Raw genomic sequence first — 56,483 nt, forward strand, 5'->3', positions numbered from 1 at the left:
GCGTGCACGACACCGTTCCCGCCGAAACCGCGCTCGCCGCCGCCGATCCGGCGCATGCCGAGCGCCTGGCCGAGCGGTATCACCTCGAGCGCACCGACTCCGACGAGTTCGCGCTGGGCAGCCGTCGCCCCCCCCCCCCCCCCCGGGCGGCCGGGGGAGAAGACCCCCACCAAGGAAGCCGGGTGGGGCCCCCGCCCGCCCCCATTAGGCCCCCCAACCCCCCCCGGGGGCGCCCGCGGGGGGCGGGGCCGGGCCGGCCCCCCCCGGGGGGGGGGGGGGCACCCGGGGGGGGCTAGCCCCCCCGCCGCGCCGGCGGGGCTGTCCGCCCCGGTCGCGAGCGCGCCGGGTTCGGGGGTGTTGCGATGTTCCTTCATGGCCGCGGTCATGATGCCACCCCCGCCACGAGCGTGCGATAAGCCCTGCGTGTGTCCGTGCCGAGGACGTTGTGCCGCACCAGTTCCCCGCGCGCCAGCTGTGGGTCGTAGGGGATCTCGCGGATATCGCGGACCCACCCGGTCAGATGTTCCCGCAAATGTTCGGCGATCGTAGATTCGTTGCCGGGCAGCTGATGCGAGACCACGATCGTGGTGTCTCCGACGATGCCGCCGCCCTGCCCCTCGGCCGGGCCGCCGAACTCGTCGTCGAGCCATTCCAGGGTGACGCGCAGCCGGTTGGCGGCGTCCACGCGAGCCGGAATGGCCAGCACCAGAGCGACATCCGCGTCCTCCAGCAGCGGGCGCAGCTGGCGGGCGGCGATCGGGCTGCCGCCGTCGTAGACCGGGGTGTATCCGGCGTCCGCGACCGCGCGGGCGACGGTCAGGTAGGTCGCGCGGCGGCGCAGCGGGGCGGAATCGCGCCACAGCAGCCCGATCCCGGAGCTGGCGTGGGACAGGCACTCCTTCAGCGGCGCGGGTTCGTCGTCGCCGCGTCCGTAGAGCCACTGCTGCAAGCTGATCGGGCTCAGGTGCTCGTCGGCGCCGCGCAGCGCCAGATCGCTGCCGGCGGCCGTGGCGTCCACGGCGACGGTCGGCGCGCCGGCCGCGGCGAGTTCGCCGGCGATGCCGAGTGCGGTCGTGGTGGTTCCGGCGCCACCGCAGCCGCCCACCACGAGTATCGAACGCGGCGGCGTGATCTCGTCGCCGCCGCCGTCACGCCGTCCCTTGCCCAACCGCACCACCGGAGCCTTGGCACGCGGTTGACGGCTCGCCGGGTCGCCCGCCTCGGGCGCCTCGTCGAGCCACCGGCTCCAGTCCTGTCCCATCCGTCAGCTCTCCTCTTACCCGGCCGCGATGCTCGTGATCAGGGTGCGGCCGCCGATCACCGCGGTGGTGATCGTCTGTTTGTCGTAGGTCTTCGGCACGCGACCGGGCCGGCGCTCGGTGACCTCCACCGTGTACCTGTCCTCGGCGACGGTCAGCACGCGCACGCAGTGCAGGGTGCCGGCCGGGACCGAGTCGATGCCGCGCTGAATCACCGACGCCGGCGAGATCGCGGCGCCGGGGGCCACCACCTCGCGGGCGCGCTCGGCGGAGCGCTCGACATAGAACGAGTGCTGGAACCACATGATCGCGTCCGGACCGGAGGCGGTGCCGCCCGGTTCGGCGCTGCGGATCACCTGCTCCGCACGTTCGGTGGGGCAGAAACCGGCGGCCGCGCCGTCGGCGGTGACCGAGGTGAGGCGCACCGCGGGCGCGGCCGGACCGCTGGAATGTGTTGCGCCGCCGCGGAAATACAGCAGGTACAGCGCACATGCGCCGGCGATCACCAGCAACAGCACGGCTACTGTCAAGATGAGTGCGACCCGCCACGGACTCGGCCGGGCGCGGAGGGCGGTCGGCCGGTACGGCGAGGCCGCGGCTCCCGGGCCGTCCCGGCCGATCCGGCCGAGCGGCTCGACCTCCTCCGGCACGCGGCGCGGCTCGTCGGCGGCCTCGTCGTCCCACGGGAACTGCACCACCGCGCCGGGGCGCTCCGGGTAGTCGTCGTCGGGGCCGGGGGCGTGATCGCCCACCCAGTCGGTCCATCCGCCGGTGAATTCGCTGGGGCTGGTGGCCGGTTCGTCGCCGAAGGCGATGGCGAACGGCTCGGGCTCGGTCTCACGGATGTAGTGCGGGTAGCGGGCCGGGCCGCCGCCCGCGCGCTCGTCGGTGAACGACGGCTGCGCCTGCACCGGCGGGCGGGCCGCCGCGGCGGGCGGGTCGAGCGCCGGGTACCAGCGCGCCAGGTCTTTGTACGACTTCAACATTCCCCCATCCCCGCGGAGCCAGGCACGTGCAGCATCGTCGGACCCTCTCGGCGATCAGTTCGTGGAGAACGGGTAGTTGTTGTCGGCGGTACCAGCGGTGGGCGAGGCCGTCGGCACGCCGCCAGGGCCTGTCCCAAACGGAAATTGTCCCGTACCCGACGAATTCGGCGAACTCGACGCGCCGGGGGGCGGCAGCAAGATTCCGGTAATCGCGCTGTTCGAAGTACCTTTCGGGGGCTGCGGAACGCCGTGGGACCCGGCCAGATCCCGTGCCGCCGCAGCGAACCAGTCGGCGACGAACCGGACCGGCGCGTCACCGCGCGCGTCGACCGCCGCGGTGGCGTAGGCGCCGTGCCGCTGGACGGTGTCCCAGTACCTGACCCAGGTCGCGGTGTCGAGCAGCTCCCGGTTGTCGGTGATGTTCTGCACGACCGCGTCGTAGGCCTCGGTGACCAGCCGCGACACCGTGGTCGGCGGGACCAGCTGGGTGACCGCGCCGGTCAGCCTCGTGGCGAGCAGGACCAGCGCGACCGGCGGATTGCTCAGCGCGGCCCGCGCCAATTCGCCGATGGCGGCGGGGCTCAGCACCGAACGCACCACCGTGCCCACCGCGTTCAGGCCGATCACGCCCATCTTGAACATCGCGCGCATCGGGTCGGCGAGCGCGATGCGGCTGCGCGGATCGGAGGCCTCGGCGATGCGCTGCGAGATCGATTGCCGCGGCTCGTAGGATAGCGAGGCGGGCGCGGCGCCCTGCAGATCGGAGTTCACCACCGCACTGGCGGTCTTGATCGAGGTGAACGCCAGCGCCTGCGAGATCGACACCAGGGCCGCGATCGGATCGCCGCCGGAAAGTTTCGACTGGCCCGCCACATTCGTGACCGCCCGCAGGATCGGGGCGCCGGCCGGTGCGTCGCAGGCAAGATCGCCCGCGGCGCAGAAACTCGCGACGCGGCCGGTGAGCGCGCCGAAGTTGGCGGCCCGGTCGCGGTCGGGTCCGATGCCGCCGCCGGTGGCCGGCTCCTGGGGCAGCACCTGCAACGCGGTGACCTGCGCACCGGCGGTGCCGGGCGCGGCATCCGGGGTGGCCTTGCCGGGCGCACCGGGGAACAGTGGGGCGCCGGGGTTACGGGTCGGGTCCGCGAACAGCGCCACGGCCGCGACCTGTTCGGGTGCGAGCACGCCGCGGCCCGCGCCGATCTCCTGGGCGAACAGCGACGCCACATGCGCGCCTTGGGAATAGCCCACGACGGCGAACTTGGTCTGCGCGCAGCGCTGGGCGACCTGGCGAGCCATCGCGCGCAACCGGGTCAGGCCACCGGCCAGCGACTCCGAATACGGCGCCGCGCCACCGGGAACCGCGCCGCCGAAGCCGGATTCGTAGGGCACGTAGGCGCGGTCGACCAGGCCGCGGTCGGCCGCGCGGGCCATCATCGGCAGGAAGACCGTCGACAGCATGCCCGTGTCGGTGGTGGGGGCCGCGTCCGGGGAGGACTCGCCGGTACCTTGAATTCCCAACGCGTACAGGGCGGGACAGGTATCGATCGCGATTTCGGTGGTGGGGCCGGATGGCTGCGCGTGCGCGGGCGCCGCCCCGAGGGACGTCACCGCGGCGACGGCGAGCGCGGCCGCGGCCGGCATGCTCCAGGTTGTGCGCGTGGCCAGCAAGACCTGACCCCCTTCACCAGCTGTATGCATCAGTTCGGAGGGCCGAGTGCGCAGCGACCCGTCGTGGACGACCGCCACCGAGCGATCACCACGCGTTCGAGTTGCCGCCCTTGCCGCGCGAGCCCGAAACCCAATAGACCGTAACAGAATCGAGCGAACTGCGCAGTGCATCCTGCACATTGCGAATAGGCCCGTGGAAGAATTCACGGCCGGACCGCAAACCGACCGGAAGAATTTTAGTGGCCGCCACCATGTTCCGTGATCTGTACCAACACGACGGCCACCATCATTGGGAATCCCGCACGCGCCGAAGCGATCTCGGTGGTTCCCGGCGGGCGGGGCGTTCGGCTCAGGGGATTCGGCGGATGATGCCGACAGTTTGCCACAGCGGCCGGTAACTCTTCGCCTAATGCGCCAGCTCGCCTAGACAGCCAATTTCCCGGATTCGCCAGAATTACGCCGGTATTCCGATATCGCCGGGCCTTCGCGTCCAGTGTCCTTGTCCGCCATGGGCCTCGACAATCGCGGCGCCGGAACCACGTCGTCGGCGCGGTGGCCCTGTTCACGCCGCCGGAGCAGCCGACACGCCCCGGGGTGCCGTGGCGCGGCGAGCGCGGGCGGGCAGACTGAGGCGGTGGCGGATCTTCCGGTGGCGGCGGTGGTGTGCGCGTTCGTCGGCGCGGTGTTGTTCGCGGTCTCGGCGGTGGCGCAGCAGCGGGCCGCGGCCGAGGTGCCCGAGGGTGAGGCGCTGCTGGCGCGGCTGGTCCGCAGCCCGCGGTGGTGGGCGGGCATCGTCGGGGACGCCGGCGGGTTCGCCTTCCAGGTCGCGGCGCTGGCGCTGGGGTCGGTGCTGGTGGTGCAGCCGATCCTGGTGAGCGCGCTGGTCTTCGCGCTCCCCCTGGCCGCGCACTACAGCGGTCGCCGGGTGAGCGCGCTGATGTGGGCGCAGGCGGCCGCGCTGTCGGTGGCGCTCGCGGTGTTCCTGATCGTCGGCGATCCCACCGAGGGCGTCACCGACGCGCCCTGGCATCGGTGGGCGGTGCCGCTGGGGTTGCTGCTCGCGGTAATCGCCGTCGCGGTCGGAGTGGGACTCACCGCGCGCTCCCCGGCGGTGCGGGCGCTGCTGCTGGGCGCCGCCGCCGGGCTGCTGTTCGGCCTGGCCGCCGCACTCACCGGACACGTCACCGACCTGTTCGAGCAGGGCGTCGGCGCGGTCGTCACCTCCTGGCAGCCCTACACCTTGGTCGCGAGCGGTCTGGTCGGCCTGTACCTCCAGCAACGCGGTTATCAGGCCGGTCCGCTGTCGGCGTCGCTTCCGGCGTTCACCGTCGCCGAACCCCTGGGCGCCGCGTTCATCGGCATGACGGTGCTGGACGAACGGCTACGCAGCGGACCCGTCGGGACGGCGTTCGTGCTGCTGTCGGTCGTGGTGATGGCCGTGGAGGCGGTCCGGCTGTCCCGCGCCCAGGCACTCCCGGCCCTGCCGGTACCGCCCGCGGACACCCGTCGCGCGGAGACCGATCGCGGCAGGTAGATCGGCTCACAGGAAACTGCCGCCGCCGTTCACGGCGATGGTCTGGCCGGTGAGGAACGCGTTGCCGGTCACCATGAGGACCGCCTGGGCGATCTCGTCCGGTGTGCCGATCCGGCCGACGGGCAGGCGGTCGACGACTCCCGAGGCCTTCAGCGGCGCGGCCATCTCGGTGTCGATCAGGCCCGGCGCGACCGCGTTCACGGTGATCCCCTCGGGCGCCAGCCGGGCGGCGTAACCGCGGGTCAGCCCCTCCAGTCCCGCCTTCGACGCGTTGTAGTGCACGCCGACGCCGCCCGCACCGCGCGCCGCGACCGAGGAGATGTTCACGATCCGACCCCAGCCGCGCCGCCGCATGCCCGGAATGACGGCCTGGATGCACAGGAACGCCGATTTCAGGTTCGTCGCCAGAGTCGCGTCGAAGTCCTCCTCGGTGAGGTCGTCGAGCCCGCGGATAGTGGCGATCCCGGCATTGTTGACCAGCACATCGATCGGGCCGAGCGCCGACCCCACCCGCTCGGTCAGCGCCTCGACCTCCGCCCGTATCGCGACATCCGCCCGGACCGGGACGGCCCGGCCCCCGGCGCGCTCGATCTCGGCCACCGTGGCGGCGGCCTCGTCCGCCCGGCTGCGGTAGTTGACGGCGACCGCCGCCCCGGCTCCCGCCAGCGCCACCGCGATTCCCCGTCCGATACCCCGCGACGCACCCGTGACCAGGGCGGTCCGGCCGGTCAATGCAGCTTGTCCAGTCATGCGGCAACCGTAGGCAGTGGAGCGCACTCCAAGTCAAGTGAGCGCGTGCCGGGCGGCGAAATCCGTTGGGCGAGAAGCGGTTCAGGCCGCCGAGGTCACCCGGTACACGTCGTAGACGCCCTCCACGTTGCGTACCACGTTCAGCAGATGGCCCAGGTGTTTCGGGTCGCCCATCTCGAAGGTGAACTTGCTGATGGCCACGCGGTCGCCGGAGGTCATCACCGAGGCGGAGAGGATGTTGACCTTCTCGTCGGCGAGCACCTTGGTGACATCGGAGAGCAGCCGGGTGCGGTCGAGGGCCTCGATCTGAATGGCGACCAGGAACACCGACGACGGCGACGGCGCCCACTTCACGTCGATGATCCGCTCGGCTTGGGCCTGTAGCGAATCGGCGTTGGTGCAGTCGGTGCGGTGCACGCTCACCGAGCCGCCGCGGGTCACGAAGCCCATGATCTCGTCGCCCGGGACCGGGGTGCAGCACTTGGCGAGCTTGGCGACCGTGCCCGGTGCCCCGGGGATCTCCACACCGGCGTCGCCGCTCACGCGCTGGCGCGCGGGCAGGGTGGACGGCGTCGAACGTTCGGCGAGTTCGTTTTCGACATCGCCGACGCCGCCGAGTTGCGCCATCAGCCGCTGCACCACGGTGTGCGCGGACACCTGGTTCTCGCCGACCGCCGCGTACAGCGCGGAGATGTCGGTGAAATGCAGTTCGTGTGCGAGCGCGCTCATGGCGTCGGCGCTCATCAGCCGCTGCAACGGCAGACCGGACCGGCGGACCTCCTTGGAGATCTGTTCCTTACCTGCCTCGAGCGCCTCCTCGCGGCGCTCCTTGGCGAACCACTGCCGGATCTTGGCCTTGGCGCGCGGGGACACCACGAAGTTCTGCCAATCGCGGCTGGGCCCGGCGTTCTGCGCCTTGGAGGTGAAGATCTCGACGACCTCACCGTTCTCCAGCTGCCGTTCCAGCGCGACCAAGCGCCCGTTGACCCGCGCGCCGATGCAGCGGTGCCCCACCTCGGTGTGCACGGCGTAGGCGAAATCGACCGGCGTCGACTTCTGCGGCAGCGTGATCACATCGCCCTTCGGGGTGAACACGAAGATCTCCGGCGATTTCAGGTCGAACCGCAGTGACTCCAGGAACTCGGCGGGATCGGCGGCCTCCCGCTGCCAGTCGAGCAGTTGCCGCATCCACGCCATGTCGTCGACCTCGGTCGAGTCGTTGGAGTGTTTGCCCCTGGTTTCCTTGTAGCGCCAGTGCGCGGCGATGCCGAACTCGGCCGTGCGGTGCATGTCCTGGGTGCGGATCTGCACCTCCAGCGGCTTGCCGTCCGGACCGACCACGGTGGTGTGCAGCGACTGGTAGACGCCGTAGCGCGGCTGGGCGATGTAGTCCTTGAACCGCCCGGCCATCGGCTGCCACAGCGAGTGCACCACACCGACCGCGGCGTAGCAGTCACGCACCTCGTCGCACAGGATGCGGATGCCGACCAGATCGTGGATGTCGTCGAAGTCCTTACCCTTGACGATCATCTTCTGGTAGATCGACCAGTAGTGCTTGGGGCGGCCCTCCACGATGGCGTTGATGCGGCTGGCGGCCAGCGTGTTGACGATCTCGGCCCGCACCTTGGCGAGGTAGGTGTCCCGCGAGGGCGCGCGGTCGGCGACCAGGCGGACGATCTCGTCGTACTTCTTCGGGTGCAGGATCGCGAAGGCGAGATCCTCCAGCTCCCACTTGACCGTCGCCATACCGAGCCGATGAGCCAGCGGCGCAATGACTTCCAGCGTCTCGCGGGCCTTCTTGGCCTGCTTCTCCGGCGGCAGGAAACGCATGGTGCGCATGTTGTGCAACCGGTCGGCGACCTTGATCACCAGCACGCGCGGGTCGCGGGCCATCGCGATGATCATCTTACGGATGGTCTCGGCCTCGGCGGCCGCGCCCAGGTTCACCTTGTCGAGCTTGGTGACGCCGTCGACCAGGTGGGCGACCTCGGGCCCGAAATCGCTGGTCAGCTCCTCCAGCGAGTAGCCCGTGTCCTCGACCGTGTCGTGCAGCAGGGCGGCGACCAGCGTGGTGGTGTCCATGCCCAGCTCGGCGAGGATGTTGGCGACCGCGAGCGGGTGGGTGATGTACGGGTCGCCGGATTTGCGGAACTGATGGGAGTGCTTCTCGTCGGCGACATCGAAGGCCCGTTGCAGCAGTTGCAGATTGGCCTTCGGATACAGCTCGCGATGCACGGTGGCCAGCGGCTCGAGCACCGGCTTGACCGCGGCGATACCGCGCTGACCGGTCATTCGCCGGGCCAGCCGGGCGCGAACGCGGCGTGAGGCGGAGGTGGGGACGGCGGCGGGCGTGCCGGGCTGGCGCATCGGCATACTGCGCGGAGTGGGCACCTGAGCGGGGTTCGGCTCGGGGGCGGCCGGGGCCGGGGTGGCATCGGCGTCCGCGCTCGATTGCTCGGCATTCGCCTTCTCCAGATGCTGAGTCATGCCACCGCCTCTCCTGGCTCGATCGGATCACACTATCCGACCGTCCAACCGCTCAGACCACCAACTTTAATCCGCTCGTCCGACACGTGCCGGGTCCGCCGGATATGCGCGGTCCGGCCCGGACGAAGCGGGCCGCGATTCACCCCCGCACCGCGCGCGGGCGGCGGGTTCGCTGGATCATGGCTGTTACCCGCGACCCGCGGCCACCGCACGAACAGCCGCCACCCTATAAGCAATTGACAGCCGTTCCCACCTGTGGCCGGATGGGCGGCATGCACGGAGGGGACAGCGCCGCGAGCGCGAGCGGGCACGAGCGCACACGGGTCCGGATCGCGGCGGTTGCCGACCTGCACATGCGGGAGTCGGTGCGCGGGCGGTTCGGGCCGGCGCTGCGAAAATCGGGCGAGCACGCCGATCTGCTGCTGCTCGCGGGCGATCTCACCGACGGCGGCGCCCCGGACGAGGCCGAACTGCTGTGTGCCGAACTCGCCGAGGTCCCCGTGCCGATGGCGGCGGTCCTGGGCAATCACGACCACGACCGCCGCCAGGGCTACCGGATCGCGGCCACGCTCGCCGCCGCCGGGGTCCGCGTGCTCGACGGGACGGCCACCACCTTCGACTGCGCCGGCGTCCGGGTGGGCATCGCCGGTGTCATGGGCGGCAGCGGCGGTTTTCCCGGCTGCGCCGGCGACCCGGATTCGGGCAGCGCCGAGCACCGCGAACGCTATCGCCGCGGGCCCGCCGACGCGCTGCGCCTGCGCGCGGCCCTGGACTGCCTCGACACCGATGTGCGGATAGCGCTGATGCACTTCTCCCCCGTCCTCGCCACCCTGGCCGGTGAGCCGGCCCGCATCCTGCCCGGTCTCGGGTGCGCCGAACTCGGCGACGCGGCCGACGCGGGCCGCGCGAACCTGGTGCTGCACGGCCATGCGCACGGCGGCACCGAATGCGGCGAGACGCCCGGCGGTGTTCCGGTCCGCAACGTGTCCTACCCGGTGATCCGGGCGCCCTATCGGGTCTACGAGGTATCGGTGGATTGACGACCTGTTCGGGGACCGGGATCTGTCGGCCCACCGGCCTACACTGCCGCCATGGACCCGTTACCGCGGCTACGGCGGATCTGCCTGGCGCTGCCGGAGAGCAGCGAGCGGCTCAGCCACGGGTGCCCGGCGTTCTTCGTGCGCGAGAAGAAGCAGTTCGCCATGTATACCGTCGCCGCCTACGACGAGCCGGGCGCGGCGATCTGGTGTCCCGCGCCGCCCGGCGTCCAGTCCGACCTGGTCGATGCCGAGCCGCACCGCTTCTTCGTCCCGCCCTACGTCGGCCACCGCGGCTGGCTGGGCGTCCGGTTGGATGTGGATGTCGACTGGCCGGAGATCGACGGCATCGTGCGCGACGCGTACCGGGTGGTCGCCCCGAAAAAGCTACTCGCCCAGCTGGATTGAGCGATTACTGCGGCCGCAGCACGAGAATGCCGGGCGTGGTCCGCACGTAGTCGGCGAAGGGTGTGTCGACGACCTTCTCGTTCTCGGCCAGCGATGAGGCGTTGCGGAAGACGGGGCCGCCGGGGGTCATGACGAAGACGCCGACGTGGGTCACGTCGAGGCCCGGCTGGTCGGCGTAGGCGCCGACATAGTCGCCGGTACGCAGCCCGGCCACGACACCGTCGTCCACGGCCGCCGCGGGCACGTAGGTGATGTCGCGATCGACCACCGGCAGGCCCGGAAGGTAGGTTCCCCCATCGGCTTTCGCGTTGAGGCTCTTGGTGACGGTCGCTGCGGCCGGGCTCAGCGTCGCGGTGATGTCGGTGGCGGCGATGCGCGGCGTGTGCGACCAGTCGCTGAAGAAGTGCTTGCGGTGCGCGAAATCGACTGTGCCACCGGCATAGCGGGTGTCGGCCAGGTTCGCCGTGAACTGGTCCCGGTCCGCCGAGCGGCTCAGCGCCTCGACGTAGTCGAGATAGGTGAAGCAGTCGACCCGCCGGAAGTCGGCGACCAGCTGCTCCGGCTCGGTGGCCGAGCCGATCAGCGTGTCGGCCGCGTAAGGAGTGCCGAGGAACTGCCGCGACAGCAGTTCGATCAGGTCGCCCTTGCTCAGGGCTCCGGCCGCGGCCTTCGACGCCAGCAGCTCATCGATCCTGCGCGCGGTGAAGTCGTCCGTATTCACCACACCGGCCGGAGCGGCGACCGCCGCCGGGACCGCCGCCACGCTGCCACCGATCAACGCACAGACGACGAGCACCACGCGGGCGACGAGACGCACGTATTACCTCCCGGACGAGACGGCGAGCGGCCGCGGCCCGGAACCGCCCGGGCCGACGGCACCGAGGCTACTCCGCCCGCACCCGGCAGTCCGCGTTCCGCGATTACTGTGCCGTGGCCTGCCGCTTCGGCAGCTTCCAGCCCGGCCGGGGGAAATGGCAGGTGTAGCCGTCCGGGTACCGCTCCAGGTAGTCCTGGTGCTCGGGCTCGGCCTCCCAGAACTCGCTCGCCGGGGTCACCTCGGTGACGACCTTGCCGGGCCACAGCCCCGAGTCCTCGACATCGACGATGGTCTCCAGCGCGACTCGCTTCTGCTCGTCGTCCAGGTAGAAGATCGCCGAACGGTAGCTGCTACCGATATCGTTGCCCTGGCGGTCCTTCGTGGTCGGGTCGTGGATCTGGAAGAAGAACTCCAGCAACGCCCGATAGTCGGTCCGCGCCGGGTCGTAGACGATCTCCACGGCCTCCGCGTGTCCCGGATGGTTGCGATAGGTGGGGTGATCGTTGCGCCCGCCGGTGTACCCGACGCGCGTCGACAGCACGCCCGGCTGCTTGCGGATCAGATCCTGCATACCCCAGAAGCAGCCACCGGCCAGAATCGCCTTGCGCGTATCGGTCACGCGTCCTCCTTCGTGAACAGAGCCTTGTACTGCCCATATCCTTCCGCCTCGAGATCCTCGACGCGAATGAACCGCAGCGCCGCCGAATTGACGCAGTACCGCAGCCCGCCGGCCTCGCGGGGCCCGTCGGTGAACACATGCCCCAGATGGCTGTCACCGTGCGCGGACCGCACCTCGGTGCGGATCATCAGATGGCTGAGGTCCCGCTTCTCGACCACACTCCCACCGGTTATCGGCTTGGTAAAGCTCGGCCACCCCGAACCGCTGTCGAACTTGTCGACCGAGGCGAACAACGGTTCGCCGGACACCACGTCGACATAGATCCCCGCCTCGTGGTTGTCCCAGTACGCACCCGTGAAGGGCCGCTCGGTGCCGTCCTCCTGGGTGACGTGATACTGCTCGGGCGAGAGCCCGGCGACGGCCGCGGGATTCCGGTTGTACTCCTGTGCCACATGACCTCCTCGTATCGGCCTACCGATGCAACGCCCGGCAGGGCCCGGAAAATCCCGCTCGCTACCCCGGGTCGGCGTCCGCCAAGCCCTCGCCGGTGAGTTCGAGCCGGCGGGTGACGCCGATGTCGTCGAGGAAGCGGGGGTCGTGGCTGACGACGACGAGTGCGCCCTCGAATCCGGCCAGCGCCTCGGTGAGGTGACGCAGGCTCGGGAGGTCGAGGTTGTTGGTGGGCTCGTCGAGCAGCAGCAATTTCGGTGCGGGATCGCTCAGCAGCAGCATGGCCAGGGCCGCGCGCAGCCGCTCACCCCCGGACAGCGCCCCGGCGGGCACATCCGCGTCGGTGCCACGGAACAGGAAGCGCGCCAGCTGGGCGCGGATCTGTTCGGCGGAGGCGTGCGGCGCCGCCGCCGCGACGTTCTCGAACACCGATCGCCGCTCGTCGAAGAGGTCCAGGCGCTGGGGCAGCAGGCGCCACGGCACCTTCGGCGGCTCGGCGACGATGCGGTGCAGCAGCGTCGTCTTGCCCGCGCCGTTGCGCCCGGTGAGCGCGATGCGTTCGGGCCCGGTCACCGTCAGCGACACCACCGGTCCGTTCGCGAGGGTCACCGCGTCGAGTTCGACGACATCCTGGCCGGGGTAGAGCCGGGTGCCGGGCAGGTCGACCCGGATCTCCCGGTCCTCGCGCAGCAGTTCCTGCGCCTGCTCGAGCTGTTCCTTCGCCTCCTCCACCTTCGCCAGATGGCTGTTGCGCAGCTTGCCCGCCGACACCTGGGCCTGCCGTTTGCGTTCTGCCATAATGATTTTCGGCTCGCGCTTGCTGTCCCACATCTTCTGCCCGTACCGCTTGCGGCGGTCCAGTTTGGTCCGCGCCTCCACCAGTTCCCGCGACTGCTTGCGCACATCGCTGCGGGCGTCGCGGACCGCCGCGCGGGCGGCCTGCTGCTCGGCCTCGATGATCTCCTCGTAGGCGTCGAAATTGCCGCCGAACAGCCGGATTCCGCCCTGCCGCAACTCTGCCACCGTGCCGACGCGGTCGAGCAGGCCACGATCGTGGCTGACGGTGAGCACGGTGCCGGAAAACTGGCCCACCACCTCGTAGAGGCGTTGGCGCGCGGCCGCATCCAGGTTGTTGGTGGGTTCGTCGAGGAGCAGCACGTCGGGTTCGCGCAGCAGTTCCGCCACCAGGCCCAGCAGTACGGTCTCACCGCCGGAGAGGGTGTCCAGCCGCCGGTCCAACTGCGTGACCGCGTCGGCCAGATAGTGCAGGCCGAGCCGTCCCAGCAGCGCGATCGCGTGCTCCTCGACGTCCCAGCGGGTGCCGACGATGTCGAAGTCGGTCTCGTCGCCCGCGCCGGATTCGATGCGGTGCAAGGCTTCTCGCACCTCGGCGATGCCGAGCACGGCGTCCACCCGTTGCCCGGCGGCGAGGCCGATATCCTGCCGGAGATATCCCAGCCGTCCCGGCACGGTGATCGAGCCCCGGGCCGGGCGCAACTCACCGGCGATCAATCGCAGCAGCGTGGATTTCCCGGCGCCGTTCGCGCCCACCAGGCCGACGTGCCCGGGCCCGAGCACGGCATCGAGACCGTCGAAGACAGCGGTGCCATCGGGCCAGGCGAAGGTGAGATCGGAAACAGAAACGGTCAGAGACATGCGCGGCTCCTGGGAGGTGGCGTGAGATACGGCGCGCGAACGCGGGCCGCTCGGGGCTACCTCAGCAGAGCAATGCACATTCCGATCGTCGGGAACAAGACTTCTTCACGTTAACCGGGGCGGCGATGCGCGCGCAAGACCTATTTCCGCGGACCCCGTCACACCGCGTCCCAACTTCCGCCGAAACCCATTGCGGCTCAGTCGATCCGGAAGACGGGGAAGCCGGGCGCGATGGCCGCCAGCTCCGCGTCGGAAGCGTCCTTGGTGACACCCTCGAAGAATTTGCCGACCTCCCAGCCCCACTTCCACAGGTACAGCCGCAGCACCGGAACCTTGTCGGCGTCGGCCACCTCGGTGACGGTGAACGGCTCGGTCTTGCGTCCCAGCCGCAGCTCGCCGCCGCCCGCGACGCGGATATTGCGGACCCACTGGGTGTGACCGCGCGGCGCCACGAGGTAGCGCGCGCCCGTCTCGCCCACGAGCAGGTTGACCATCGTGGTCCGCCACTCCCCCGACGTGCGCCCGCGCACGGCCAGCAACCGCGACCCGGCGACGCTCACGCCGAGCTTCGGCAGCGCGTTGAAGACCTTGTTCATGATCGGCTCGAGTCCGGTGGGGGCGATGTATCGGGTGGCGTTCATGGTGACCATTCCTCGCTGTTGTGAGCACTGCTCTCTTTCGATATTCAGAGCATGCCGCACGGCGGCGGTCTTGTCAAGAGCACTGCTCTCTCTTGCCGGGAGACACGTCATCGACCGACCGGTCGGCGAGTGACGAGATGGGAAGAACCGCACCGCAATCCGGCAGCACAAGTGGCCTGGGCTTATGCGCGCGATCCACACAGCAGAGGCTGCCCGACAGCGAAATGGTCAAGGGGCCTGTCTGTTTCGGCATTCCCGAGACCGGTTATGCCCCGAACATGTACAGATACAGAACTTATCGCACCGCTCATGGCTCCGGCACCGCCGCGGCGATCGTCAGCGCGATCGGCGGCCTCTTCGCCCTCATCGAGGCCGTCTACATCCTGCTGCTGGTCTTCGAGGCCAACCAGGCCAACAGGTTCTTCAGCTTCATCAAGGGGCTGGCCGAACCGCTGGCACTGTTCTTCCCGGGCCTGTTCAACACCGGCAATTTCAAGCTGGACGTCATCATCAACTACGGCTTGGCGGCCGTGTTCTGGCTGGTGGTCACCGGCATCATCGCGCGGCTGCTCGCACGGTTCTAACCCGTGCGCGGCGTCAGGAACTCCAGCCTGTGATGATGGAGGAACTCGAATGCCGGGGACCAACGCCCGGTGAACACGTCCTCCTGCCGGCCCACCGGATATTCGGTCGCGTCTCCCGGCCGCTCGCACATCACGCGGGCGCGATGCCGGCCCGGCGGCACCGCGCCGGAATCGAGGTCCACGGTTCCGTCGACGCCGACGGCATGCCACGGCATGGCCACCCCGGTGCCCTCGATGCGACACGACTGTCCAGGCCTGGCCTCGGTCACGTGCGCGGTGACGGTCGCGCCACCGTGCAGGGCGGCGGACGGCGTCGCCGAGGCCGTGGCGGCGCCGATGACGAAGACCGCCGCGACCGCACCGGCTACGGCGGCGGAAAGCTTCGTACGTGTGGTTCGAGTCATGGGCAGGGCCGAGCATAACCACCGGCCCCGCGGCCCACAACCATCGGCGGACTACAGCCGCACGATCGAGGTCAGGGGATAGTCGCCCTGCCGTTCCCGCCCGCCGAGGAAGCTCAGCTCCAGCACCACGGCCGCGGCCACCACCTCGGCGCCCGCCGAGGCGAACAGTTCCGCGCTCGCGGCCAGGGTCCCGCCGGTGGCGAGCACGTCGTCGAGCAGCAGCACCCGGCGACCGGACAGGTCGATCCCGTCCGCCGGGATTTCCAATGCGGCCGAACCGTATTCGAGGGTGTACTCCCGCGACAGCACCGGCGGCGGCAGCTTGCCCGCCTTGCGCACCGCCACCACGCCGGTCCCCAGGGCAGCGGCGACGCCCGCGCCGAGCAGGAAGCCGCGCGCGTCCACCCCGGCCACCAGATCGATGTCGGTGGCGCACGAACCCAGGCACTCGATGACCGCGTGGAACCCGTCGGCGTCCGCGAACACCGGTGTCAGATCGGCGAACCGCACACCCGGCGTGGGGAAGTCGTCGTGCCAGCGGGTCAGCCGCTGCACCGCCTCGGCCGCCCGCGCGAGCCGCTCACCCGCGGTCTCCTCCGTCTCCACCATTCCATGTTTACTCATCTGCACCCACTCCCTCATCCCGCGCCCGCGGCGCTCAGCGCGACAACACCCAGCGATCCATGTTCCAGCCCGCGCCCGCCTTGGCCGGGTTCACGATCCCGTCCTCCATGCCGTCACCGAAGGCGATGGTGCGCGGCGTGTTGAACAGCGGGATCGACGGCATCTCGTTCCACAGCAGGCTCTCCGCCTCGCTGTCGAGACCCAGCACCGTGGCCGAATTGTCATCGGCCGCAAGCTGATCCGTGATCGCATCGTATCGCCCGTTCCCGAAACGCCCGAAATTCAAGCCTTCCCCGGTGCGCAACGCGGCCGCCGCCTCGACACCCGGCAGCGAACCGGCCGGGCCGGGCGCCGCGGCGGTGCTGCCCAGCACGGCGTCCACCTTGCCCTCGCCGAGCTGGGACGGCGCGAAATCCGGTGCGCCGGCGTCGATGACGGTGACACCGGCGGCCCGGCACGCCTCGGCGATCGCCGCGACGGTCTGCGCCCGGCGGTCGTCCGGTCCCCGATAGCCCACGCGGACGGTCGGATTGGGCACCCCGGCCGCGGCCAGCGCCTGCTGCGCCGCCGCCGGGTCCCCGGTCCGGTACTTGTCCGCGGGCCGGGTGATCGCCGGGTAATACACCGAATCCGCCTGCACCGTGCGGGAATTGAGCGGGCCCGAGCCCAGCCCGGACTCGTTGTCGAAACCGGGGTGGCCGAACTTGTCGAACAGCGCCTGGCGCGGCACGCACAACGCGAACGCCCGCCGAGCCGCGGCGCTTCCGAACATCCCCGCCGTGGACAGCACCAGCTGCTCGGCGCCGCGACCCGGCACCTGCTCGACCGAGAAACCGTCCAGGTTCAGGTCTTTCACCGATCCGGCGCCGATATCGACGACCCCGACCTCCCGATCGGACACCTTCTTCGCCAGATCGGTGTTCTTGGGCCACACCACGATGCGCGGCGTGCGAGCCTGATTGCCCCACCACTTCTCGTTCTTCACCAGCACCAGACCGTCGCTGTCGCTGTAGGAATCGACGCGGTAGGGCCCCGAGGAGGGCAGTACGTCGGTGTCGATCTTGCCCGGCGTGAGCTGCCAGCCGGTGTTCCAGAACTGGGCCAGCCGGTCCATCGCGCCCGGATCCCCGGCCTGCACCGCCGCGACGACATTGGACACCCCGGCGGCCTTGGCGGCCACATGCGCGGGCATCAGGTCCCCGGCGTTGAACAGCGTCCGCCAGGCCAGGAAGTGCCGGTTGGGACGGAACACGACGGTCGCGTCCTTCGACCCGGGCTGGCATTCCACCCGCTCGATATCGGAATAGCCCGCCGTGGAGGCCGCGTCGAACATCGGAATCACCCCGCCGGGACCGGCTTTCGTGAACCGGCCGCTGCGCGCCGCCCATTCCAGCACCAGGTCGTCGCACGAGGTGGCCACGCCGTCGGAGTAGGCGCCGTCCGGGTTGAGCCGGTACTGGATCGTCTGGGTCTCCCCCGGCACCTCCTTGGCGGTGCCGAAATCGGTGTCCGCCACCGGCTGCCCGTCCGGACCGGTGTAGAAGAAGCCGGTGAGCACGCGCGCGAACACGCCCGCCGCACCGCTGCTCGCACCCGGCGTGCTGCCGCCGTTGTAGCTGACCGGGACCGCGTCGACCGCGTACCCGATCGAGGGCACCTGGTTCTTGCTGCCGCAGCCCGCGAGCATGCCACCGGCGAGCGCGCCCACCACCAGCACTCCGGCCGCCCGGAGCCCGATCCGCCGCGACCCGCGGTACCCGCCGGATGCTTCGTGGTTACGCAAACTGCCTCCTCCGGACCATGATTCCGGCAGTAGTCGACCACGGACTGCGCCGGACCTTCGTTCGTTGCTCGAGCTGTTCCGGAGGCGGCCCGGCCACCCCCGCCGCACGTTCAGTGCCTTCTCTTGTTGCGCTTCCCGCTCGGCCGGGCGCCGGGTCTCGGTGCGCCGGAACCGGTCTGGCGCGGCCGGGCCACGCCGCTGGCCGCGCCGGCCCGCTCCGCCGCGGCCTCGCCGACGCGCTCCCGCTCGACGGCCGAGCGCTTGGCCAGCACCTTCCTGGTGTGCGCGGCCACCGGACCGAACCGCTCCTTGATCGATACCAGCAGCGGCACCGCGAAGAAGATGGACGAGTAGGCGCCGACGATCATGCCGACGAGCTGTACCAGCGCCAGATCCTTGAGGGTGCCGACGCCCAGCAGCCACACCGCGATCACCAGCATGCCGATGATCGGCAGGATGCCGATCACGGTGGTGTTGATCGACCGCATCAGCGTCTGGTTGGCGGCCAGGTTGGCCTGCTCGCCGTAGGTGCGCCGGGTCAGGTGCAGCACCCCGCGCGTATTTTCCTCCACCTTGTCGAACACCACGACGTTGTCGTAGAGCACGTAGCCGAGGATGGTGAGCAGGCCGATCACCGCGGCCGGTGTCACCTCGAAGCCGACGATCGAATAGATGCCCGCCGTGACGATCAGGTTGAAGAACAGCGAGGCGATCGCCGCGATCGACATGTCGCGCTCGAACCGGATGGCGATGTAGATCATCGTCAGCAGGACGAACACCACCAGCGCGATCAACGCCTTGCGGGTGATCTGCCCGCCCCACGTCTCACTGATCTCGGCGACGCTGATCGCGTTGCGGCTGACCGCGCCGCTGGAATCCTTCGGGTGGTAGGCATCGAACAGCGCGTCCTGCACCTGTTCCTGCTGGGCGGGATCCAGTGTGTCCGAACGGATCTCGAACGACGCCGCCGCGCCGGAGCCGACCTTCTGCACGGTCACGGGGTCGTGGCCGAGCGCCTTGTTGTAGGTCTGCTCGACCTGCGAGGTGCTGACGTCCGAGGTGGCCGGCAGCTGGATGCGGGTGCCGCCGGCGAAGTCGATGCCGAGGGTGAAGCCCCGGACGCCGACGCTGAGCAGCGCGATCAGCACGAGCGCGAGGCTCAGCGCGTAGTAGAACCGGCGGCGGCCGACGATCCGGAACCCGCCGGTGCCGGTGTAGAGGCGTTCGAAGAAGCCGTGTTTCGGCGTGCCCGCGATGGGCTCGTCGACCGGGCCGGCGTCCAGGACGGAATGGTTGCTCATGCTCACGCCTCCTTTCCGGCAAGCACGCCCGCGGCGGCCTTGCGTTCACGAGCGAACTGCTGCACGGCGCCCAGGCCGTTGACCGAGGGTTTCGCCCAGAACGGCGAGCGCGAGGCCATCATCATCAGCGGCGCGGTGACCAGATACAGCACGATGACGTCGAGCACGGTGGTCAGGCCGAGGGTGAACGCGAAACCCTTCACCTGCCCGGCGGCAAGGATGTACAGCACGGCCGAGGCGATCAGGCTGACCGTCTTACCGGACAAGTTGGTCCGCTGCGCGCGAGCCCACCCGCGCGGCACGGCCGAGCGGAAGCTGCGACCCTCCCGCATCTCGTCCTTGATTCGCTCGAAGAACACCACGAACGAGTCGGCGGTCATACCGATACCGATGATCAAACCGGCGATGCCGGCGAGGTCGAGGGTGAAATTGATCCACCGGCCCAGTAGCACGATGATGCCGTACACCGCGACACCCGAGGCGATCAGCGAGAATCCGGCCAGGAAGCCGAGCATGCGGTAGTAGAGCAGGCAATACAGCAGCACCGCCACCAGACCGATCGCGCCCGCGATCAGGCCCGCCTTCAGCGAGGACAGGCCCAGCGTCGCCGACACCGTCTGCGCCTCGGAGGTGGCGAAGGACAGCGGCAGCGAACCGTACTTCAGCTGGTTGGCCAGTTCCTTACCGGTCTTCGAGTTGAAGTTGCCGGTGATCTGCGTGCTGCCGCCCTGCTGCGGGCCCTGCTGCACCTGCGGCGCGCTGATCACCTTGGAGTCGAGGGTGAAAGCGATCTGCTTGTAGACGTACTCGCCGGTGAGCGCGGCCCAGGCATCGGCGTTCTTGAACGTCAGGTCGACCGCCCACCGCGACTGCTGCTGATCGAACTGCGCGCTGGCGTCCTTGATGTCCTGGCCGTCGATGCGACTCTTGTCCAGCAGGTACACCTGGGCACCGTCGGTGGAGCAGGTGACCAGCGGCAGATTCGGGTCGTCGTTGCCGGTCAGCGGGTCGGGCTTGTCGCACGTCAGCGTCGCCAGCGCGAGTTTCTGGATCTGCGGATCGGTGCTCTGGCGCAGCGCCTTGGCGTTGGCGATCTCCTGCTGGGTCTGCTGGCCCGGAGTGAGATTGCCGGGCGGCGGCGCCGGCGTCGTGGGCGGCGCGGGGTTGTCGGTGGGTGTCGGAGCCTGAGCCGGGAAGACCCGGTTCTGGGCGGCGCCGCCGGTCTCGCCCGACGACTCCGTACCATCGGTGGCGCCGGAGGGCGACCCGCCCGCGGGTTCCGGGGCGGGGGCGCTCGTATCGGGCGCACCACCCGGCTGCGGCGACTGGTCGGTCGGCGGTGTCTGCGGTTCCGTACCGGGTGTGGAGGCCCCACCGGGCGCCTGGCCGCCGCCTTGCGGCTGCGCGGCCTGCAACACCGGGCGAATGTAGAGCTTGGCGGTGGTCGCCAGGGCCTTCGCCTGCTGACCGTCTTCGCCGGGAACGGTGATCACCAGGTTGCTGCCGTCGATGACGACCTCGGACCCGGCGACGCCGAGCCCGTTCACCCGGGATTCGATGATCTGCTGGGCCTGCTTCAGGCTGTCTTGGCTCGGCTTGCTGCCGTCCGGCGTCCGCGCGGTGAGCGTCACCCGGGTGCCGCCCTGCAGGTCGATGCCGAGCTTGGGCTCCGGGGAATTGTCGCCGGTGAAGAACACCAGCGCGTAGATCACGGCCAAGAGCGCGGCATAGACGCCGAGCAAGCGCAGTGGATGCCCCGTTCCCTTGGAAGGTGGCACAGTACTTTTCTCCTAGGCGGTGTCGAGTGGGGCGAGCGGAACGTGCGGGCACGCGCCGACGCCATCACACCGCGCGGTCGCGGCGGTGCGATGGCGGGTGCGCTCAGTCCTTGCCGAGCCGGGTGGCGGCGTCCTCGGCCGATGCGGCCGGCTTGTCGGCAGCGGGCTTCTCGGCGGCGGGCTTCTCGGTGGCGGGCTGGTCGGTGGCATCCGCCGCCGGCTCGACGTCGTCGGACGCGGGGGTCTCTTCCGCCTCCGTGGTGGTGGAATCGGTGGCGTCGGCTTCCTCGGTACGCACGTCGCGGACCGCGGCGCGCAACCAGGTGGTGACGACGTCCTCGGCGATCTCCAGGTCGACGGTCGTCTCGTCGGCATCGACCACAGTGCCGTACAAACCCGACGTGGTGGTGACGCGGTCGCCGATCTTCAGCGCCTCCTGCATGGAAGCGACCTTCTCCGCCTCCCGCTTCTGGCGGCGGACACCGAGGAACATCGGCACGAGCAGGGCTACCAGCAGCAGCGGAAACAGCAGTTCCATCGTCGTAGTCGGTCCCTAGTCTGTGGGTTGGGATGGGTATTTACCCACACAGTCTGCCAGTCCCCCGCAATACCGCCACACCCGCACACCCCGCTCCGCCGCGGACTATGCCGCCTGCTCCCCGTAGGTGTAGTCGTCCAGCGGGAAGCGCACCGCCTCCCGGTGGGTGGTGAGGGTGCTGTTGGGACGCAACAGGGCCGCCTCGCCGTGCTGGTTGAAGTAGTAGCTGCGGGCGGTGGCGCACCGGCCGCCGTAGAACACCGACGAGCCCAGCTTCTTCGTGACGTAATCGAGGAAGCGTGCGTTGGCCTGCTCGGTCACCTCGAACACCTGCTCGCCGCGGCGGAACATCTCGCCGAACAGCCGGCCCATGTGCTTCATCTGCGCCTCGATGGTGGTGAAGTAGGACAGGCCGCTGTAGGAGTACGGGCTGTTGAGGCTGAGGAAGTTCGGGAACTTGGGCACGGTGATGCCCTCGTACGCCTGGAACCTGTTGTCGCGCCAGAACTTTCCGAGATTCACCCCGTCGCGGCCGATGATCTCGATGGCCGGGAAGTTGACGTCCCACAGGTTGAAGCCGGTGGCCAGGATCAGGGTGTCGATCTCGGTCTTGTGGCCGTCGGCGGTGACGATGCCGTCGGGCTCGACGTGATCGATGGAGTGGGTCTCCAGCCGCACGTGGGGTTCGTTGAAGGTCTTGAAGTAGGTGTTGGAGAAGGTGGGCCGCTTGCACCCGAAGTCGTAGTCCGGGGTGAGCTTGCGGCGCGTCGCGGGGTCGTGGACCTGCGCCCGCAGATGCGCCTTGGCCAGCAGCGCCGCGCCCTTGTTGCCGAGTTTGGCCTGCCGGTAGTGCAGCACGCCGGCCACCATGAGCAGTTCGAGCGCACTGGTGTTCACCAGGCGCGCGGCCTTCTGGGTGAGCGGCGCCTTGGCGAACAGCCGCTGCACCGGCTTCGGGATCGGGGTGTCGACCTTGGGCACCACCCAGATCGGGGTGCGCTGGAACACCGTCAGTTCGGCGACCCGCTTCGCCGCCTCCGGCACCAGCTGCACCGCGGTGGCGCCGGTGCCGATGATCGCGGCCTTGCGGCCGGTGAGGTCGACGTCGTCCTCCCACGCGGTGGTGTGCAGGATCTTCCCCGCGAAGGTATCGATGCCGGGGAACGGCGGCGTGTAGGGCTGGGACAGGAATCCGGTGGCGGCCAGTAGATAACGGGCGGTCAGGGTCTCGCCGCCGTCGACCGAGACGACCCAGTGCCGCTGCTCCTCGTCCCAGCGCGCGCCGCCGACGGACTGGCCGAACCGCATCCGGCGGCGCAGGTCGTATTTGTCGGCGACGTGCTCGGCGTATTTCTTCAGCTCGGCGCCGGGCGCGAACAGGCGCGACCAGAACGGATTCGGCTCGAAGGAATAGGAGTACGTGACCGAGGCGATGTCCACGGCCAGGCCGGGATACCGGTTCACATGCCAGGTGCCGCCCAGATCGTCCTCGCGCTCGAGGATGACGAAATTGCCCAGGCCGAGCCGGTCCAGCTCGATACCCGCGCCCATCCCGCCGAATCCTGCCCCTACGACCACAGCGTCGTACCGAGGTGCCACGTCGAACCTCCCCTGTTACCAGAAGTATCTATTACAGAATGACACATCATTCCGTTGCGGAACACCGTATCATCGGCTTCGTGCCGAAGCCATCCACACATCTCGAGCGTCGCAAGGCCGAGCTCCGGCAGGAGATCATCGACACCGCGTTCGCCTGTTTCGCCGAAAAGGGCTACCACGCAACGGGTATCGCGGACATCGCGACAGCGCTCGGGATCGGCCACGGCACCTTCTACCGCTACTTCGCCAACAAGCGCGACATCATCGACCACGTCATCGACGATCTGGCCGCCCGCATCATCGACTCGCTGGGCACCGACAACGCCCCCGACGCGGCGACCACGCTGGACGAGTACCGCGCCCAGGTGGAGCGCATCGGCGCCGCCCTGAACCGGATCTTCCTGGAGGACCGCCGAGTCTCGCAGCTGCTGTTGTTCCAGGCGACCGGCATCGACAGCGAGCTGACCCAGCGCCTGTACGGACTGCTCGACACCGCCGACGCCCTCACCGCCGGATACCTCGAGCACGGCGTCGAACTGGGCTACCTGCGCGCCGACCTGGACACCGCGAACACCGCCAAGGCGGTCACGGGCATGATGCTCGCCGGTGTCGTGCACGGTCTGCGCGATCCCGATCCAGCGGCCGCCGCCGACCTGACCCAGGCCATTCGCCGCCTGCTCATCGACGGAGTCCGCAGGGACTGAACCCGCGAGCCCGTGCCGGACGGGTTCTCCGGCACGGGAGGCCGCACGCGGGTTGCCTACGATAGCCACGCGTGTGCGTGCCGCGGTCGAGACCACGGTGCCTTCGTGGTGGCGGCCGCGCGAGGGACAGAGGGAACTACACCGTGACAGAAGACCCGCAGTGGTGGAATCAACCGGCACAGGGCTCCGGGCCGCAACCACCGACCGGGCATCCGCCGTACGCGCCGCAGCCGCACGGGTATCCGCCCGCGGCGCAGCCGTACGAGTATCCGCCGCTGGATGGGCAGCAGCCGTTTCCCGGCCAGTACCCGCCGCCCGCCCCGTACGGCGCCCCGCCGCCGCGGGGGAACAACACCGGGCTGATCGTCGGGCTCGTGGTCGGCGGGCTGGTGCTGGTCCTGGCGGCCGTGGGTGTGGTTGTGGCCGTGCGCAAGTCGGGTTCCGCCGAGAGCACCGCGTCCGGGACGACCACCACCTCCGCGGTGGCGAGCAGTGCCGCGGCGAGCAGTACGCCGTCGATCACGACCGCATCACCCACCGCGGCCCAGGGTTCGGGGACGACGGCCGTCGTGCCCGGCTTCCAGGGTGTCGCGGTGCCCGCGCGCGGCATCGCCTACGACGTTCCCGCCGGATGGAAGATCGACAAGGAGAGCATGATCCGCGGTTTCGAGGACGGTCGCGGCAACCGGATCTCCGGCACCGGAACCGCCGTCGACGGTGAGGACTACTGCCCGTCCTCGAACCGGACGATCACCTTCGTCAGTCGCTCGGATCGGCCCGATCCCGCCTCCGCCGCCACCGACGTCGGCAAGAAGGCCGCCGACTACGGCTTCAACACGCCGCCGGACGCCGCGGCCGCCCCGCCCGTCCCGCTGACCACGAGCACCGGCGTCGCCGGGCAGATGGTCGAAACCTCCGGCAGCTGGCACCCCGACAATCCCGGCTGCACCACCACGCGATTCTCGGTGTACACCTTCGCTTTTCCCGGCCCCCAGAACCCGATGCTGGTGCTGACCATCGCCGCCGACCGCGGCGTCCCCGGCGAGATCACCCCGGACGTCGCCCAGCAGATTTTCACCAGCATCCGCAAACTCTGACCCGGCACCGCTCGGCACGAAGTCAGGAGTCGAACAGGTCCAGGGTCGGGTGGGGTTCGCGGCCGCGGACCTCGATGGAGCCGAAGACGAGGTCGGGGGGCGGGACCAGGCCCAGGTGTTCCCAGGCCGCGGCGGTGGCGACGCGGCCGCGGGGCGTGCGGGCGACCATGCCGGCGCGGACCAGGAAGGGTTCGCACACTTCCTCGACGGTGGCCGACTCCTCGCCGACCGCCACGGCCAGCGTCGAAACACCCACGGGCCCACCGCCGAAGCTGCGGACCAGCGCGCCCAGCACGGCCCGGTCGAGGCGGTCCAGGCCCAGGTCGTCGACGTCGTAGACGGCGAGTGCGGCGTGCGCGACGGCACGGGTGATGACGCCGTCCTCGCGCACCTCGGCGTAGTCGCGGACGCGCCGCAGCAGCCGGTTGGCGATGCGGGGCGTGCCGCGGGAGCGGCCCGCGATCTCGGTGGCCGCGTCGGGATGGATCCGCACGTCCAGGATGCGGGCCGAACGGAGCAGGATGAGGCGCAGTTCGTCGGCCTCGTAGAAGTCCATGTGGCCGGTGAAGCCGAAGCGGTCGCGCAGCGGGCCGGTCAGCGCGCCGGATCGGGTGGTCGCGCCGACCAGTGTGAACGGCGCGATGTCCAGCGGGATCGACGTCGCGCCGGGACCCTTGCCGACGACCACGTCGACCCGGAAGTCCTCCATCGCGAGGTACAGCATCTCCTCGGCGGGCCGGGCCATGCGGTGGATCTCATCGATGAACAGCACGTCGCCCTCGACCAGGTTGCTCAGCATGGCGGCCAGGTCGCCCGCGCGTTCCAGCGCCGGCCCGGACGTAATGCGCAGGGCGGAGCCGAGTTCGGCGGCGATGATCATCGCCATGCTGGTCTTGCCGAGGCCGGGCGGACCGGACAGCAGCACGTGATCGGGTGTGCCGCCGCGCTGTTTGGCGCCGCGCAGCACCAGTGCCAGCTGTTCGCGCACCCGGGGCTGGCCGATGAAGTCGTCCAAGGACTGCGGGCGCAGACTGGCTTCTATCTCGCCGTCGGACCGCAGATAGCTGGGGGTGACCTGGGATTCGGACTCGTCGTGCGGGTCGGTCATCGGCTGCCCTACTTGTTCTTACCGAGCAGGCCGAGCGCCGCGCGCAGCGCCTTGGCGGTGTCCAGGCCGGGCTGGTCGGTGAGGACGGTGTCGACGGCGGGCTCGGCCTGCTTGGCCGGGAAGCCGAGACCGGTGAGCGCCTCGACCACCTGTTCGCGCACCGGCGTGACGACCGGGACGGGCCCGGTGCCGGGCGGGCCGGATTGCACCGGAACGAGATTCACCTTGTCGCGCAACTCCACCACCATCCGCTCGGCGCCGCGCTTGCCGATGCCGGGCACGCGGGTGAGCGCCGCGACGTTGCTCTCGGCCAGCGCCTTGCGCAGCGCCTCGGGTTCGAGCACGGCGAGCACGGCCATGGCCAGCCGCGGACCGACGCCGGTGACGGTCTGCAACAGGCCGAACAGCTCGCGGGCCTCGGTGTCGGCGAAGCCGTACAGCGTCATCGAGTCCTCGCGCACGATCATCGCCGTGTAGAGCCGGGACTCCTCGCCGCGGATGAGTCCGGCCAGGGTGGAGGGGGTGGCGTTGAGCCGGTAGCCGACTCCGGCGGCCTCCAGCACCGCGTGGTCGAGTCCGATCTCGAGCACCTCACCGCGCACCGACGCGATCACCCGGATACCGCCTTCCGTTGCTGGACAAGCCTTTCGGCGTATTTGCGCCGCGCCTGCGCCGCCTGGGCCTCCGCCTTCGCCATTCGGTCCAGCATCGGGGCCCGCCAGCAGTGACAGATCGCCAGCGCCAGCGCGTCGGCGGCATCGGCCGGTTTCGGCGCCGTCCGCAAGCCTAGGATGCGGGTGACCATCGCCGTCACCTGAGCCTTGTCCGCCGACCCGTTCCCGGTGACGGCGGCCTTCACCTGGCTGGGCGTGTGGAAGTGGACCGGGATGTCGCGCCGCGCGGCGGCGAGTGCGATCACCCCGCCGGCCTGCGCGGTGCCCATGGCGGTGCGCACGTTGTGCTGGGAGAACACCCGCTCGATGGCGACCGCGCCGGGGAGGTGCGTATCCATCCACTGCTCGGCCGCGTCGGCGACCAGCAACAGGCGCTGAGCGAGGTCCATATCCGGCGGGGTGCGCACCACGTCGACGGCGAGTGCCGTCACCTGTCGTCCGAGCCCGCCCTCGACGATGCTCACACCGCACCGGGTGAGCCCGGGGTCGACGCCCATCACCCGCACGAAAAGCACCCCTCCACATCCGCGAACAGTTGTTCGAAGTCTAACGGAGTACGCCCGGCCGTCGCCCCACCGACACGGGGTGGATCCCCGCGTTCAGACCTGTAAGCAGGCGGGCAGGCCCAGCAGTGTCGGGTCGGCGGCACGGCGGGCCCATTCCCCGGCCGGGTCGGCGACGAGCTTGCAGGTGGTCAGGTCCAGCAGGCCGCTGACGTGGCTGACCGTGGCGGACAGTTCGCCGTCGCTACGGGTGAGGGCGTGCTCGACGCGATAGGTCTTGCCGCCGGACCACGTCCAGGAGCAGGTGACCTCGACGCTGTCGCCGGCGCGCAGTTCGCGGTGGTAGCGCAGGGTGGTCTCCAGGTTCACCGGGCCCAGGCCCGCGCGCAGCAACTCCTCCACGGAAATGCCCGCTGCCTGAACACATTCGAAGCGCGCGTGGTCGGCGTACTGCTGATAGGCGGCGCCGGTGACGTGCAGTTGCGGGTCGACATCGCCGATACGGACATCGATGCGGATCGAGAACGGTTCGTACGAATTCGCCACCGGCACACTCTCCCAGAGGGCACCGACAAGTTCCGGTCGGCCGGCGAAGGCGAATCGAGTGTGCCTCCGCGGAACAGACCTTCCGGTCGCCTACGGTGGTCGGATATGGCCTGGATTCTGCTCGTCCTGTCCGGATTCATGGAAACGGCGTGGGCGGTCTCGCTGGAGCGCTCCGAAGGCTTCAGCAAACCGCTGCCGACCGTCATCTTCGCGGCGACGCTCGCGCTGAGCATGGCCGGGCTGGGTGTGGCGCTGCACGACATCCCGGTCGGCACGGGGTACGCGGTGTGGGTGGGGATCGGGGCGGTCGGCACGGCGCTGGTCGGCATGATCTGGCTGGGTGAGTCGACCTCCCTCTCCCGCGTTCTGTGCCTGCTGCTGATCATCGCGGGCGTGGTGGGCCTGAAGCTGTTCCACTGAGCGCGGGTCCATCGGATTCGCAGCGGATTCACAGCCGATCTCGAGCAAGCCCGCCGACAATGACCCGGTGTTTCCCGCGCCGATGGACGTGCCGACGACGACCACCGTGGCTCCGCCGCCACCGCCGCTGCCGTCCGCGAACCTGCACCCGTACAACGGTTTTCAGCACGGCGTGGCACTGCTGCACGGCTGGCTGTCGCCGACCGTGGAACTGCTCGCGGCGGCACTTCTGCTCGTCGCGGTCGCACGCGGCGCCCGGCGCTGGTGGTTGGTGCGGATGCCGATCTGCGCGCTGCTGGGGATCGCCGCGACGGTGGCCGCGTGGGCGTACCTGAACAACGAGGGCCTGGCCTCCGATCCGGCTCCGCCGCTGCTGTGGGTATGCGTCGGCGCGACCGTCGGAGCCCTGGCCGTGGCCGTGCTGGGCTGGCCGCGGGCGCGCTGGTGGCGGCGGACGGCGGCGCTGCTGGCCGTCCCGGCGACCCTGCTCGGTACGGGCGTGGTGCTCAACCAGTGGGTGGGCTACTACCCGACCGCGCAATCGGCGTGGAACGCGCTCACCGCGGGGCCGCTCCCCCATCAGACCGACCCGGACGCGCTGCCCGCGCTGCGGAACACGAACATGTCCAGCGGCGTGGTGGTGCCGGTGCGAATTCCCGACTCCGCCAGCGGTTTCAAGCACCGCACCGAATACGTGTACCTGCCGCCCGCCTGGTTCGCCGGGGCCGCCCCGCCCGCGCCGCCGGTGGTGATGATGATCGGCGGCGAATTCAACACGCCCGGCGACTGGCTGCGCAGCGGCCAGATCATGCCCGACATCGACAAAGTTCACCGCGGCCTCCGGCGGGCAGGCCCCGATCCTCGTCTTCGTCGACTCCAGCGGCAGTTTCAACAACGACACCGAGTGCGTGAACGGACCACGCGGGCACGCTGCCGACCATCTCACCGGCGATGTCGTGCCCTATGTGGAGTCGGCCTTCGGCGCCGCGAAGGATCCGGCGAACTGGGCGGTCGTCGGCTGGTCGATGGGCGGCACCTGCGCGATCGACCTGACGGTCATGCACCCGGAACTGTTCCATACCTTCGTCGACATCGCCGGGGACCTCGGTCCGACCGCGGGCACGAAAGACCGGACGGTGCAACGGCTCTACGGCGGCGACCCCGCGCAGTGGGATCGATTCGACCCGCTCACCGTCATGTCGGGGCACGGCGCCTACACCGGTGTGGCGGGGTTGTTCGACGACCTCACCCCGCCGCGGCGCGCGGGCGGCGACCGCCGTCCGCCCGCGGACGACGACGCGGCGGGCCTGCACGGCCGCGACGGCGTGGTCGACACCGGTGAGGTCGGCGCCGCCGAAAAGCTTTGCGCCGCAGGCAGGTCCGCGGGGATCGACTGCACGATCCACACCACCACCACCGGCGGCCACACCTGGCAGTTCGCGTCGGCGGCATTCGCCTCGTCGTTTCCCTGGGTGTCCGCCCGGCTGGGCCTGCCGAGGCGCTGAGTACCGCGGCTCAGACCTCGGGTAACGGAATCAGTTCCAGGTGCTCGGGCAGCGCCGGCGCCGAGGTGCACGTCCCGCGCCCGGTCACCATGCTCACCCCGCCACCGTGCGCGACCAACCATTTACCGCACACGCACCGCAGATATCGAACCGTCCGGTGCGAGGACACATGCATCGGTGCGGGCCACGAGCAGGACGGGCATGCGACGGACATACCCAACCCTGCGTAACGACCGACCGTTTTGCAATCACCCCACCGGCGTGGCGACCGAACTCGTGATCCGTCCGGCGGGCGCCGGCACTTTCTCCGGAGCCGGGGCGTTGACACTGGTAGACAGCCGACGTCGGCGTAAAGGAGTCCGGTATGAGCGAGACAACGATGCTGCGGCCGGGGACCGGGGTGGTGTCGTGAGCGTGGTCGGGACCGTGCTGGGGTACGTGCTGACGGTGTTTCTGCTGCTGCTCATCGCGCGGTTGATCGTGGACTGGGCGGAGATGCTCGGGAACAAGCCGCAGTGGCTGTGGAAGGTCCGGCGGTTCACGCATGCGGCCACCGAGCCGGTGATCGCGCCGGTGCGCAAGGTGCTCAAGCCGGTCCGGCTCGGCGGTGTGGCGCTCGATCTGGCGTTCACCGTGGTGTTCGTCGCGGTGCTCGTCCTTCGTGCGATCGCCTTCAGTCTGTAGCCCACATATGCCCGAGGCCGCCCTCCCAGCGGGAAGGCGGCCTCGGGTGCGGCGTGCTCAGTCGTCGAGTTCGGCGAGGACCTCGTCGGAGACGTCGACATTGGTGAAGACGTTCTGGACATCGTCGCTGTCCTCGAGGGCATCGACGAGTTTGAAGACCTTGCGGGCGCCGTCGGCGTCGACGGGGACCGTGGTGGAGGGCTGGAAGCCGGACTCCGCCGAGTCGTAGTCGATTCCCGCCTGTTGCAGCGCGGTGCGCACGGCCACCAGATCGCCCGGCTCGCTGATGATCTCGAAGGACTCACCGAGATCGTTGACGTCCTCGGCGCCGGCGTCGAGCACCGCCATCAGCACATCGTCCTCGGACAGGCCGTTCTTCTCCAGCGTGACGATGCCCTTGCGGCTGAACAGGTACGACACCGAACCCGGGTCCGCCATGTTGCCGCCGTTGCGGGTCATCGCGACCCGCACCTCGCCGGCCGCGCGGTTGCGGTTGTCGGTGAGGCACTCGACCAGCACCGCGACGCCGTTGGGGCCGTACCCCTCGTACATGATGGTCTGCCACTCGGCGCCGCCGGCTTCCTCACCGCCGCCCCGCTTGCGCGCCCGCTCGATATTGTCCAGCGGGACCGAGTTCTTGCGCGCCTTCTGGATGGCGTCGTACAGCGTCGGATTGCCGTCCGGGTCACCACCGCCGGTCCGGGCCGCCACCTCGATGTTCTTGATCAGCTTCGCGAACAGCTTGCCCCGCTTGGCGTCGAGGGCGGCTTTCTTGTGCTTGGTGGTGGCCCATTTGGAGTGGCCGCTCATTCCCTACTTCCTTCGAGGTCGGTGTGCTCGGGATCCGATAGACAATTCGAGCAGTCTACTGGTCGGTCCCGCGGTCGCTGCCGGGCGGCGTCACGAGGGCCGCACGGCCGCCCGTTCCCGCACGGAGTCGACGAACAACCGATGCACCCGCAGATCTCCGGTCACCTCGGGATGAAACGAGGTCGCCAGGACGCCGCCCTGGCGGACCGCGACAATCCGCCCCGCCGCCGGACCGGACGGTACCCGCGCCAGCACCTCCACGCTGTCGCCGACCCGCTCGACCCACGGCGCCCGGATGAAGACGGCGCGGACCGAGTCGTCCAGTCCGGTGAATTCCAGATCGGTCTCGAAGGAGTCGACCTGGCGACCGAAGGCGTTGCGCCGCACCGTCATATCGATGCCGGACAGCGACTGCGCGTCGGGCCGGGTGTCGAGAACCTCGCGGGCCAGCAGGATCATTCCCGCGCAGGAGCCGAATGCGGGCATGCCGTCACGCAGCCGCTGCCGCAGCGGCTCCAGCAGCCCGAACACCTCGAGCAGCTTGGAGATCGCGGTGGATTCGCCGCCGGGCAGCACGAGCCCGTCCACGGCGGCCAGCTCCGTCTCCCGCCGCACGCTCACCGGCTCGGCGCCACAGGCCGTCAGCGCGTGGAAGTGCTCCCGCACATCGCCCTGCAACGCCAGCACACCAATCGTCGGTTTCACGAGTCGAGCATACGAGCCGGCACCGTCGTGCCCGTGCGCCCCCGAATTCCTGTGGCCCCGCTCACCCGTGCCGTCGAGGCCGGTGGCCGGCCCCGGCCTCGCGGGCGAGGATGGCCGCTTGCACGCGGGACTGCACACCGAGTTTGGTGAGTACCCGGGAGACGTGGGTCTTCACGGTGGTTTCGCCGATGTAGAGGCGGGCGGCGATCTGGGCGTTGGACAGGCCCTCGCCCAGACAGGACAGGACCTCGCGTTCGCGCTCGGTCAGGCCGGTGAGCAGGTCCGGCTCGGGCTCGGCGGGCGGCCCGGTGGTGGCGAAGGCGGTGATGACCGCGCGGGTCACCTCGGGCGCGAGAACGCCGTCTCCGGCGGCGACGGAACGTACCGCCGCGAGCAGCTCCTGGCTCGAGACCGATTTCAGGATGAATCCGGACGCCCCGGCGCGCAGCGCGCGGAAGACGTATTCGTCCACGTCGAAGGTGGTGAGGATGAGTACCCCGGCCAGACTCTCGGCGGTGATCTGGGCGGTGGCGGTGATCCCGTCGACGCCGGGCATCCGCACGTCCATCAGCACCACGTCCGGCCGCAGCGCCCTGGTCTGCGCGACCGCGATGTCGCCGTCGGCGGCCTCGCCGACCACCTCGATATCCTCGGCGGTGTCCAGGATCATCCGCAGCCCGGCCCGGATCGCCCCGTGGTCGTCGGCGATCAGTACCCGAATCGTCATGCCACCTCCGGTCTTTCGCGAATCGGCAGCCGGGCCGCCACCACCCAGTCGTCCGAATCGGTGGTGGCGGAGAAACTTCCGCCGAGCGCCGCGGCGCGTTCGCGCATATTGAGCAGGCCGCGCGGGGGATGGTCGGCGGCGGCCGGGGACGGCGCGGCGGGGAGCCGGTTGCGCACCGACACCGCCACGCCGTCCGCGTCGGCGTGCACCGCGATATCGACCTCGCGACCCGGCGCGTGCTTCATGGCGTTCGTCAGCGCCTCCTGCACTATTCGGTACGCGGCCTGGTCCACCGCGCTCGGCAGGTCCGCCTCGAGGCCCGAATCACGCAGGCGCACAGTGGTTCCGGCGGCGCGGGCGGCATCGACCAGGATGGCCAGCTGGGCCAGCCCGCGCGGCGCGACGGCACCGTCCGCGCCGTCGTCGTCGCGCCGCAACAGGCCGATCATGGTGCGCATCTCCTGCAGCGCGCTGACGCTGTTGGCGCGGATCGAGCCGAGGATGCCGGTGACGGCGGAATCGGCATCGTCGCGGGCGAGCACGCCGAGCGCGGCCTCGGACTGCAGCGCGATGGCGGACAGATGCCCGGCGATCACGTCGTGCAGGTCACGGGCCATGGTGCGGCGCTCGTCGGCGACGGCCGCCCGCCGGTCCAGGTCGGCCACCAGCGTCAGCGCCTGCGCGCGGGTGCGTTCGGCCGCGGCCAGTTCCTTGTGGTGCCGCACCGCCAGCGCCCACCAGATCGACATGCCGACGAACACCGCCGCCGCGGCGACGACGATCGCCGGAGCCCGCCAGTCCCCCGTGAGCACGAAAACCACGACCGCGCAGACGACCGTCAGCACCACGCAGCCCGCCGTCACGATCCGCGAAACCCGGTGGCTCCCATACAGACACGCCGCGTAGATCAGATCGGAGTACACGATCCACACCGGCACCGTGGGACCCAGCGCCAGATCGATGGCCACCGGCGCCAGCCCGGCGAGCAGGGCCGCCACCGGCGCCCGCCGCCGCAGCAACGTCGCCGCGCACAGCAGCGCCAGCACCGCGAACCGCGCGGACAGCGGCGTCGCACTCGCGCCACTGAGCGGGTACACGCCCGACAGGTACAGGACGCCGCCGACGGCGAACGCGAACAGCGCCACCAGCGCGTCCTGCGTATTCGCCGACAGGGCGCCCCACTGCTTCACCGGACCATCACAGCACAGCACCGGCCGGAACCGGGTCCGCCGAAGTGATGACCGCCGATCGGTCCGACAGCCGACGCCGCGCCCGCCCGCGCCGCGCGAGGCTGACCGGCGTGATACTGATTCCGGCTCTCATCGGCCTGGCGCTGGTCGACAGCACCAGCATCGGCACGCTCATCGTCCCGGTGTGGCTGCTGCTGGCGCCCGATCGGCCACCGGCGCGGCGGCTGCTCTGCTACCTCGCCGCCATCGCGGTCTTCTACTTCGCGCTGGGCGTGCTCCTCATGACGGTCGCGGGCGCGGGACTCGACCGGCTCGGCACGCTGACCCACAGCCCCTTACTCCTGGTGCCGCAACTGCTGCTGGGCATCGCGCTGTTCGCGGTGTCGTGGCGGTTCGACTCCAAGAAGCGCAGGGCGCGCGGCGAACCCGATCGCACCGCGGTCTGGCGGGCCCGTGCGCTGCGCCGCCAGTCCTCGGCCACCGGGCTGGCCGTGCTGGCGGTCGGCGCCGGTGCGTTGGAGGCGGTCTCGATGGTCCCGTATCTGGCCGCGATCGGGCTGCTCGTATCCAGCGACGTCCCAAGCGGTTTCGCGGTCGCGCTGCTGGCCGGGTACTGCGCGGTCATGATCGTCCCCGCGCTGCTGCTGACCGCCGGGCGCACCCTGCTGCACACGGCGATCGAACCGTTGCTCGCCAAGCTGGACCGCTTCTTCTCCCGGTACGCCGACAGCGCGACCGGCTGGGCGCTGGCCATCGCGGGCATCGTGCTGGCTCGCGGCGCGCTCGGCGGCCTCACCGGCGGTTAGCGCGTGAGGACCCCGGGCCCCGGTTTCGGGGACCTTCCTCCCACTGCCCGTCACGCCGGATCCGGGCAACCTGGTCGGTGACGTCGACACTCCGATCTGGAAGGACGGCCCAGTATGGCCAGTGCTCTGCCGGACGACGAAACCCTCGAAGTCGCCCTCGGCATGGCGGTGCGTGCGCCGTCGGTGCACAACACTCAACCGTGGCGCTGGCGGGTCGCCGCCGACCGTCTCGAGCTATACGCCGATACGGACAGGCATCTGCCCTGCACCGATCCGGTGCAGCGCGCGCTGGTGGTGAGCTGTGGCGCGGCGCTGCACCACATGCAGGTCGCGCTGGCCGGACTGGGCTGGGCCGCCACGGTCACCAGGCTGCCCGATCCGGACCGCCCCGAACTGCTGGCGACGATCACCACGACGCCGCGCCCGCCGACCGACACCGACATCGAACTCACCGCCGCGATCCTGCTGCGCCAGAGCGATCGGCGGCGCTATGCCGCGATCGACGTCCCGCACGGCTACATCCGGACGGTGTCCCGCCGCGCCAACCGGTTCGGCGCCGCGGTCCGCCACGTGCCGCCCGTGCTGCGGGCCCGGCTGGCGGGATCGATCCGCTGCGCGGCGAGCCGGCATTCCGAGGATCCGGCGTATCTGCGCGAACTCGTGGCCTGGAGCGGACGGCACGACAGCCCGGACGGTGTCCCGGCCCGCAACACGCCCCCGGCGCGCCCCGGCGACGAACTTCCCAGCCGGGCGTTCGCCGATCCGTGCCTGGCCGACGCCGACGCGAGCACCGACGCCGCGGAGTGGCTGGTGGTTTGCACGGCCGGTGACGATCGCCGCTTCCAGCTGTCCGCCGGAGAGGCGACCAGCGAACTGCTGCTCACCGCGACCGACCTCGGGTTGTCCACGTGCATCCAGACCGAGCCGCTCGGGATGCCGGATCTGCGTCGCGACATTCGCGAGGCCGTGCTGCACGATTGCGCGTTCCCGCAGACGATGGTGCGCCTCGGCTGGGTGCCGGCCAACAGCGCCCCGCTGCCGACCACACCGCGCCGGGCGATCGGCGACGTCCTCGACGGCTGATCACTGCCGGGTGTGGATCAGGCCCATCCGGGCGGCGAGGACCGCCGCCTCGGTCCGGCCCCGCACGTCGAGCTTGCGCAGCACTCGCGACACGTAGTTCTTGATCGTCTTCTCGGACAAGTACATTCGCTGGGCGATCTGCCGGTTGGTGAGCCCGCGGCCCAGCAGGCCGAGGACGGTACGTTCGCGCTCGGTCAGCTCGGCGAGCGGCCCGTCCTGCCATTCGGCCTGGGTGCGCAGCGCCGCCACCACCGCGGCCGTCGCGCGCGAATCCAGCAGTGACCGTCCGGCCGCGATCTCCCGGATGGCCTCGACGAGTTCCGGGCCGCGCGCGTCCTTGACCAGATAGCCGTCGGCGCCCGCGACTATCGCCCCGAGCATGGACGGTTCGTCGGCGAAGGCGGTGAGCATCAGGCAGCGTAGCCCCGGCACGGCGGTCAGCAGATCCCGGCACAGCTCGTCTCCGTTACCGTCGGGCAGCCGGAAGTCGAGGACGACGACGTCGGGGTGGACGGCCGGGACGCGGGCCCGGGCCGCGGCGCAGGTATCCGCGTCGCCGACGAAGGTCAGGTCGGTCGTCTCGTCGAGGAGGTCGCGCAGCCCGCGCCGGACGACCTCGTGGTCGTCGACGACGAACACATCGACCATCGCAGCCTCCTCGCCTCGACGGTGGCGCGCGGGGCAGCCATTCAGCTATCGAGCGGCTACCCGCCGGGGAGGGCCGTCAAACGATGGGCGCGTCAGCCCTCGCGCAGGTTGCGGATCAGGCCCTCCTGGACCACGGCCGCGACGAGTTGGCCATCCTGATTGAAGATCCGCCCGCCGGTCAGCGCGCGGCCGAAGCCGGCCGACGGCGAGGCCTGGTCGTAGAGCAGCCAGTCGTCGGCGCGGAACGGGCGCAGGAACCACATGGCGTGGTCCAGCGACGCGTTCTGGGTCGGCTCGTCGGGATGGATGACCTTCGACGAACCCAGCAGCGTCATATCGCTCATGTAGGCCAGGGTGCAGACGTGGAACAGCGGGTCGTCGGGCAGCGAGTGCCGGTAGCGGAACCACACCTGCTGCTGCGCGACCAGCCCGTCCTTGCGGGTCACCTGATCCTGCGGGATAGTGCGGATGTCCCAGTGCTCCCATTCCCGCATGGCCCACAGCCGTTCGGGGCTCATCGAGATGCGGGCGTCCGGAAGGTCGTGCGGCAGTGGGACTTCCGGCATCTCGTCCTGGTGCTCGGGGCCCTCGTCGCCGCTGTGGAACGACGCCGACATGGTGAAGATGGCCTCGCCGTTCTGCACGCCGGTCACCCGGCGGGTGCAGAAGGATCGCCCGTCGCGGATGCGCTCGACGAGGTAGACCGTGCGCTCCTGCGGGTTGCCCGGCCGCAGGAAGTAGCCGTGCAGCGAGTGCACCTGGTACGACGGGTCCACCGTCCGCACGGCCGAGACCAGCGCCTGCCCGGCGACCTGCCCGCCGAACGTCCGCGGCAGCTGGGTCTTCGTGGACGCGCCACGGAAGATGTCCCGCTCGAGCCGTTCGATCTCGAGGGCCTCTTCGATCGTCGCCATCAACCGTCCTTCCGGGAATCAACCTGCTCAGGTTAAACAATGGCGAACATCTTCCGGTGCGCGGCTCACCGGCCCGGTGATCCGGATCTCGCCCGGCGCGGCGCGGGCATGATGGTCGGATGCCCCCGTTCGCTCCGATCACCGCCGACGCCCTGGCGGATCTCGTCGCCGAGCGCGCGCTCGCCCTGCCCGGACCGGCCGTCGTCGCGGTCGACGGCGCCGACGCGGCCGATCCGGTGGGGTTCGCCCGCACCGTCGCCACCCGCCTGCCCGCCCTGGGCCGCCCGTCCGGGGTCGTCGCCCTGCACGACTACATCCGCCCGGCCTCGCTGCGGCTGGAGTTCGGCCGCGACGAAACGACCTATCGCACAGCCTGGTTCGACTACTCCGGCCTGAATCGCGAAGTCCTGCAAGCACTGCGCGAGCAGCACCGCTGGCTACCCGCCCTCTGGGACGAGACCATCGACCGATCCGCCCGCGCCACAACACTTCCCGCCACCCCCGACACGGTCCTGTTCGTCGCGGGCCCCATGCTCCTGGGCCGCGGCCTCGACTTCGACCTGACCATCGAACTGCGCCTGTCGGAAGGCGCCCTGCGCCGCACCACCACCGACCCCTTCACCATCGACGCGCTCCTACGCCACCGCCGCGACACCCCCGAACAGCCTGACGTACTTGTCAATTGGGACCACCGAGACCGCCCGGCCGTCCGGAACAAATAGGTGGAGAATCGCACCGGCGCGGCTCACGATGGTGCAATGGTGGTCGGGGAAAATACCTCGTTCCGGACCGGCTGGGCCGAATTGCCGCGATCGGTCCGGGCCGAGGTCGAGCGCGGGCTCGGCAGCCCGGTCCGGGCGGCGGTTGGACAGACGGGCGGGTTCACTCACGGCGTGGCAAGCCGGCTGGTTCTCGCCGACGACCGAAGGGCTTTCGCCAAAGCGATTCCCGTCGATGACGCCTTGGCCCGAATATACCGGGCGGAGGCCAGGATTGCGGCCGGGTTGCCGCGCTCGGTGCCCGCGCCACCGCTGCGGTTCACCGCCGAGACCGGGGGCTGGTTCGCGATGGTGTTCGACGATGTCGAGGGCCGCCATCCCCGCCTCGGCGATCCCGCGGACCTGGCCGCCGTGCTGGCCACCGTCGAGCGACTGGCGGATGTGTTGACGCCGAGCCCGCTGCCCGAGGTGCGCACCGTCACCGACTCCTACGGGCACGCGCTGAGCCGCTGGCAGCAGTTCGCCGAGCACGGCCCGCCACCGGACCTCGACGACTGGTCGCGACGCAACCTGGACCGGCTGGCCGAGCTCGAGGCCACCTGGCCGGAGCGCTGCGCCGGAGAGACGTTGCTGCACACCGACCTTCGGCCGGACAATATGCTGCTCAGCTCCGACGGCACCGTGTCGATCGTCGACTGGGCCGCACCGTGCCGCGGCGCGGCCTGGGCAGACCTCGTCATATTGGCGCCGTCGATCGTCCTCGCCGGGATCGACCCCGATCCGATTCTCGCCGCGCACCCCGTCACCCGCGCCGTCGACCCGATATCCATCGACGCGCTCGTGTGCGCACTGACCGGATTCTGGGCGTACAACAGCCGCTTGCCGATCCCGCCGCGATCGCCGAAACTCCGTGCCCACCAGGCCCGTTCGGGTGACGTGACGCGGGAGTGGCTGCGGCGGCGGTGGTGCTGACCAGCAGGGCATCGCCGAGGACGGTCCCGATCACCGCCCTGGCAAAAGTAGGCCGCTTGGCCTACGCTCAGTCCATGCGTACTGACAGTAGGCCGATTGGCCGAAAAAGGAATCCGATCATCGAGGCGGCTCGTCGTGATCAGATCATCGAGGCCGCTGTCCAAGTCGTGGGCGCGATCGGCTATGCGCGGGCTTCGCTGGCACGGATCGCCGAGCAGGCGGGGGTTTCCAAGAGCGTCATCTCCTACCACTTCACGAGCAAGGAAGAGCTGCTCGAACAGGTGGTGACGCAGATATACAGCGACATCTGGGGATTCATCGAGCCGAGAATTCTTGCCGAGGAGACCGCCGCGGGCAAGGTGCGCGCTTTCATATCCTCGGAATTGGAGTATCTGCGGGACCACCGCGCTCATCTGCTCGCTGTCGGTAGCGTGGTGACGAACCATCGCAACGAGGACGGTGACCTGCACTTCGCGGCCGAGTCGAATGACGCGGTGGTTTCGATGCTCGCCGACATCCTGCGTCAGGGGCAGCTCGACGGGGAGTTTCGGGAATTCGATCCGACAGTGATGGCAATCAGTATCAACCAGGCTCTGGACGGCGCCCTCGCACAGTTCGCCAGGGATCCCGGTGTAGACCTCGATGCCTATGCGGCAGAACTCGTTGCCTTGTTCGCGGCCGCGACCGCGGGACAGGATCCGCAGACGCGCCGTCACGACGCCTCGAACCAGGACGAGAGATCGTGAGCCTGCGTCGCCGCGGCGTGAACTACGACGTGGGCACCAACTACTCGGCCGACGGGGCACTGTCACGGCAGGTGTGGCGTACCGACTTGGTAGCCGCAGAGATTCGGGCCATCCGTCACGACCTGCGGGCCAACGCCGTGGGCATTTTCGGCACCGGCATCGATCGGCTCGTACAAGCCGGCGAGCTCGCATTGGACCAGGGTCTCGAGGTCTGGCTGCAACCGCGCCTGGTCGATGGCGACGGCGAACAGACCCTGGAGCAACTGGCCACAATGGCGGACGCCGCCGAGGCTATGCGGCAGCGGCGGCCCGGCGTGATCCTCAACCTGGGGTGCGAACTCAGCATTTTCATGACGGGCATCGTTCCGGGCGCCACGCATGCCGAGCGTGCCGCTCACCTGGCGTCACCGCTGTCGTGGCCGATGGTTCCGCGCTACAACCGACGGCTCAACGCCTTCCTTGCCGAGGCGACCGAGACAGCTCGCGCCCGCTTCGCCGGGCAGATCACCTACAGCGCCGGGCTGTGGGAGCGAGTGCAATGGCAGCGGTTCGACGTCGTGGGCCTGGACTACTACCGCTTGCGGTTCAACCGCGTCGGATACGCCCGTCGCCTGCGCAAGTTCCATCGTTGGGGAAAGCCCGTGGTGGTGACCGAGTTCGGGTCCGGCAGCTATCGAGGCGCGGCAGAGAAGGGGCCGACGAGCCACGACGTGATCGACTTCAGCGGCACCGTGCCTCGCTTGACCGGAACCTACGTCCGAGACGAGCAAGTGCAAGCCGATCAGCTCTCCGAGTTGCTCGGCGTCTACGAAACCGAGGGTGTGTACGGCGCGTTCGTCTTCGAGTTCATCGAACCGTACAACCCGCATTCGCCGGATCCGCGCAGCGACGCCGATATGGCCGGCTACGGCATCGTCACCGTCCTGCCGGGGGACGACGAACGTCCCTATCGGTGGAAGCCCAAGGCGGCATTCCACATGATCGCCGCTCGCTACGCCCGGGGCGACGTCGAGTAACGACGGGAATTCGGCAGCGCTACTCGCACCGCGCCGGCCGACCACCGGAAATGTCGGAGGGCGAGGGTGGACCGGCATCTCGCCCCCTGACACTACGAGCGCCGACCCGCCGAAGATCAGAGGCGGACCGCGGTCGACCGGTGCAGGGTCAGACGCGGCCAGTCCCGCATATCGCGCTGCAGTTGGCGGTCGTGGGTGGCCACCACGACCGCGGCCGGAGTGGCGCGCAGGGCCTCGGTGAGTTCGTCGACGAGGGCGATCGACAAGTGGTTGGTCGGCTCGTCGAGAAGCAGGAGATGCGGCCGGAATGCCAAGGCGCAGGCGAGGTCCAGGCGGCGCTGCTGCCCCATGGAGAGTTCGCCGATCGGCTTGTTCGCCTCCTGGGAACTGAGCAGACCCAGCGACGACAGGCCGACCACCTCGGCCTCGGTGAGCAGCCCCGCGGTCACCGCCGCCTCCACGTGCGCCCGGAACAGCTCACGCGCCCGCCGCCGCGGCGGATAACGAGACTCCTGCCGCAGCAAATGGATTCGCGCCCGGCGAGCCCGCTGCACCTGCCCCGCACCGGGTTCGAGCACTCCGGCGAGCACCGCCAGCAGCGTCGACTTACCCGCGCCGTTGGGACCCGCGACCACCAGGCGGTCACCGGAGTCCACCGACAGCTCGACCGGCCGCGCCAAGCGTCCGTCCACGGTCACATTCTCGGCCCGCACGAGCGTAACCCCCGGGCGCACAGGCAGTTCCGGCATCGCGAACCGCTGCGGCGGCGTCGGCGCGGTGATCCGATGCCGTTCCAGTTCGTCCTGCCGCCGGTGCACGGCGCGGGCCAGCGACCCGGCCCTGGTGGCGCGCTGGTGTTTCCCGGTGCCCTTGTCGGGCCGCCACCCGGTCACCAATCGGTTCTGCGCCGCCGACAGATCCTGCGCGAGCCGCGCGCGGTCGGTCTGTTGCTGCTGATACTCCTCCGCCCAGCGCTCGAGTTCGGCGCGCCGCCCGGCCTGATAGCCGGAGTACCCGTCGCCATAGATACGCGGCTTGCCGTCACGAGTCGGATCCAGGTCGAGGATCGTCTCGGCGACATCGGACAGCAGGGCCCGATCATGGCTCACCACCACGATTCCGCCCGCGAAGGCGCGCAACCTGGCGGTCAGGAACTCCAGCGCGGCCCGATCGAGATGGTTGGTCGGTTCGTCCAGCAGCAGGAAGTCGTCGCCCGCCGCCAGCAGCACCGCCAGCCGTACCCGATACCGCTGTCCCACCGACAACGTCCGCAGCGGACGCTCCCGATCGGTCACGGCCCCGAGTCCCGCCAAGGCGACGTCGACGCGCCGGTCGGCGTCCCACGCGTCGAGCAGTTGCGCGAGATCCAGTGCGGCGCTGTACTCTTCGTCGGCCCCGGGCAGCCCCTCGGTCAGCGCAGCGGTGGCGGCGTCGAGCCGCCGCACCGCCTCCCGGGCCGCCGCCAGGTGCTCGTCGACGATGTCCCCGACGGTGCGCTCGTCGTGGTCGGGCATCTCCTGGGTGGCCAGCGCCAGCGTGCCGATCCGCTGCACGCGGCCCGCGTCGGGTGCCAGCAGTCCGGCGAGCACGTGCAGCAGCGTGGATTTGCCGCGCCCGTTCTCGCCGACGACACCGCACCGCGAACCGGGTGAGACGGTCAAGTCGACACCGTCGAGTACGGTCCGTTCACCGCGCCGCACACGGATGTCCGAACAGGTCAATTGGGCCCGCGCACCGGCAGGCCGAATCCGGATGGTCATATCTTCCTCCGGGCACACGACACCGCATCGCGGAAAAGGAAGTGCGCCTTGATCGATGAATGCGCGCCGACGGCGCGACGGGACATCGGAACGGGGCCTACGGCGATCCGCCGGTGCGGACGCGGGCCCGGAGCTTCTAGAGGAAGTACAAGTGCACGACGTCGAGGGTAACAAGATCGCGCACCGGAGTCGAAGTCATTTCCGTCGCGACGGTCACACTCCGAAATGGGCACGTTCAGTGTTCGTTAGCTCACCCGCAAGCTAGCGCCGGGATGCTCGTGGGTACTGCAGTACCAGGTGAGTACGGACGAGGGGTGTCGAGTAGTGAGTGGGTGGCAGGTGCCGGTACCGCAGCGGCGATCGGAAGCAGCGGCGCAGGAGCGAAGTCGTGAACGCGGTGCGCCCCGCACCGTGCGAATGATCGTCGACGCCGAGCAGTGGCTGCGGCCGGTGGTCGTGCACGACGAGGACGCCATCCTGCGGGCATACACCACCGCCCTGGCCGAGCAGGCCGCCCAGGACTGAGCGGCGGGCGAGTCACGGCCGGAACAGCGCACGGTCGGGCTCCGGGATCCAGCACTCGTCGGCGATGTCGCTGTTGTAGTTGTCGCGGAAATACGCGACCAGATCCGGCAGTCCCGGATGCGGATTGGCGGTCGACCACAGCAGCGCGTGCGGGTACGCCGGAATCGGATCGACCACCGGAACCCGGCGGATGTGCGGATGCCAGGGCGTACGGAATCCCACCCCGGTGAAGCTGACCAAGGTGTCGGACGCGGCGACCCGTTCCAGGATGTCCTCGATCGGCTCCGGCCGCCCACCGGATTCGACTGTGACCCCGCTGTATTCGGACAGATGCCGGTAGTAGTCGGCCCACTCCGACGGCACCGCCGTGCCGGGCACCCACGCGGTGAACGGCCGGACCTCGGCGAGGGTGGTCGCCGCGTGCCCGGCCAGCGGATGGTCCTTGCCGACGACGAGCTGCAACGGCTCCAGATACGAAGGCACCGCGGCGATTTCGGGCGGCAGCGGCCGCGGCCCGCCGTACGCCCGCGCGAAGGCGGCGTCGACGCGACCGCCGACCAGCGTGTCGCGCGCGGTGCCGTGCGCGCGCAGCGTGCCGGGGTGGCCGAGCAGCAGGGCGTCGCGCGTCGTGGTGATCACGTTGGAGATCACGACCTCCGTGTCGCGCTCGGGATGGCGGTACAGGTAGAAGCGCAGCGACTCCATCTCCGCCTGCCGCTCCCCGAGCACGGCGACGCGCAGCGGGCGCACCCGTTCCCGCACCGCCGTCACCGCGTCGTCGGCGGCGCTCAGCAGCGTGCGGGCATGCGGCAGCAGCCGGGCGCCCGCCGCGGTCGCCGTGATCCCCGTGGGCACCCGGTCGAAAAGCGCCGCCCCGAGCTGCTGTTCGAGCTTGGCCACGCGCTTGGACACCGCCTGCTGGCTGATGCCCAGCACCGCCGCGGCGTGGCTGAACTGCCCCTCGTCCAGCGCCGTGACGAACGCGCGGACGGCGGCGAGGTCCAGATCCGTCATGACATCCTCCCGATACAACCGACGGTTGTGCATCCTAGCGTGTCTCTTGTTCGACTGACTGCCTCCTCACCTGGTCGTATCTAGCCGATAAGCCACGGCCGGAACCGGTGTGTCCGCACAACCGATTCCGACCCCGATCGACCACAGGGTGATTCGATGAGCGACGCGTCCTTCGTCCATCTGCACAACCACACCGAGTACTCGATGCTCGACGGCATGGCGAAGGTGGCGCCGCTGTTCGCCGAGGCCGAGCGCCTCGGAATGCCCGCGGTCGGCATGACCGACCACGGCAACATGTACGGCGCCGCCGAATTCTTCCGCCAGTCGCGCACGTCGGGGATCACCCCGATCATCGGGATCGAGGCGTACGTCGCCCCGGAGTCCCGGTTCTCCGGCAAGCGCGTGTTCTGGGGCGACCCGTCGCAGAAGTCCGACGATGTCTCCGGATCCGGCGCCTACCTGCACCTGACCATGTTCGCGAGAAACGCGGTGGGCCTGCGCAATCTGTTCACGCTGTCGTCGCTGGCCTCGTTCGAGGGGCAGCTCGGCAAGTGGCCGCGGATGGACGCCGAGCTGATCGCCGAGCACGCCGAGGGCATCATGGCGACCACGGGTTGTCCGTCCGGTGAGGTCCAAACCCGTTTGCGCCTGGGGCAATTCGACGCGGCGTACGACGCGGCCGGGCGGTGGCGGGAGATCTTCGGCGCGGAGAACTTCTTCCTCGAGGTGATGGACCACGGCTTGTCGATCGAGCGGCGGGTGCGCGCGGACCTGCTGGCGATCGGCGAGAAGGTGGGCCTGACACCACTGGCCACCAACGACTGTCACTACGTGCTGAAGCAGCAGTCGGCGGCGCACGAGGCGATGCTGTGCGTGCAGACCGGCAAGACCCTGTCCGATCCGACCCGCTTCCGGTTCGGCGGCGACGGCTACTACCTCAAGTCGGCCGCCGAGATGCGGGCGCTGTGGGACGGCGAGGTGCCCGGCGCGTGTGACGCCACCCTCGCGGTGGCCGAGCGCATCGAACCGTACGACGACATCTGGGAGTTCCGGGACCGCATGCCGGTGTTCCCGGTCCCGGACGGACACACCGAGGACAGCTGGCTGCGCCACGAGGTCGACGCTGGCCTGCGCTGGCGCTTCCCCGCCGGAGTCCCCGCGGAGTATCTGCGGCGGGCCGCGTACGAGCTGGACATCATCCGCGACAAGGGTTTTCCGGCCTATTTCCTGGTGGTGGGCGACCTGGTGGCGCACGCCCGCGAGGTGGGCATCCGGGTCGGGCCGGGCCGCGGTTCGGCCGCCGGGTCGCTGGTCGCCTACGCCCTCGCCATCACCAATATCGATCCGATCGAGCACGGCCTGCTGTTCGAACGATTCCTCAATCCCGAGCGGCCCTCGGCACCCGATATCGACATCGATTTCGATGACCGCCGCCGCGGCGAGATGATCCGCTACGCCACCGAACGCTGGGGCGCGGACAAGGTCGCGCAGGTCATCACATTCGGCACCATCAAAACCAAGGCGGCGCTGAAGGATTCGGCGCGCGTGCATTTCGGGCAGCCCGGATTCGCCCTCGCCGACCGGATCACCAAGGCGCTCCCGCCCGCCGTGGCGGCCAAGGACATCCCGGTCGCCGGGATCACCGACCCCGCGCACGAGCGCTACGGCGAGGCGGCCGAGGTCCGCGCACTGCTCGACGCGGATCCGGACGTGCGCCGGATCTACGACACCGCGGTGGGTTTGGAGGGCATGGTGCGCGGCGCGGGCGTGCACGCCTGCGCGGTCATCCTGTCCAGCGAACCGCTGATGAACGTCGTCCCGCTGTGGAAGCGGCCGCAGGACGGGGCGATCATCACCGGCTGGGACTATCCCTCCTGTGAGGCGATCGGCCTGCTCAAGATGGACTTCCTCGGCCTGCGCACGCTCACGGTGATCGGCGACTGCCTGACCAATATCCGAGACAACCGCGGCATCGAGATCGACCTCGACACCCTGGGCCTCGACGACGACAAGACCTACGCCATGCTGGCCCGCGGCGACAATCTCGGTGTCTTCCAGATGGATTCGGCCGGCATGCGGGAGCTGCTGTTGCGGATGGCGCCCACCGAATTCAACGACCTGGTGGCGTCCAACGCGCTGTACCGGCCGGGTCCGATGGGAGTCGGCGCGCACTGGGCCTACGCCGACCGCAAGAACGGACGCGAGCCGGTCACGCCCATTCACCCGGACCTGGACGAGCCGCTGCGAGAGATCCTGGCGGAAACCTACGCGCTGATCGTCTATCAGGAGCAGATCATGCAACTCGCGCAGCGGGTGGCGGGCTACTCACTGGGGCAGGCGGATCTGCTGCGCCGCGCGATGGGCAAGAAGAAGCCGGAGGTGCTGGCCCAGGAGTTCGAGAACTTCCGTAACGGCATGCGCGGCAACGGCTATCGCGACGAGGCGGTCACGGCGCTGTGGGACGCGGTGCTGCCGTTCGCCGGATACGCCTACAACAAGTCGCATGCCGCCGGTTACAGCCTGGTCATGTACTGGACCGCCTATCTCAAGGCGAACTATCCGGCCGAGTTCATGGCGGCGCTGCTGACCTCGGTCGGCGACGACAAGGACAAGTCCGCGATCTACCTGTCGGACTGCCGCAAACGCGGCATCCGCGTGCTGCCCCCGGACGTCAACGAGTCCGCCGCCACCTTCACCTGCGTCGGCGCCGATATCCGGTTCGGGCTGGGCGCGGTGCGCAATGTCGGCGAGCCGGTGGTCGAATCCATCGTGCGGGCACGGGAATCCGGCGCGTTCACCAGTTTCTCCGATTACCTGGCCAAGGCCGACGCCACCGCCTGCGCCAAGAAGGTGGTCGAATCACTCATCAAGGCGGGCGGTTTCGATTCGCTGCACCATCCGCGCCACGGCCTGTACCTGGTGCACGGCGAGGCCGTGGACGCCGCGATGGGCACCAAGAAGGCCGCGGCGCGTGGGCAATTCGACCTGTTCTCCGGATCGGTGGACGACTCAGGCGATGCCGCCGCGGTTTTCGAGGTGCCGGTGCCGGATCGGGAATGGGACACCCGGCAACTGCTGGGATTCGAGCGGGAGATGCTGGGGCTCTACGTCTCCGGACATCCGCTCGACGAGGTGGCACAGGCACTCGCGGCGCGGCGTGACACCCCGATCGCCGCGCTCGTCGAGGGCCGGGTGGGGCACGGCAGGAAGGTCGTGGTCGGCGGGCTCGTCGCCGCCGTCGACCGCCGCGTCACCAAGAAGGGCGAACCCTGGGCGATCGTGCGGCTGGAGGATCTGGAGGCGGCCGTGGAGATCCTGTTCTTCCCCGCGGCCTACGCGAGCGCGGCCACCGCCCTCACCGAGGACGCGGTGCTGCTCGTCACCGCGCACGTCAGCATCCGGGACGGCCGGATGTCGCTGCTCGGCGACCAGGTCAGCGTGCCGGAGCTGGCCGGGCTCGCGGCGGCCGGCGCGATCACCGTGACCATTCCCGTTCCGGCCTGCACACCCGCGGCCGTCCGCGGCCTCCGCGAGACCCTCCAGCACCACCCCGGACCGACCGAGGTGCGAATTCGCTTGGTGGGCAGGAAGGGCCCGCAGTTGCTCGCGATCGACCCGCGCTACCGCGTCCAGCCCTCCCCCGCCCTGATGGGCGAACTCAAGGCCCTCTTCGGCCCGGCCTGCCTGCAGTAGCGGGCCGTTACCAGCCGCGCTCGGCGAGCCGGTGCGGCTCCGGGATCTCCTCGACATTGATGCCGACCATGGCGTCGCCCAGGCCGCGCGACACCTTGGCCAGCACGTCCGGGTCGTCGTAGAAGGTGGTGGCCTTCACGATCGCGGCCGCGCGCTGGGCCGGGTTGCCGGACTTGAAGATGCCGGAGCCGACGAACACGCCCTCGGCGCCGAGCTGCATCATCATGGCGGCGTCGGCCGGGGTGGCGATACCGCCGGCGGTGAACAGCACGACCGGGAGCTTGCCGGTCTCGGCGATCTCGCGGACCAGTTCGTAGGGCGCCTGCAGTTCCTTGGCGGCCACGAACAGCTCGTCCTCGGGCAGCGACTGCAGGCGGCGGATCTCCTGGCGGATCTTGCGCATGTGGGTGGTGGCGTTGGACACGTCGCCGGTGCCGGCCTCGCCCTTGGAGCGAATCATGGCCGCGCCCTCGGTGATCCGGCGCAGCGCCTCGCCCAGGTTGGTGGCGCCGCACACGAACGGCACGGTGAACTGCCACTTGTCGATGTGGTGCGCGTAGTCGGCCGGGGTGAGCACCTCGGACTCGTCGATGTAGTCGACGCCGAGGCTCTGCAGCACCTGCGCCTCCACGAAGTGGCCGATCCGCGCCTTGGCCATCACGGGGATGGACACCGCGCCGATGATGCCGTCGATCAGATCCGGGTCGCTCATGCGCGCCACGCCACCCTGTGCGCGGATGTCGGCGGGCACCCGCTCCAGCGCCATGACGGCCACCGCCCCGGCGTCCTCGGCGATCTTGGCCTGCTCCGCGGTGACGACGTCCATGATCACACCGCCCTTGAGCATCTCGGCCATGCCGCGCTTCACGCGGGCGGTGCCGGTCGTCGGGCTGGTTTCGGGCGTAGTCACGGCAAACTCCTGATCATCGGGGTAATCGGGTCATACGGAATCGAACGACACGATTCTAGGCGGGTCGATCAGGCCACTAGATAGCCAGTCCGAGAGCACTGGACTGCCGACCACACCCGCACCCGCGAGGACCAGGAGTTCCCGCTATCTCGCCGCTACGGGACGGATGCGATCAGATCGGGTTGATCACCAGTAACTGAGCCCAGTAGGTGGCGGCCTCGTTGCCCAGATAGGGCAGCAGAAAGTCGTAGAGCAGGTAGGACATCGGCATGCGGTACTTCACCTCCAGATACCGGTTCGCCAGGGTGCGCGGTCGGCAAACCGACTCCGACCATAACCGAACATGACGTTCGCCACAGGACTTCAGTCCGGCGGCCACCCGGGGTCGGAGTTGCCGACCGCCGTGGGAGCCAGGTATTCGATGCCGAGGACGATGTCGGGGTGGATCCGGATGATCCGGTCCCGGGGTCCGGGCAAGGCGGCCGGGAGTACTCGGCGGCACCGCCGGATCTCCTCCGGGTCGGTCAGTTCCTCGGCGGCGCCGGTGACGACGACACACCAGCCGAGCAGCGTGGCCGGGTCGAGGGTGTCGGCCTCGTAGGTGACCACCTGGCGGTCGGAACTCAGCGTGGTGCCGGGGTTGGCGTAGATGACGATGGCGTCGTCGACCACGGCGTGGTTGACGGGGCGGATCGTCGGCAGGGCGTAGCGGGAGAACACCACCCGGCCGAACCGCACGCCGGACAGCAACCGCAGCGACTGGGCGGTCGACAGTTCACGTGAGCCGAGCGTTTCCTCCACGATGACCTCGGAGATCGTCGAACCTGTTGCGCCACCGATAATTCCACGTCGGCGAGGCGACGGCGCGGGAAACGCGGAACCGGGCGCGAAGTATGGGATTCCCCCGGGGGTCGACGCCTCGTCGGTGACCAACGACTCTAGCGGCCGCCGTGGGGAACCGTAGACTCGTGAGCACGTCGTTGTGCCCATCGACCTCCGAATCCCGCACCACGTCAGAGGATTCGGCTCGACAGCGAGTCAGGAGTCCGGACATGGACGATGTCCTGCTGACCGACCGGCCGACCGGTTCGATCGCCGATTCGACGCTTCCCCCGTACGGCTTGTTCACCCCCGCGCCGCCACCGTCCGGCGACGCCGTGGCCTTCGCCGACGCCAACGACCGCCTGGTCCGGCACCTGTTCGATGTCGGCTTGCAACTGCACACGCTCAGGGCGCTGTCCGGCGGGTCCGAATCGGCCACCACGGTGCTCCTCGACGACCTGGACGGGATGATCCGCGACGCGGGCCTCGCGATGCTGGCGATGACCATGGCCCGCTGAACTCAGCGGATCGAACGCACCTCCGGCTCGGCATCGCTGCCCGCGACGGCCGCCGCCTCCGGCAGCAGCTGATCGAGATGGTACGGATACACCGTCTCCCCCATGGCATCCAGTGTCACGATGTCCTCGGCGGTGCACCACTTGTCGTCGGTGACGCAGCGGCGTTCCCACACCGTCGGATTCGCGGCCCGCGGCTCGAACGCCGTGGTGCGCGCGACGAAGAACAGCTCCTCCGAACGGACCAGTTCGCCGTCGAACGGGAAGACCGCGACCCGCCGCCAGATCGGCCCGCGCAACGCCGTGGAGTCCAGCGCGCGGCCCGTCTCCTCCCACAGTTCCCGCACCGCCGCGGTGCGCAGGGTCTCCCCGGGTTCGATGCCGCCGCCGACGGTGAACCAGAACGGCAGGTCGGGCGTCTTGGGATCGTGGCCGCGCAGGAGCAGCACCCGGTCCTGCTCGTCGAGCAGCACCACGCGCGCGGAGGTGCGCACCGTGTCCACCTCGAGCCCGGTGGTGGCCGCGGCCGTGACCCGCTCGGCGATCTCGAAGTACGTAGGCAGCGGCGCGGTACCGCCCAGGTGCAGCAGCCGGACCGGACGGCGGGTGCGCAGGGCGAGGGTGTCGCGCACGGCGTCGTTGTGGAAGCGGCGGGCGATGAGCACGCGCGCCTCGGCGTCGGCCAGCTCGGCCACCAGTTGCGGCGGCAGCAGGGTGATGTCGATGCCGGTCAGCGCCGCGGCCAGCTGGTTCTCCACGGTCTCGCGATCGGTCCAGTCGGCGCGTTCGGCGCGGGCGGCCAGGGCGTGCAGGCGCCGGGCCTGCTCGCCGACGGCCTCGGACCCGGTATTGGTCAGCGCCAGCGCGACCGAGCGGGCCACCACCGCGCGGCGGGCCAGCGCCGCCTCGAGCGCGTGCCGCGCCTGATCGCTGCGCACGTGCAGGCGGTCCAGCCGATTCGCCGTCGAGTACGCCCACACGCCGGCCGCCACGATCAGCGCGGCGATCAGCGCCAGGACCAGGATCGTGGTCGCGGAGAAGGTGATCATCCGGCGGTCCTCACCCGGGTGTCGCCGACGGTCACCGTCTCGTACACCCGCAGGATCTGTTCGGCGACCACCGGCCAGTCGTATTCGCCCACAACCTGATTCGCCGCCCGGATCAGACTCTCCCGGCGGTCGGCGGCCCCGAGCAGCTCGCCGAGCGCGGCCGCCAGCCGCGCCGAATCGCCGATGGGGACGAGCATTCCCGCCGTCCCGTCGCGCAGCACCCGGCGGAAGGCGTCCAGTTCGCTCGCCACCACCGCGGTCCCGGCCGCCATCGCCTCCACCAGCACGATGCCGAAGCTCTCGCCACCGAGATTGGGCGCGCAGTACACCTCGGCGCTGCGCATCGCCGAGGCCTTCTCCGCGTCCGACACCTGCCCGAGGAAGCGCAGGTGCCCGGCCAGCTCACCGGCCTCGCGCCGCAGCCGCTCCTCGTCGCCCCGCCCGACGATCAGGATCTCGACCTCCGGGTGGCGGCGCACCAGCTCCGGCAGCGCGCCCAGCAGCACCGCCATCCCCTTGCGCGGTTCGTCGTAGCGGCCCAGGAACAGCACCGTCCCGCCCGGCCGCGGGTAGCCCTCGAGCAGCGGGGCGTGCGCGAAGGCGGGGACGTCGACGCCGTTGGGGATCTCCACCGCGTCGCCGCCGAGCGCCTCCACCTGCCAGCGCCGCGCCAGCTCCGAGACCGCGATCCGCCCGCTGATCTTCTCGTGGTAGGGCCGCAGCACCCCCTGAAAGGTGCTGAGCACCAACGATTTCGTGGTCGAGGTGTGAAAGGTCGCCACGATCGGTCCCTCGGCGATCTTCAGCGCCAGCATCGACAGGCTGGGCGCATTCGGCTCGTGGATGTGCAGCACGTCGAAATCGTTGTCGGCGATCCAGCGCCGGATCCGGTTGTAGGCGGTGGGCCCGAAGGACAACCGCGCCACCGACCCGTTGTAGGGAATGGCGACAGCCTTGCCCGCGGAGACGACGAAGGCGGGCAGCGGGGTGTCCTCGGCCGCCGGCGCCAGCACGCTGACCCGGTGCCCGCGTTCGATCAGCACCTCCGCCAGCTCCACGACATGGGACTGCACTCCACCCGGTACGTCGAACGAGTACGGGCAGACCATGCCGATTCTCATACCGCCTCGTCTCCCGCGGCCGTACCGTCCCGCGCGCTGACGTCCGCGCTCGCGCGACCGTCCGCGCCGAGTGCCGCCTGGGCCGCGGCGATCCGGGCGCGGCGGGCCTCGGAGAGGTCCGCCTCCCACATGGGCTGCAGCATGTGCCAGTCGGCGGGGTGCAAGGCGATATTCGCCGCGAACCAGTCCGCCATGGCCTGGGTTGCCGGGCCCACGCCCCGCGAAACATCCAGCGGGGCATCCGTCTTCAGACCCCACCCCTCGTTGCCCGCGGCATCGACGGTGTACCAGGCGTGCACGGGCAGCATCGCGGCGCCGGTCTCGATCGCCAGTTTGGCCGCGCCGGCGGGCATCCAGGTGCGCTCGCCGAAGAATGTCACCGGCACGCCCTTGCCGGTGAGGTCGCGCTCGCCCATCAGGCAGACGATCTTGTTCTGCCGCAGCCGCTCCGCCAGCTGCGGGAACGGCGGCTGGGTACCGCCGGTGTGCGGGAATACCTCGAAGCCCAGGCTTTCCCGATAGGCGACGAACCGTTCGAACAGCGATTCCGGCCGCAGCCGTTCGGTCACCGTGGAGAAGGTGCCGTAGTGCTGGACCAGCCACACCCCGGCCATATCCCAGTTCCCCGAATGCGGCAGCACCAGCACCGCGCCGCGCCCGCGCTCCAGCGCGGCGTCGACGTTCTCGATCCCGATCGCCGGCGGCATCAGCGGTGATCTCGCCAGCGTCGCGTGATCCAGCGTCGGCAGCCGGAACGCCTCGCGCCAGTACCGGGCGTAGGAGCGCATGCTGTCCCGGATCAGCTCGTCGGGCACGGCCATCGGGTCGACGCCGAGCACGCGAGAAAGGTTGCGGCGCAATTGGTTCGGCGTGCCGCTGCGATGCGTGGCGCGGTTCGCCCGGCGCCCGGCCCAGTCGCCCCCGACATCGAACAGGCGGCGCGCGGCGGGCTCGGGCAGGCCCCGGACCAGCCGCCACCCCGCCGCGTACGCCCGGTCGGTCAGCGTGGATCTCATACCGCTCATCCCACTGCCCCTATGCCACCGACTCCGGCGCCGCCGTTGCTCGAGCGTTCACTGCCCCTCCCCCTGCGCCCGCCCCGGCATGGCGATCACGTCGCGGGCGCCGGCGGAGTTGCGGACGGCCAAGACCCGCTGGCACACCGTGACGACGCTCAGCACGGCGAGCACGTACATCGCGAGATACACCGCGTAGGACAACCATTCGATGTCCCAGTAGCCGCCGATGCCGGTGAATCCGGCGCCGACGAGCACGATCACCAGCCGGTCCGGCCGCTCGATCAGCCCGCCGTCAGCCGACAGCCCGCTGGCCTCCGCGCGCGCCTTGGCGTACGAGATCACCTGCGAGGTCACCAGCACCACCAAAGTCGCGACGAACAGATGCTTGCTCTGCGCGTGGTAGACCGACCACCAGGCCAGCGAGCCGAAGACCGCGCCGTCGGCGATCCGGTCGCAGGTGGCGTCCAGCACCGCACCGTATTTCGTGCCGCCGCCGCGCGCCCGCGCCATCGCCCCGTCGAGCATGTCGAACATGACGAAGAACCAGATCACCATCGTGCCCCAGAACAGATGTCCGGTGGGGAACAACGTCACCGACGCCACGATCGAGGCCGTGGTGCCGATCAGCGTGACCGCATCGGGCGTGAGCCCGGTACTCACCAGCGCCTTGCCCAGGGGCGCAGTCGCTTTGGCGAATGTCTCACGACCGAAGAAGCTGAGCACGCTACTCGACGTCCTTCCACATACCGGCCAGCAGAGCCCTGGTCTCCCGTAACAGTTGCGGCATCACCTTCACTCCGCCGACAACGGTGATGAAATTCGCGTCCCCGCCCCAGCGCGGGACGATGTGCTGGTGCAGGTGGTCGGCGAGCGAACCGCCCGCCACGCCACCGAGATTCAGGCCGACGTTGAATCCCTCCGGCCGCGACACCTGCTTCATCACCCGGATCGCCCGCTGGGTGAACGCCATCAGTTCGGCGCTCTCCTCGGCGGTGAGGTCCTCGAGGTTGGCCACCCGGCGGTAGGGCACCACCATCATGTGGCCCGGGTTGTACGGGTACAGGTTGAGCACCGCGTATACCCATTCACCGCGCGCGATGACCAGGCCGTCCTCGTCGGACATCTTCGGGATCTCGGTGAACGGATGCCCCGAACTCGCGGGCTCGGCGCCCGCGTCGGTCTTGCGCGCGTCCCGGTCGGCCACGGCCCCGGTGATGTAGGACATCCGGTAGGGCGTCCACAGCCGCTGCAGGCGGTCGGGATCACCCGCGCCGGTGTCCACGATCGGCTCCGGGCGGGCCGAATCCTGGTGCGATACAGCCTCGTCCACGGTTCGCTCACTCATTCCCACCGGTCCGGATCTCGAATCCCGCCGCCGTCGGCGACGCGTTCTCGCGGCGGCGGACCCAATCCGCCACGGTGGCAACGGCATCGGCGACCGGCACGCCGTTGACCGTGGTGCCGTCGCGGAACCGGAAGCTCACCGCCCCCGCCGTCACGTCGCGCTCGCCCGCCACCAGCATGAACGGCACCTTCTGGGCGGTGTGGTTGAAGATCTTCTTCTGCATCCGGTCGTCGCTGCCGTCCACCTCGGCGCGCACGCCCGCGGCCCGCAGCCGCGCCACGACGTCCTCGAGGTGCGGCACGAAGGCGTCCGCGACCGGGATGCCGACCGCCTGGACCGGCGACAGCCATGCCGGGAACGCCCCGGCGTAGTGCTCGGTGAGCACGCCGAAGAACCGCTCGATCGAGCCGAACAGCGCGCGGTGGATCATCACCGGGCGCTTCTTGGTGCCGTCGGAGGCGGTGTACTCCAGCTCGAACAGCTCCGGTTCGAAGAAGTCCAGCTGGATGGTCGACATCTGCCAGTTGCGGCCCAGCGCGTCCTTGGTCTGCACCGAGATCTTCGGGCCGTAGAACGCGGCCCCGCCCGGATCCGGAACCAGTTGCAGGCCCGAGGTTTCCGCGACCCGCGCCAGGGTGGCGGTGGCCTCCTCCCACAGCTCGTCGGAGCCGACGTACTTCTTCGGGTCCTTGGTGGACAGCTCGAGGTAGAAGTCGTCGAGGCCGTAGTCCTTCAGCAGGTCGAGCACGAACCGCAGAATGCTGGTGAGTTCCTCGACCACCTGCTCCTGCGTGCAGTAGATGTGCGAGTCGTCCTGGGTCATGCCGCGCACCCGGGTCAGGCCGTGGATCACGCCGGACTTCTCGTAGCGGTACACCGAGCCGAATTCGAACATCCGCAGCGGCAGTTCCCGATACGACCGGCCGCGCGACCGGAAGATCAGGTTGTGCATCGGGCAGTTCATCGGCTTGACGTAGTAGTCCTGGCCGGGCTTGCGGACGGTGCCGTCCTCGTTGTACTCCGCGTCCAGGTGCATGGGCGGGAACATGCCGTCGGCGTACCAGTCCAGGTGCTTGGACACCTCGAACAGGTGGGCCTTGGTCAGGTGCGGGGTGTTGACGAATTCGTAGCCGGCCTCGACGTGCCGCTGGCGCGAATAGTCCTCGAGCTCTTTGCGGATGATGCCGCCCTTGGGGTGGAACACCGGCAGGCCCGAGCCCAGTTCGTCGGGGAAGGAGAACAGGTCCAGTTCCAGGCCGAGCTTGCGGTGGTCGCGCTTCTCGGCCTCCTCCAGCAGGTGCAGGTGAGCGTCGAGGGCCTCCTGCGACTCCCACGCGGTGCCGTAGATGCGCTGCAGGTCCTCGCGGTTCTGGTCACCGCGCCAGTAGGCGGCGGAGCTGCGGGTCAGCTTGAACGCCGGAATGAACTTGGTGGTCGGGATGTGCGGGCCGCGGCACAGGTCGCCCCACACCTTCTCGCCCGTGCGCGGGTCGAGGTTGTCGTAGATGGTCAGCTCGTTGCCGCCGACCTCCATGATCTCCGGGTCGTCGATGCCGGACTTGTCGCCGATCAACTCGAGCTTGAACGGCTCCTTCGCCAGCTCGACGCGAGCCTCCTCGACCTCGACCACCCGGCGCGAGAAGCGCTGGGCGCCTTTGACGATCTTCTTCATCCGCGATTCCAGCTTGGCCAGATCCTCGGGGGTGAAGGGACGGTCCACCTGGAAGTCGTAGTAGAAGCCGTCCTTGATCGGCGGGCCGATGCCCAACTTGGCCTCCGGGAACTCCTGCTGCACCGCCTGCGCCAGCACGTGCGCGGCCGAGTGCCGGATCACGCTGCGGCCGTCCTCGGTGTCGGCGGCGACCGGCTCGACCTCGACGTCGGTGCCGGGGATCCAGGACAGGTCCTTGAGGTTGCCCTCCGCGTCGCGCACGACGACTACGGTGTCGGGGCCCTTGGTGGGCAGGCCCGCCTCGCGCACCGCGGCGCCCGCCGTCGTCCCGGCCGGCACCCGAACGAGGGCGGTCGGGGTGGTGCGGGCTGAGGTGGTCACGGCTGCGCTCTCCTTGAGGTTCGGGCGGGCGGGCTGCCCGCTGTGTCTGCCGCGAGGATTCCCCGCGGCCGGACTCGGAAGTCCAGGCCGGACACGCGGAAGTGCCCGGCGCGACCATGCTATCGGGAGCATCCCGAGCATGTGGCGATGGACCTCG

At 69.8% G+C, this 56,483-nt stretch carries 54 protein-coding genes and 1 pseudogene; 18 read left to right on the forward strand and 37 right to left on the reverse strand.

The genetic code is table 11. The features are described 5' to 3' along the window. Nucleotides 1-382: 382 nt before the first annotated feature. Genes QH470_RS12555 through QH470_RS12565 form a run of 3 tightly spaced genes read right to left on the reverse strand, consistent with a single transcriptional unit; the run spans nt 383 to nt 3,886 of the window. A complete protein-coding gene (locus QH470_RS12555) occupies nt 383-1,261 on the reverse strand; it encodes a MinD/ParA family ATP-binding protein (RefSeq protein WP_280272504.1) in 879 nt (292 codons plus the stop codon). A 15-nt stretch (nt 1,262-1,276) separates the two neighbouring features. Next, complete coding sequence (locus tag QH470_RS12560; protein WP_280272505.1) at nt 1,277-2,245, reverse strand: DUF8176 domain-containing protein; 969 nt, start codon at nt 2,243-2,245, stop codon at nt 1,277-1,279. Nucleotides 2,246-2,299: 54 nt separating this feature from the next. Beyond that, nucleotides 2,300-3,886 carry a cutinase family protein gene (locus QH470_RS12565; RefSeq protein WP_280272506.1) on the reverse strand — a complete coding sequence of 529 codons (1,587 nt, stop codon included), beginning with the start codon at nt 3,884-3,886 and terminating at the stop codon, nt 2,300-2,302. Nucleotides 3,887-4,547: 661 nt separating this feature from the next. On the opposite strand from QH470_RS12565, the gene QH470_RS12570 reads away from it, so the two are divergent. Next, nucleotides 4,548-5,447: a DMT family transporter gene (locus QH470_RS12570; RefSeq protein ID WP_280272507.1), complete on the forward strand. Its 900-nt coding sequence runs from the start codon at nt 4,548-4,550 to the stop codon at nt 5,445-5,447. 6 nt (nt 5,448-5,453) lie between these two features. On the opposite strand, the gene QH470_RS12575 is transcribed toward QH470_RS12570, so the two are convergent. Together QH470_RS12575 and QH470_RS12580 are read right to left on the reverse strand one after the other, a co-directional pair. Next, nucleotides 5,454-6,197: an SDR family NAD(P)-dependent oxidoreductase gene (locus QH470_RS12575; RefSeq protein ID WP_280272508.1), complete on the reverse strand. Its 744-nt coding sequence runs from the start codon at nt 6,195-6,197 to the stop codon at nt 5,454-5,456. 81 nt (nt 6,198-6,278) lie between these two features. Beyond that, nucleotides 6,279-8,570 carry a RelA/SpoT family protein gene (locus QH470_RS12580; RefSeq protein ID WP_400182795.1) on the reverse strand — a complete coding sequence of 764 codons (2,292 nt, stop codon included), beginning with the start codon at nt 8,568-8,570 and terminating at the stop codon, nt 6,279-6,281. A 386-nt stretch (nt 8,571-8,956) separates the two neighbouring features. On the opposite strand from QH470_RS12580, the gene QH470_RS12585 reads away from it, so the two are divergent. Next, nucleotides 8,957-9,724, forward strand: a complete 768-nt coding sequence (locus QH470_RS12585; protein WP_280272510.1) for a metallophosphoesterase family protein — start codon at nt 8,957-8,959, stop codon at nt 9,722-9,724. Nucleotides 9,725-9,775: 51 nt separating this feature from the next. Then, complete coding sequence (locus QH470_RS12590; protein ID WP_280272511.1) at nt 9,776-10,129, forward strand: MmcQ/YjbR family DNA-binding protein; 354 nt, start codon at nt 9,776-9,778, stop codon at nt 10,127-10,129. Between the two features lie 4 nt (nt 10,130-10,133). Here QH470_RS12590 and QH470_RS12595 read toward each other — a convergent pair whose 3' ends face one another. From QH470_RS12595 to QH470_RS12615, 5 genes are all read right to left on the reverse strand, one after another. Further along, the gene (locus QH470_RS12595) at nt 10,134-10,946 is read right to left on the reverse strand and encodes a DUF1460 domain-containing protein (RefSeq protein WP_280272512.1); all 813 of its coding nucleotides are present in this window, start codon (nt 10,944-10,946) and stop codon (nt 10,134-10,136) included. A 103-nt stretch (nt 10,947-11,049) separates the two neighbouring features. After that, the gene (gene msrA / locus QH470_RS12600) at nt 11,050-11,517 is read right to left on the reverse strand and encodes a peptide-methionine (S)-S-oxide reductase MsrA (RefSeq protein ID WP_400182796.1); all 468 of its coding nucleotides are present in this window, start codon (nt 11,515-11,517) and stop codon (nt 11,050-11,052) included. Between the two features lie 44 nt (nt 11,518-11,561). Further along, nucleotides 11,562-12,017, reverse strand: a complete 456-nt coding sequence (gene msrB, locus QH470_RS12605) for a peptide-methionine (R)-S-oxide reductase MsrB (RefSeq protein WP_280272514.1) — start codon at nt 12,015-12,017, stop codon at nt 11,562-11,564. Nucleotides 12,018-12,078: 61 nt separating this feature from the next. Further along, nucleotides 12,079-13,671 (reverse strand): ABC-F family ATP-binding cassette domain-containing protein, encoded by a 1,593-nt coding sequence (locus tag QH470_RS12610; RefSeq protein ID WP_280272515.1) that lies wholly within the window; start codon nt 13,669-13,671, stop codon nt 12,079-12,081. 197 nt (nt 13,672-13,868) lie between these two features. Next, a complete protein-coding gene (locus QH470_RS12615) occupies nt 13,869-14,312 on the reverse strand; it encodes a nitroreductase/quinone reductase family protein (protein WP_280272516.1) in 444 nt (147 codons plus the stop codon). Between the two features lie 278 nt (nt 14,313-14,590). Here QH470_RS12615 and QH470_RS12620 point away from each other — a divergent pair, with 278 nt between their 5' ends. Continuing rightward, complete coding sequence (locus QH470_RS12620; protein WP_280272517.1) at nt 14,591-14,896, forward strand: hypothetical protein; 306 nt, start codon at nt 14,591-14,593, stop codon at nt 14,894-14,896. Here the strand turns inward: QH470_RS12620 and QH470_RS12625 are convergent. The 7 genes from QH470_RS12625 to QH470_RS12655 form a co-directional block, all read right to left on the reverse strand. Continuing rightward, the gene (locus QH470_RS12625) at nt 14,893-15,300 is read right to left on the reverse strand and encodes a hypothetical protein (RefSeq protein WP_280272518.1); all 408 of its coding nucleotides are present in this window, start codon (nt 15,298-15,300) and stop codon (nt 14,893-14,895) included. The genes QH470_RS12620 and QH470_RS12625 overlap by 4 nt on opposite strands. 51 nt (nt 15,301-15,351) lie before the next feature. Further along, nucleotides 15,352-15,924 carry an adenine phosphoribosyltransferase gene (locus QH470_RS12630; RefSeq protein ID WP_280272519.1) on the reverse strand — a complete coding sequence of 191 codons (573 nt, stop codon included), beginning with the start codon at nt 15,922-15,924 and terminating at the stop codon, nt 15,352-15,354. A gap of 34 nt (nt 15,925-15,958) precedes the next feature. Beyond that, nucleotides 15,959-17,611: an ABC transporter substrate-binding protein gene (locus QH470_RS12635; RefSeq protein WP_280272555.1), complete on the reverse strand. Its 1,653-nt coding sequence runs from the start codon at nt 17,609-17,611 to the stop codon at nt 15,959-15,961. Nucleotides 17,612-17,817: 206 nt separating this feature from the next. Further along, nucleotides 17,818-19,008: a protein translocase subunit SecF gene (gene secF / locus QH470_RS12640; protein ID WP_280272520.1), complete on the reverse strand. Its 1,191-nt coding sequence runs from the start codon at nt 19,006-19,008 to the stop codon at nt 17,818-17,820. Nucleotides 19,009-19,010: 2 nt separating this feature from the next. Continuing rightward, a complete protein-coding gene (secD, locus tag QH470_RS12645) occupies nt 19,011-20,786 on the reverse strand; it encodes a protein translocase subunit SecD (RefSeq protein ID WP_280272521.1) in 1,776 nt (591 codons plus the stop codon). Nucleotides 20,787-20,889: 103 nt separating this feature from the next. After that, on the reverse strand, nt 20,890-21,324 hold the full coding sequence (gene yajC, locus QH470_RS12650) for a preprotein translocase subunit YajC (protein WP_342228435.1): 435 nt from the start codon (nt 21,322-21,324) through the stop codon (nt 20,890-20,892). A 105-nt stretch (nt 21,325-21,429) separates the two neighbouring features. Next, nucleotides 21,430-22,923 (reverse strand): flavin-containing monooxygenase, encoded by a 1,494-nt coding sequence (locus tag QH470_RS12655; RefSeq protein WP_280272522.1) that lies wholly within the window; start codon nt 22,921-22,923, stop codon nt 21,430-21,432. A gap of 71 nt (nt 22,924-22,994) precedes the next feature. On the opposite strand from QH470_RS12655, the gene QH470_RS12660 reads away from it, so the two are divergent. Next, nucleotides 22,995-23,627 carry a TetR/AcrR family transcriptional regulator gene (locus QH470_RS12660; protein ID WP_425302655.1) on the forward strand — a complete coding sequence of 211 codons (633 nt, stop codon included), beginning with the start codon at nt 22,995-22,997 and terminating at the stop codon, nt 23,625-23,627. 143 nt (nt 23,628-23,770) lie between these two features. Then, a complete protein-coding gene (locus QH470_RS12665) occupies nt 23,771-24,724 on the forward strand; it encodes a DUF3824 domain-containing protein (RefSeq protein ID WP_280272524.1) in 954 nt (317 codons plus the stop codon). 22 nt (nt 24,725-24,746) lie between these two features. On the opposite strand, the gene ruvB is transcribed toward QH470_RS12665, so the two are convergent. From ruvB to QH470_RS12685, 4 genes are all read right to left on the reverse strand, one after another. Further along, a complete protein-coding gene (gene ruvB, locus QH470_RS12670) occupies nt 24,747-25,832 on the reverse strand; it encodes a Holliday junction branch migration DNA helicase RuvB (protein ID WP_280272525.1) in 1,086 nt (361 codons plus the stop codon). Between the two features lie 8 nt (nt 25,833-25,840). Beyond that, entirely contained in the window at nt 25,841-26,446 is a 606-nt protein-coding gene (ruvA, locus tag QH470_RS12675) for a Holliday junction branch migration protein RuvA (protein ID WP_280272526.1), read from the reverse strand. Then, on the reverse strand, nt 26,443-27,012 hold the full coding sequence (ruvC, locus tag QH470_RS12680) for a crossover junction endodeoxyribonuclease RuvC (protein ID WP_280272556.1): 570 nt from the start codon (nt 27,010-27,012) through the stop codon (nt 26,443-26,445). The genes ruvA and ruvC overlap by 4 nt, the downstream gene beginning before the upstream one ends. A 93-nt stretch (nt 27,013-27,105) precedes the next feature. Then, the gene (locus tag QH470_RS12685; protein ID WP_280272527.1) at nt 27,106-27,555 is read right to left on the reverse strand and encodes an acyl-CoA thioesterase; all 450 of its coding nucleotides are present in this window, start codon (nt 27,553-27,555) and stop codon (nt 27,106-27,108) included. A 105-nt stretch (nt 27,556-27,660) separates the two neighbouring features. Between QH470_RS12685 and QH470_RS12690 the strand changes: the two genes are divergently transcribed. From QH470_RS12690 to QH470_RS12700, 3 genes and pseudogenes are all read left to right on the forward strand, one after another. Beyond that, nucleotides 27,661-27,975, forward strand: coding sequence for a DMT family transporter (locus QH470_RS12690; protein ID WP_280272528.1), 315 nt, complete (start codon nt 27,661-27,663; stop codon nt 27,973-27,975). Nucleotides 27,976-28,057: 82 nt separating this feature from the next. Then, nucleotides 28,058-29,480, forward strand: a pseudogene (locus tag QH470_RS12695) (alpha/beta hydrolase-fold protein). Nucleotides 29,481-29,888: 408 nt separating this feature from the next. Then, nucleotides 29,889-30,164, forward strand: a complete 276-nt coding sequence (locus QH470_RS12700) for a YggT family protein (RefSeq protein ID WP_280272529.1) — start codon at nt 29,889-29,891, stop codon at nt 30,162-30,164. 57 nt (nt 30,165-30,221) lie between these two features. On the opposite strand, the gene QH470_RS12705 is transcribed toward QH470_RS12700, so the two are convergent. The 4 genes from QH470_RS12705 to QH470_RS12720 all read right to left on the reverse strand — a co-directional run bounded on the left by QH470_RS12705 (nt 30,222) and on the right by QH470_RS12720 (nt 33,596). Further along, nucleotides 30,222-30,974, reverse strand: a complete 753-nt coding sequence (locus tag QH470_RS12705; RefSeq protein ID WP_280272530.1) for a YebC/PmpR family DNA-binding transcriptional regulator — start codon at nt 30,972-30,974, stop codon at nt 30,222-30,224. Between the two features lie 90 nt (nt 30,975-31,064). Then, nucleotides 31,065-31,679 carry a pyridoxal 5'-phosphate synthase glutaminase subunit PdxT gene (gene pdxT, locus QH470_RS12710; protein WP_280272531.1) on the reverse strand — a complete coding sequence of 205 codons (615 nt, stop codon included), beginning with the start codon at nt 31,677-31,679 and terminating at the stop codon, nt 31,065-31,067. 61 nt (nt 31,680-31,740) lie between these two features. Then, nucleotides 31,741-32,406 carry a response regulator transcription factor gene (locus tag QH470_RS12715; RefSeq protein WP_280272532.1) on the reverse strand — a complete coding sequence of 222 codons (666 nt, stop codon included), beginning with the start codon at nt 32,404-32,406 and terminating at the stop codon, nt 31,741-31,743. Next, entirely contained in the window at nt 32,403-33,596 is a 1,194-nt protein-coding gene (locus QH470_RS12720; protein ID WP_280272533.1) for a sensor histidine kinase, read from the reverse strand. The genes QH470_RS12715 and QH470_RS12720 overlap by 4 nt, the downstream gene beginning before the upstream one ends. 47 nt (nt 33,597-33,643) lie before the next feature. On the opposite strand from QH470_RS12720, the gene QH470_RS12725 reads away from it, so the two are divergent. Both QH470_RS12725 and QH470_RS12730 read left to right on the forward strand, forming a co-directional pair. Beyond that, entirely contained in the window at nt 33,644-34,402 is a 759-nt protein-coding gene (locus QH470_RS12725; protein WP_280272534.1) for a GAP family protein, read from the forward strand. A gap of 114 nt (nt 34,403-34,516) precedes the next feature. After that, the gene (locus tag QH470_RS12730) at nt 34,517-35,485 is read left to right on the forward strand and encodes an Acg family FMN-binding oxidoreductase (RefSeq protein ID WP_280272535.1); all 969 of its coding nucleotides are present in this window, start codon (nt 34,517-34,519) and stop codon (nt 35,483-35,485) included. Here QH470_RS12730 and QH470_RS12735 read toward each other — a convergent pair whose 3' ends face one another. Together QH470_RS12735 and QH470_RS12740 are read right to left on the reverse strand one after the other, a co-directional pair. Then, a complete protein-coding gene (locus QH470_RS12735) occupies nt 35,486-36,133 on the reverse strand; it encodes a response regulator transcription factor (protein ID WP_280272536.1) in 648 nt (215 codons plus the stop codon). It lies immediately after the preceding gene. A 92-nt stretch (nt 36,134-36,225) separates the two neighbouring features. After that, nucleotides 36,226-37,047, reverse strand: a complete 822-nt coding sequence (locus QH470_RS12740; protein WP_280272537.1) for an acyl-CoA thioesterase — start codon at nt 37,045-37,047, stop codon at nt 36,226-36,228. A gap of 119 nt (nt 37,048-37,166) precedes the next feature. Here QH470_RS12740 and QH470_RS12745 point away from each other — a divergent pair, with 119 nt between their 5' ends. The 4 genes from QH470_RS12745 to QH470_RS12760 all read left to right on the forward strand — a co-directional run bounded on the left by QH470_RS12745 (nt 37,167) and on the right by QH470_RS12760 (nt 40,500). Then, a complete protein-coding gene (locus QH470_RS12745; RefSeq protein ID WP_280272538.1) occupies nt 37,167-37,769 on the forward strand; it encodes a nucleoside/nucleotide kinase family protein in 603 nt (200 codons plus the stop codon). A 36-nt stretch (nt 37,770-37,805) separates the two neighbouring features. Next, complete coding sequence (locus tag QH470_RS12750) at nt 37,806-38,738, forward strand: phosphotransferase (protein WP_280272539.1); 933 nt, start codon at nt 37,806-37,808, stop codon at nt 38,736-38,738. A 74-nt stretch (nt 38,739-38,812) separates the two neighbouring features. After that, complete coding sequence (locus QH470_RS12755) at nt 38,813-39,484, forward strand: TetR/AcrR family transcriptional regulator (RefSeq protein WP_280272540.1); 672 nt, start codon at nt 38,813-38,815, stop codon at nt 39,482-39,484. After that, a complete protein-coding gene (locus tag QH470_RS12760) occupies nt 39,481-40,500 on the forward strand; it encodes a glycoside hydrolase family 113 protein (protein ID WP_280272541.1) in 1,020 nt (339 codons plus the stop codon). The genes QH470_RS12755 and QH470_RS12760 overlap by 4 nt, the downstream gene beginning before the upstream one ends. Before the next feature lie 116 nt (nt 40,501-40,616). On the opposite strand, the gene QH470_RS12765 is transcribed toward QH470_RS12760, so the two are convergent. Beyond that, entirely contained in the window at nt 40,617-42,260 is a 1,644-nt protein-coding gene (locus QH470_RS12765; RefSeq protein ID WP_280272542.1) for an ABC-F family ATP-binding cassette domain-containing protein, read from the reverse strand. Nucleotides 42,261-42,584: 324 nt separating this feature from the next. On the opposite strand from QH470_RS12765, the gene QH470_RS12770 reads away from it, so the two are divergent. Further along, nucleotides 42,585-42,785 (forward strand): hypothetical protein, encoded by a 201-nt coding sequence (locus QH470_RS12770; RefSeq protein ID WP_280272543.1) that lies wholly within the window; start codon nt 42,585-42,587, stop codon nt 42,783-42,785. Nucleotides 42,786-42,797: 12 nt separating this feature from the next. Here QH470_RS12770 and QH470_RS12775 read toward each other — a convergent pair whose 3' ends face one another. Next, nucleotides 42,798-43,799 carry a LysR family transcriptional regulator gene (locus QH470_RS12775; RefSeq protein ID WP_280272544.1) on the reverse strand — a complete coding sequence of 334 codons (1,002 nt, stop codon included), beginning with the start codon at nt 43,797-43,799 and terminating at the stop codon, nt 42,798-42,800. A gap of 156 nt (nt 43,800-43,955) precedes the next feature. Here QH470_RS12775 and dnaE point away from each other — a divergent pair, with 156 nt between their 5' ends. Beyond that, nucleotides 43,956-47,492 carry a DNA polymerase III subunit alpha gene (gene dnaE, locus QH470_RS12780; protein WP_280272545.1) on the forward strand — a complete coding sequence of 1,179 codons (3,537 nt, stop codon included), beginning with the start codon at nt 43,956-43,958 and terminating at the stop codon, nt 47,490-47,492. A 7-nt stretch (nt 47,493-47,499) separates the two neighbouring features. On the opposite strand, the gene pdxS is transcribed toward dnaE, so the two are convergent. Further along, on the reverse strand, nt 47,500-48,402 hold the full coding sequence (pdxS, locus tag QH470_RS12785) for a pyridoxal 5'-phosphate synthase lyase subunit PdxS (protein ID WP_280272546.1): 903 nt from the start codon (nt 48,400-48,402) through the stop codon (nt 47,500-47,502). A gap of 363 nt (nt 48,403-48,765) precedes the next feature. Next, nucleotides 48,766-49,203 (reverse strand): pyridoxamine 5'-phosphate oxidase family protein, encoded by a 438-nt coding sequence (locus tag QH470_RS12790; protein WP_280272547.1) that lies wholly within the window; start codon nt 49,201-49,203, stop codon nt 48,766-48,768. A gap of 251 nt (nt 49,204-49,454) precedes the next feature. Here QH470_RS12790 and QH470_RS12795 point away from each other — a divergent pair, with 251 nt between their 5' ends. Next, nucleotides 49,455-49,742: a hypothetical protein gene (locus QH470_RS12795; protein WP_280272548.1), complete on the forward strand. Its 288-nt coding sequence runs from the start codon at nt 49,455-49,457 to the stop codon at nt 49,740-49,742. Nucleotides 49,743-49,744: 2 nt separating this feature from the next. Here the strand turns inward: QH470_RS12795 and QH470_RS12800 are convergent, their stop codons facing one another. Genes QH470_RS12800 through thrS form a run of 6 tightly spaced genes read right to left on the reverse strand, consistent with a single transcriptional unit; the run spans nt 49,745 to nt 56,326 of the window. Further along, nucleotides 49,745-50,785 carry an NUDIX hydrolase gene (locus tag QH470_RS12800; RefSeq protein WP_280272557.1) on the reverse strand — a complete coding sequence of 347 codons (1,041 nt, stop codon included), beginning with the start codon at nt 50,783-50,785 and terminating at the stop codon, nt 49,745-49,747. Then, the gene (locus QH470_RS12805; protein ID WP_280272549.1) at nt 50,785-51,909 is read right to left on the reverse strand and encodes a glycosyltransferase family 4 protein; all 1,125 of its coding nucleotides are present in this window, start codon (nt 51,907-51,909) and stop codon (nt 50,785-50,787) included. The genes QH470_RS12800 and QH470_RS12805 overlap by 1 nt, the downstream gene beginning before the upstream one ends. Beyond that, the gene (locus tag QH470_RS12810; RefSeq protein ID WP_280272550.1) at nt 51,906-52,934 is read right to left on the reverse strand and encodes a phosphatidylinositol mannoside acyltransferase; all 1,029 of its coding nucleotides are present in this window, start codon (nt 52,932-52,934) and stop codon (nt 51,906-51,908) included. The genes QH470_RS12805 and QH470_RS12810 overlap by 4 nt, the downstream gene beginning before the upstream one ends. A 48-nt stretch (nt 52,935-52,982) precedes the next feature. Next, nucleotides 52,983-53,651 (reverse strand): phosphatidylinositol phosphate synthase, encoded by a 669-nt coding sequence (gene pgsA / locus QH470_RS12815; protein ID WP_280272551.1) that lies wholly within the window; start codon nt 53,649-53,651, stop codon nt 52,983-52,985. A 1-nt stretch (nt 53,652) separates the two neighbouring features. Beyond that, on the reverse strand, nt 53,653-54,273 hold the full coding sequence (locus tag QH470_RS12820; RefSeq protein WP_280272552.1) for an ATP adenylyltransferase: 621 nt from the start codon (nt 54,271-54,273) through the stop codon (nt 53,653-53,655). Further along, the gene (gene thrS / locus QH470_RS12825) at nt 54,266-56,326 is read right to left on the reverse strand and encodes a threonine--tRNA ligase (RefSeq protein WP_280272553.1); all 2,061 of its coding nucleotides are present in this window, start codon (nt 56,324-56,326) and stop codon (nt 54,266-54,268) included. Before thrS ends, QH470_RS12820 begins: the two co-directional genes overlap by 8 nt. Nucleotides 56,327-56,483: the final 157 nt, after the last annotated feature.

The sequence above is a fragment of the Nocardia wallacei genome, assembly GCF_029868745.1.
In the GTDB taxonomy this organism is placed as follows: Bacteria; Actinomycetota; Actinomycetes; order Mycobacteriales; family Mycobacteriaceae; genus Nocardia; species Nocardia wallacei_B.

Excerpts from the sequence above, each read along its gene's own strand:
- QH470_RS12575 (WP_280272508.1), bottom strand. The coding sequence starts at position 6,197 with ATGACTGGACAAGCTGCATTGACCGGCCGGACCGCCCTGGTCACGGGT.
- QH470_RS12590 (WP_280272511.1), top strand. The coding sequence starts at position 9,776 with ATGGACCCGTTACCGCGGCTACGGCGGATCTGCCTGGCGCTGCCGGAG.
- secF (WP_280272520.1), bottom strand. The coding sequence starts at position 19,008 with ATGAGCAACCATTCCGTCCTGGACGCCGGCCCGGTCGACGAGCCCATC.
- QH470_RS12630 (WP_280272519.1), bottom strand. The coding sequence starts at position 15,924 with ATGAGTAAACATGGAATGGTGGAGACGGAGGAGACCGCGGGTGAGCGG.
- QH470_RS12620 (WP_280272517.1), top strand. The coding sequence starts at position 14,591 with ATGTACAGATACAGAACTTATCGCACCGCTCATGGCTCCGGCACCGCC.
- msrA (WP_400182796.1), bottom strand. The coding sequence starts at position 11,517 with ATGCAGGATCTGATCCGCAAGCAGCCGGGCGTGCTGTCGACGCGCGTC.
- QH470_RS12560 (WP_280272505.1), bottom strand. The coding sequence starts at position 2,245 with ATGTTGAAGTCGTACAAAGACCTGGCGCGCTGGTACCCGGCGCTCGAC.
- QH470_RS12585 (WP_280272510.1), top strand. The coding sequence starts at position 8,957 with ATGCACGGAGGGGACAGCGCCGCGAGCGCGAGCGGGCACGAGCGCACA.
- QH470_RS12705 (WP_280272530.1), bottom strand. The coding sequence starts at position 30,974 with ATGAGCGGCCACTCCAAATGGGCCACCACCAAGCACAAGAAAGCCGCC.
- dnaE (WP_280272545.1), top strand. The coding sequence starts at position 43,956 with ATGAGCGACGCGTCCTTCGTCCATCTGCACAACCACACCGAGTACTCG.
- QH470_RS12795 (WP_280272548.1), top strand. The coding sequence starts at position 49,455 with ATGGACGATGTCCTGCTGACCGACCGGCCGACCGGTTCGATCGCCGAT.
- QH470_RS12555 (WP_280272504.1), bottom strand. The coding sequence starts at position 1,261 with ATGGGACAGGACTGGAGCCGGTGGCTCGACGAGGCGCCCGAGGCGGGC.
- QH470_RS12580 (WP_400182795.1), bottom strand. The coding sequence starts at position 8,570 with ATGCCGATGCGCCAGCCCGGCACGCCCGCCGCCGTCCCCACCTCCGCC.
- QH470_RS12745 (WP_280272538.1), top strand. The coding sequence starts at position 37,167 with ATGCCCCCGTTCGCTCCGATCACCGCCGACGCCCTGGCGGATCTCGTC.
- QH470_RS12740 (WP_280272537.1), bottom strand. The coding sequence starts at position 37,047 with ATGGCGACGATCGAAGAGGCCCTCGAGATCGAACGGCTCGAGCGGGAC.
- QH470_RS12565 (WP_280272506.1), bottom strand. The coding sequence starts at position 3,886 with ATGCCGGCCGCGGCCGCGCTCGCCGTCGCCGCGGTGACGTCCCTCGGG.
- QH470_RS12820 (WP_280272552.1), bottom strand. The coding sequence starts at position 54,273 with ATGAGTGAGCGAACCGTGGACGAGGCTGTATCGCACCAGGATTCGGCC.
- QH470_RS12810 (WP_280272550.1), bottom strand. The coding sequence starts at position 52,934 with ATGAGCGGTATGAGATCCACGCTGACCGACCGGGCGTACGCGGCGGGG.
- ruvB (WP_280272525.1), bottom strand. The coding sequence starts at position 25,832 with ATGACCGACCCGCACGACGAGTCCGAATCCCAGGTCACCCCCAGCTAT.
- QH470_RS12725 (WP_280272534.1), top strand. The coding sequence starts at position 33,644 with ATGACCGCCGATCGGTCCGACAGCCGACGCCGCGCCCGCCCGCGCCGC.
- QH470_RS12735 (WP_280272536.1), bottom strand. The coding sequence starts at position 36,133 with ATGGTCGATGTGTTCGTCGTCGACGACCACGAGGTCGTCCGGCGCGGG.
- QH470_RS12775 (WP_280272544.1), bottom strand. The coding sequence starts at position 43,799 with ATGACGGATCTGGACCTCGCCGCCGTCCGCGCGTTCGTCACGGCGCTG.
- QH470_RS12610 (WP_280272515.1), bottom strand. The coding sequence starts at position 13,671 with ATGTCTCTGACCGTTTCTGTTTCCGATCTCACCTTCGCCTGGCCCGAT.
- QH470_RS12805 (WP_280272549.1), bottom strand. The coding sequence starts at position 51,909 with ATGAGAATCGGCATGGTCTGCCCGTACTCGTTCGACGTACCGGGTGGA.
- QH470_RS12715 (WP_280272532.1), bottom strand. The coding sequence starts at position 32,406 with ATGACGATTCGGGTACTGATCGCCGACGACCACGGGGCGATCCGGGCC.
- QH470_RS12635 (WP_280272555.1), bottom strand. The coding sequence starts at position 17,611 with ATGCTCGCGGGCTGCGGCAGCAAGAACCAGGTGCCCTCGATCGGGTAC.
- QH470_RS12615 (WP_280272516.1), bottom strand. The coding sequence starts at position 14,312 with ATGAACGCCACCCGATACATCGCCCCCACCGGACTCGAGCCGATCATG.
- QH470_RS12690 (WP_280272528.1), top strand. The coding sequence starts at position 27,661 with ATGGCCTGGATTCTGCTCGTCCTGTCCGGATTCATGGAAACGGCGTGG.
- yajC (WP_342228435.1), bottom strand. The coding sequence starts at position 21,324 with ATGGAACTGCTGTTTCCGCTGCTGCTGGTAGCCCTGCTCGTGCCGATG.
- QH470_RS12765 (WP_280272542.1), bottom strand. The coding sequence starts at position 42,260 with ATGACCATCCGGATTCGGCCTGCCGGTGCGCGGGCCCAATTGACCTGT.
- QH470_RS12625 (WP_280272518.1), bottom strand. The coding sequence starts at position 15,300 with ATGACTCGAACCACACGTACGAAGCTTTCCGCCGCCGTAGCCGGTGCG.
- QH470_RS12750 (WP_280272539.1), top strand. The coding sequence starts at position 37,806 with ATGGTGGTCGGGGAAAATACCTCGTTCCGGACCGGCTGGGCCGAATTG.
- QH470_RS12730 (WP_280272535.1), top strand. The coding sequence starts at position 34,517 with ATGGCCAGTGCTCTGCCGGACGACGAAACCCTCGAAGTCGCCCTCGGC.
- QH470_RS12755 (WP_280272540.1), top strand. The coding sequence starts at position 38,813 with ATGCGTACTGACAGTAGGCCGATTGGCCGAAAAAGGAATCCGATCATC.